Below are 56158 nucleotides of genomic sequence, written 5' to 3' on the forward strand. Positions count from 1 at the left end.
AGACGATGCCGGGTTGCCGGCGCCACAAGGGAAGTGGCCTCCACGAGTGCGTCGAGGCCACCGACTTGTCTCGCACAGAAACGAGTGGCTTCCACGAACTCCTGCTGCGCGGTGGCGAACTCGGCCCACTCGTCTCCGTCCAAGAGCTCAAACAGCTCACGGCGCCACTGGAGCCGCCCCTGACTGTCTCTCAGTGCGGCGGCCTCCGCGAGGACCCTGACGACCTCCCGCAGGATCCGCTCCCGCGGTGAAAGAACCACCGACTGTCTCTGTGGCATGCACCCCTCCCCCCGTACCGCAGCGAATGGCGCGACATTCCTGCGGCAACACTGGTTCAGGGTAGGGGGACTTGGGCCTCCACCCAATGAGATCGACGATATTCGGCAGGCAAGGCAGAGGCGGCTTGAGAGTGGCGGTCAGGCGTCAGGCAGGTCCGACGGCCCGCATCGTGGCCAGGGCGCCGAGGGATGATCCCCGCAGGGGGCGGAGCCGGCGTCGGGGTCCGTGCATGCGTGGCGTCAACGGGGGATCCACCTGACGGCGCGGGTACCCGCGGGTCTTGCGATCCTCGTCGTACTGAAGTTGTCCCGCACGCGGGACAGCGAGGGCACGAGAACCGGGCGGCGTACTTCGCCGGACGCGCGATTCGCCCGTCCGGCCGACCAACCCCTCGCCCGCTTCGGCCGACGGATCTCCGGCGAAGGACACTAGCGCACCGCCCTGACCACCCTGTCTCCCGACAGCCGGGACCACCAGACGCCCTCGCCGTGTGTCAGCCCCGGCAGCCGCAGCTCGATCTCCCGCACCTTCCGGGCGGGCAGTTCGCCGGTGAGCACCCAGGTGTCACGACCCCCGGTCGTCTCCTTGAACTCGGCTCGGGCGGAGGCGAGTTCGGCCGTCACCGGGGCGAGCGCGTCGGCCGGGATCTCCACCTCGAACGCGTGGTAGGGCTCGTACACGCGCGTCCCCGCCCGCTCCAGGGCCTGCAGCAGCACGACCGGGGTCAGTCCGCGGAAGTCCGCGGCGGTGCTGAGCGGCGCGGCGAACCCGGAGCGGATCAGGGTGACGCGGTAGTCGGTCACCGGCCGGCCGTGCGGCCCGTTCAGCAGGGTTGCGTGGACCGTGTCCTCGATCGCCTGGTGGAACGCCCGGGGGAGTGCGCCGAGTTCGGTCTCGTACGCGAAGACGCCACCGGAGCCGCGCGGCCCCGGCTCGACTCGTAGGCCCACCGTCGCCCAGAACCCCGTGTGGCCATGCCGCTGGATCTCCTCGCATGCCTCACCGGTCCCGTCGGGCCGTTCCAGCAGCCGCACCCGGCTCGGCTCGAACTCTGCCTCGATGCCGAAGTCCTGTACGAGCGTGGCCGCGAGGACCTCCTTCTGGACCTCCCCGTAGAGCAGGAGCGCGGTGCTGCCGGAGACGGCCGGCCTCGCGTGCAGCAGGGGATCCTGGTCGGACAGCGTGAACAGGGCGGTGCGCAGTGCGGCCGCCTGCTCAGGGTGCTTCGCCCGTACCAGTGTCTCCAGCGTGGGCGCGGCGAACTGCGGTGCGCGGTCGGTGACTTGGCCGAGCCGGTCGCCGACCCGGACGCCGGGGATCCCGCGGATCGAGGCGATGTCGCCTGCGGTGAGGGATGCCGCCCCCGGGCGGCCGATCACCTCCAGATCCCGTGCCCGGCCCGGTACCTCTCGGGTTCGGCCGTCTGCCTCACGGCGTACGAGGGACAGTCGTTGACGGTGCGTCACCTCACCCTCGTACAACCGCAGATAGGCCGTGCGCTCGCCGCCCGGTGCGGTCCTTACGGCGAAGACCGTGCCTCGCGGGGCGGCGTCGGCGGGGGAGAGCGGTCGGGGGACCAGCCGGGTCAGCCCCTCGGCCAGCGCGGCGACGCCCTGGCCGCCGATTGCCGACCCGAAGTAGACCGGGTGGACAGATCCGTCGCCGGTACGCGCCGTCAGCGCGGTCCGCAGATCGTCCTGGGTCGGCGACGGTCCGTCCACGAGGGTGGCCAGGACGTGAGTGTCGACCTCGGCGAGGGTGACGGCCGCGAGGTCGTCGAGGGGGCGCGGCAGCACGCGGGCTGCCTTGGTGCCGATGCCGGTCACTCGCGAGAGCGGGATCGCGTACGGCGTGAGGAGGCGCCGGATGTCGTCGAGGAGCTCTTCCTGTCGCGCTCCCGCCCGGTCGATCTTGTTGACGAGGATCAGCGTGGGCAGGCCGAGCCGCCGCAGGGTCTTCATCAGGACGCGGGTCTGCGCCTGGACGCCTTCGACGGCGGAGAGCAGCAGTACCGCCCCGTCCAGGACCTCCAGGGCCCGCTCTACCTCGGCGATGAAGTCGGAGTGCCCGGGGGTGTCGATCAGGTTGATCTGTACGTCTCCGACGTGGAACGCGGCGACGGCGGAGCGGACCGTGATCCCGCGCAGCCGTTCGATCACTCCGTCATCCGTACGGGTGTCCCCGGAGTCGACGCTGCCGAGCCGGTCGATGGCGCCACCGTCGAACAGGAGTCGCTCGGTGAGGCTGGTCTTACCCGCGTCGACGTGGGCCAGAATTCCGATGTTCAGGGTGTGCATGCGTAGTCGATTCCTCGAAGCCGGTCGTCCGGTGGGGGCGCTGAGGCATTCCGAGGAAACGGCGCATTCGTTCTCCCGTGATCGAGGGGCACCCCTGGTGAGAGGTGCTGGTCGCGACATCATGGCGCGACCAGGGCGGTGGTCCGCAACTGGTTTCCTTCCCCGGTCGAGGGTCCGAAAGGTGCCCAGTAGCATGAGGTACGCACTCCGGGCCGATCTTGCCAACCGGCGACGCAACCCGGTTCGATCATGCGAGGAGCGGTCGTGCGTGACATCGCCGTGTTCAGCGGTAGTGCCCATCCCGAGCTCGCGGCCGAGCTCTGCGCGCACCTCGGTGTGCCCCTCAGCCCGACCCGTGTGAGCCGGTTCGCCAATGACTGCCTGGAGGTCCAGCTCCAGGCCAACTGCCGCGAGCGTGATGTCTTCCTGGTGCAGCCTCTTGTCACTCCGGTGCAGGAACATCTCGTCGAGCTGCTGATGATGTGCGACGCGGCGCGCGGTGCCTCCGCGGGGCGGATCACCGTGGTCATGCCCCATTATTCGTACGCCCGTTCGGACAAGAAGGACATGCCGCGGATCTCCATGGGAGGCCGGCTCGTGGCGGATCTGCTGGTGGCGGCCGGCGCCAGCCGAGTCCTCGCGATGACGCTGCACTCCCCGCAGGTGCACGGCTTCTTCTCGGTGCCGGTCGACCATCTGCACGCCCTTCGCGAACTGGCCGTGCACTTCCGGTCCAACGACCTGTCGCGTACGACGGTGGTCTCGCCCGATCTCGGCAACGCGAAGGAGGCCGCGGCCTTCGCGCGGCTCATCGGGGCCCAGGTGGCCGCCGGTGCCAAGCAGCGGTTCGCCGACGACCGGGTGAGTATCAGCTCCGTCATCGGTGAGATCTCCGGACGCGATGTCATCGTGCTGGACGACGAGATCGCCAAGGGCAGCACGGTTCTCGAACTCCTGGAGCGGCTGCGCGAGTTGGGGCCGCGGTCGATCCGGGTCGCCTGCACCCACGGGCTGTTCGCGGCGGGCGCGCTCAAGCGGCTCAGCGAACAGCCCGACGTACTGGAGATCGTCTGCACCAACACCGTGCCGATCCCGGCGGAGGAGCACACGGAGAAGCTGAGCGTGCTGTCCATCGCCCCGGCGCTCGCGGAGGCGGTGCGGCGCATTCACAACGGTGAGTCCGTCAGCGCACTGTTCGACGCGCCGCGGAACGAATAGACAGGAGGGAGCGGAACTTCCCTCCCCACCGCTCGGTCACCAGGAGCGGCTGCCGCGCCCGGCCGGGAAGCCGCGGAGCAACGCTCGGTGTCACCCAGGTGATCAGGAGGGCTCGCAGTGGCCAAGGCGAAATTCGAGCGGACCAAGCCGCATGTGAACATCGGCACCATCGGGCACATCGACCACGGCAAGACGACGCTGACGGCGGCCGTCACCAAGGTGCTGCACGACCGCTTCCCCGATCTGAACCCGTTCACGCCGTTCGACCAGATCGACAAGGCGCCCGAGGAGCGGCAGCGCGGCATCACGATCTCGATCGCCCATGTCGAGTACCAGACGGAGAACCGGCACTACGCGCACGTGGACTGCCCCGGGCACGCGGACTACATCAAGAACATGATCACGGGGGCCGCGCAGATGGACGGCGCGATCCTCGTGGTCGCGGCGACCGACGGACCGATGCCGCAGACCAAGGAGCACGTCCTGCTGGCACGGCAGGTCGGTGTCCCGTACATCGTGGTCGCGCTCAACAAGACGGACATGGTGGACGACGAGGAGATCCTGGAACTCGTCGAGCTCGAAGTGCGCGAACTGCTCAGCGAGTACGAGTTTCCGGGCGACGACGTCCCGGTCGTCCGGGTCTCCGCGCTGAAGGCGCTGGAGGGCGACCCGAAGTGGAGCGCGACGATCCTCGAACTCCTCGCGGCCGTCGACGCGTTCGTGCCGGAACCGGTGCGTGATGTGGACCGGCCGTTCCTGCTGCCGATCGAGGACGTCTTCACCATCACGGGCCGCGGCACGGTCGTCACCGGCCGGATCGAGCGCGGGGTGCTGAAGGTGAACAGCGAGGTCGAGATCATCGGCATCCACGAGCAGAAGACGCGCACCACGGTCACCGGCGTCGAGATGTTCCGCAAACTCCTCGACGAGGGCCGGGCGGGCGAGAACGTCGGGCTGCTGCTGCGCGGAGTGAAGCGCGAGGACGTGGAGCGGGGGCAGGTCGTGATCAAGCCGGGTTCGGTGACCCCGCACACCCGGTTCGAGGCGCGTGCCTACATCCTCTCCAAGGACGAGGGCGGCCGGCACACGCCGTTCTTCGACAACTACCGGCCGCAGTTCTACTTCCGCACGACGGACGTGACCGGAGTCGTGACCCTGCCCAGGGGGACGGAGATGGTCATGCCCGGCGACAACACCACCATGGAGGTGCAGTTGATCCAGCCGATCGCGATGGAGGAAGGGCTGAAGTTCGCCATCCGCGAGGGCGGCAGGACGGTCGGCGCCGGGCAGGTCACGAAGATCCGGGAGTAGGCGGCGGGGTTCGCCGGGCTGTCAGGACAGGTCCGAAGTGGCCTCCGGACGGCTCAGCGCCTCCTCCAGCGAGGCGTAGGGCGGCAGGATCCGCGAGAGCCCGGTGACCCGGAACATGCGGAGCGTCAGCGGATGGTCGCAGACCAGGTGCAGCCGTCCGCCCCGGTCGAGGACCCGGCGTCTGGCGCGGTACAGCAGCCGCAGACCCGAGCAGTCGAAGAACTCGACGCACCGCAGGTCGATCACGACCTGCGGTGCCGGGTCCGAGGTCACCGCGTCCAGGAGCGGGGTGATCTCCGTCGTGGTGAGCAGGTCGATCTCCCCGTGCAACTCCAACACCACATGACCGCGGTCATGGTGGATACGCAGATGCCTGGTGGGCGGTGCGGGGTCGCTCGCCACGCGGACATCACCTCCAGCCGGCTGTTGACCTGCTCCCGAAGGCAGGAGGACAGGGTCACCGGGGGCCGGGGCGACGATACGTCAAGTGATCACTGAACACGACCCCGGGCACCGGCGGATGCAAATCCGTTCCTTGCTCTGCAAGTTACCCTCGTTGAAGTGAATTCCAGCATGTTCGATTGACATATGTCTTTGCTGTGCGCGGCGAGTTGGCCATCCGTGCGCGCCACTGCCGTCAGTCGACCACCAGGACGAGCTTCCCCGCGGTCCGGCCGGTGTCGCCCAGGGCGTGCGCCTTGGCGGCGTCGGCCAGCGGGAAGGTCTCGGCGACCGTAGGACGCAGCGCGCCCTTCTCGACCAGATCCGCGACCGCCCTCATCCCGGCCTGGTCGGCGTCGACGAGCATCCGCACCGCGCGGACCCCGAGCCGCTCGGCCTCCTCGTAGAACTCGTCGGTCCCGACCGGCAGGATGGAGACGACCACTCCGCCGGGGCGCAGCACGCGCAATGAGCGCAGTCCGGTCTCGCCGCCGATCGTGTCCAGTACGACGTCGACATCGCGGACGGCCTCGGCGAAGTCGACGTCCGTGTAGTCGATCGGCTCGTCCACGCCGAGGGAGCGCAGGAAGTCGTGCTTGCCCGCGCTGGCGGTGCCGATCACGTACGCGCCGAGGGACTTCGCGATCTGCACGGCCACATGGCCGACCCCGCCGGCCGCCGCGTGGATCAGCACCCGCTGCCCCGGCCGCACCTCGGCCTGTTCGGTCAGCGCCTGCCAAGCGGTCAGCGAGACCAGCGGGAGCGCGGCGGCCTGCGTGTGGTCGAGCACCGACGGCTTCCGGGTGAAGGCGCGGACCGGACCGGTCACGTACTCGGCGTGCGATCCGTGGCCGAAGGGGTAGGGCAGCATGCCGAAGACCTCGTCCCCGGGCTGGAAGAGGGCGACGCCGATCCCGGTCGCCTCGACCACGCCGGAGACGTCCCAGCCGAGGACGAAGGGCGGCTCGCCGAGGAATCCTCCGGTCGCGCGGTGCTTCCAGTCGGTCGGGTTGACCCCGGCGGCCCGTACCCGGACCAGGATCTCGTTCGGCCGCGGCGCGGGCCGCTCCAGGGTCACTTCCTCAAGAACCTCGGGACCGCCGAGGACGTTCTGGCGGATGGCTCGCATCGTGTTCACAGTGTTCATGGTGAACCAGCCTGCCGGGGCGCGCTTCATCGGGAAATGGCAGAATCGCCAATATTCGATAAGATCGTGCCATGCAGCAGGTGGAGCGGGTCGTGGTCCTGGCGCTCGACGGCGTCTATCCCTTCGAGCTGGGCATGCCCAGCCGGATCTTCGGCGCGGCGGAAGGCCGCTACGAGGTGGTGACCTGCACCGTCGACGGAGGTCCGGTGCGCACCGACGCCGACTTCTCCATCACCGTCGATCACGGCCCCGAGGCCCTGCGCACGGCGGACACGGTGGTCATCGCCGCCGTCACCCCGGACCGGGTCACCGGCGCCCTCTCGGACGAGGTCGCCGCCGCCCTGGCGTTCATCCGTCCGGGCACCCGCGTCGTCTCCATCTGCACGGGCGCGTTCGTCCTCGCCGCCGCCGGGCTGCTGGACGGTCGCCGGGCGACCACGCACTGGTGCGTGTCGGACGCGTTCCGGCGCATGTTCCCGCGGGTCGACCTGGACCCGGACGTCCTGTTCGTCGACGACGGCGAGATCCTCACCTCGGCCGGTGCCGCGTCCGGCATCGACATCTGCCTGCACATCGTCCGCCGCGACCACGGCAGTGAACTGGCCAACAGGGTCGCCCGGCGCTGCGTCGTCCCGCCGCTGCGCGAGGGCGGCCAGGCCCAGTACATCGAGCAGCCCGTGCCGGAGCCCTCGACGGCGAGCACCGCCGCCACCCGTGACTGGGCGCTGGCCCGCCTCGGCGACCCGCTGACCCTGACCGATCTCGCCGCCCACGCGGGAATGAGCCTGCGCACCTTCGCCCGCCGCTTCAACGACGAGGTGGGCCTGAGTCCCGGTCGCTGGATCGTCCAGCAGCGCGTCGCCCGCGCCCGCCATCTGCTGGAGGCCAGCGACCTGTCGGTGGACCGGATCGCGGGCGAGGTCGGCTTCGCCACGGGCGCCTCCCTGCGCCAGCATCTGCAGGCGACGATCGGCGTCTCGCCGCAGACGTACCGTCGCACGTTCCAGACCACCCGCTGACCGAAGGGCGATCGGTCACGCCGTCGTCGCCGAGGGCCGGCCGCAGTGCCCGGGCCGGCGTCCGGGGACCGGTGCGACCTGTGATCCGTCCGGGTTCCCGGCGAACCGCGCCGGGGCCCGCCCGCAGGCACCCGGACGCGTCCGTACGGCCCCGCGCGTCACCGGCTCGTGTGCAGCGCGACGAGCAGTTGCCACACCTGGTCCGCGACCGTGTCCGGGGTGCCCTCCAGCAGGCCGTGCAGCCAGTCCGCGAGGACGCCCGCGAAGGTGGCGGCCACCGCGGAGGCGACGAGCGGCGCGTCCGGCGCGCCCGCGAGGGTGCGCTCGGCCAGGCTGCGGGCCCGCAGGTCGCGATGGAGCACGCGGCCCAGCGGGCCACCGCCGCCCGGACTCAGCAACGCGCGGTACAGACCGGTGTGCGGGGCGAGTTCGGTGAAGAAGGCGCGCAGGGCGGGCGGCGCGGACACCGGGTCGGGGCGGCCGCGCCAGGCGTGCAGCGCCTCCACGGCATCCCGTACGACATCGGCGCACGCGTCGACCGCCAGCGCCTCCAGGTCGGCGTAGTGCACATAGAACGTGGCCCGGCCGACCCCGGCCCGCCGCACCAGGGCTGCGACGCCGATCTCCTCCAGCGGATGCTCGGAGCACTCGTCCAGCAGCGCCTGCCGCAGCCGCGCGCGGGTCCGGGCGGCGCGCGGGTCGTCCGGCGTCATCCGGCGAGCAGGACGGCGGCGAGGGCGAGCGCGCCCGGCACGGCCTGGGCGAAGAGGATCCGGCGGTTCGCGGTGACCGATCCGTACACGCCCGCGACCACGACACAGCAGAGGAAGAAGACCTGCACGTCATGGCCGGTGGGGTCCGCCGCGATCAGCCCCCACACCAGGCCCGCGGCCAGGAATCCGTTGTAGAGCCCCTGGTTCGCGGCGAGCGGCGCGGTCGCCCGTGCCATCTGCGCGTCGAACCCGTGAAGCCCCCGCCCCGGCTTCTTCTCCCACAGGAACATCTCCAGCACCAGGATGTACACGTGCAGTGCGGCCACCAGGCCCACCAGCACGTTCGCGACCGTTTCCATCGTCGGCAGGCTCCGATACGCCTCGTGACTTCTTGGACAGGCGTCCACTATAGCTGGACGACTGTCCAAGAAGTCACGCCAGGTCGGTCAGGCGTCCGGCGCCGCGTACACGCGCTCCCCTCCGACGTACGTGAGCGCGACCCCGGTCTCCTTGATCGCCTCCGGTGGTCCCGCGAACGGGTCGCGGTCCAGGACGACGAGATCCGCGAGGGCGCCCACCCGCACGCTGCCGGTGTCGTCGAGATGGTTCGCGTACGCCGTTCCCGCGGTGTACGCCGTCAACGCGGCCTCCAGGCCGATGCGTTCGGCCGGCAGGAACACCGGTCCCGGCTCGTCCGGGCTCACCCGGTTGACCGCGACATGGATGCCCTGGAGCGGGTCGGGGCTGCTGACCGGCCAGTCGCTGCCGGCCGCCAGGCGCGCGCCGGAGCGCAGCAGCGAACCGAACGGGTACTGCCAGGCGGCGCGTTCGGGCCCCAGGAACGGAATGGTCAGCTCGTCCATCTGCGGTTCGTGGGCGGCCCACAGCGGCTGGATGTTCGCCGTGGCGCCGAGCCGCGCGAAGCGAGGCACGTCGTCGGGGTGCACGACCTGGAGGTGCGCCAGATGCGGGCGCGTGTCGCTCGGCCCGTTCGCCTTCCGCGCCGCCTCCACGGCGTCAAGCGCGTGACGTACGGCCCCGTCGCCGAGCGCGTGGAAATGGCACTGGAAGCCCAGCGCGTCCAACTCGGTCACGTACGCGGGCAGCTGAGCCGGGTCGATGAAGCTCTTGCCCCGGTTCGCCGTGGCGCAGCCGCACTTGTCGAGGTAGGGGTCGATGAGCGAGGCGGTGCCGTTCTCCGCGACCCCGTCCAGCATCAGCTTGACGCTGGTCGCCCGGAATCTACCGTGTTCCAACGCGGCCCGACGCTCCACGAGTTCGGGGATCTGCTCGGCGCCCCGCGCCCGGTCCCACCACAGGGCGCCGACCACCCGCGCGGTCAGCGAACCGTCGCGGGCCGCCGTCAGGTACGCCTCGGACGGATCCTCCATGCCCAGGAAGGTGCCGACGATGGCGTCCTGCCAGGCGGTGATGCCGAGCGCGTGCAGATACCGCTGGGCGTGCAGCAGGGCGGCGAGCCGGTCGGCGGGCGTGGCCGCGGGGGTGAGCCGGCTCACGGACTGCATGGCCCCCTCCTGCAGCATGCCGGTCGGCTCACCCGACGCGTCCCGCTCGAACCGCCCGTCGGCCGGGTCGGGTGTATCGCGGCCGACGCCCGCGAGTTCGAGGGCGCGGCTGTTGACCCAGGCGCCGTGATGGTCCCGGTTGGGCAGGTACACCGGCCGGTCCGGTACGACCGCGTCCAGCAGCTCCCTGGTCGGCGTACCGCCCGCGAACGCCTCCATGGACCAGCCGCCGCCGGTGATCCACTCCCGCTCGGGGTGGGCGTCGGCGTACGCGCGGACGGCGGCCACGGTGTCCTCGGCCGTCTTCGCGCCGGTGAGGTCGCACTGGGCGAGTTCCAGGCCCGCCGGGACCGGGTGGACGTGCGCGTCCTGGAACCCGGGCAGCAGGAGCCGCCCGGCCAGGTCCACGACCTCGGTGCCAGGACCGATCAGGTCGTGGACCTCGGCGTTCCCCACGGCGGTGATCCGCTCGCCGGTGACGGCCACCGCGGTCACGGATCGGCCCTCGGGGGTGAACACCGGGCCGCCGGTGAAGAGAAGGTCAGCGTGCATGGTTCCGTTTCCTTCGTCGGAGTGGCCAGAGGCCCTCGGTCGCATCAGTTGGGCGTGGCCAGGAGCTGGGGCGCGTCCGCGTCCGTTCCCTGTCCCGTGGTGAAGTACGGGGATCTGCGGACCCACTTGGCCCACGCGGCGGCCAGGAAGCCCGAGGCGATCATCACGGTGGGGGCGAGCAGCAGGAACCAGCCGTTGTCCGCGCTGACCTCGAAGTGGTCGGTCGAGGTGTAGAACGACCAGGTCAGATAGCCGCCGAGGCCGAGCAGCGCCAGGGCGCTCAGCGTGGGGAGGACGACCGCGCGTATCCCCTCCCGCCAGTCCTCGCGGAGCAGACCGCGGAAGCGGGCCGCCGCCGCGAGAGCGATGAGCGCGTACGACAGCGCCACCACGATCCCGACCGCGTTGACCGTCGCCATGATCATGTCGGCGAGCCGGGGAATCACCAGCGAGAGCGTGGCCACGACCACGGCCGTCGCGCCGATCAGCAGCGTGCCGATCGCCGGGGTCCCGTACCGGGCGCTGACCCTGGACCACACGGGCCCGAGCGTACGGTCCCGGCTCATCGCGAACATCCCGCGCGCCGTCGGGATCACCCCGGCCTGCAGCGAGGCGACCGCCGAGAACATCAGCGCCACCAGGGGCAGCGCGGCCAGCGGCTGGTCGGCGAGCCGGTTCCCGAGGAAGGCCAGCCCCTCGGCGCCGTGGCCGGCCAACTCGTCCTCGGACAGCACGCGTTGGAAGGCCACCGAGCCGAGCACGAACAGCCCCAGCATGGTCACCAGCGTGATGGTCCCGGCCCGGGAGGCGTCCCGAGGATCGCGGACCTCCTCGTTCACGCTGAACGCCGCCTCGAAACCCCAGTAGCAGAACACCGACAGCAGCAACCCCTGGGCCAGCGCCGTCGCGGACGGGATCTGGAACGGGTCGAACCAGCTCAGGCTGAAGGGGTGAGGCCCGGCGACGATGCCGTATCCGCAGAAGCCCAGCAGGACGACGTACTCGAAGACCAGCAGGCCGCCCTGGAGCCGCGCGGCGCTCCTGACCCCGGTCACCGCGGTCAGGGTTACGGCGACGAGGACCACGACGCCCACCGCCGTCGTCTGCGCGGTCGAGCCCGGATCGAGCGCCAGACCCGCCACCGTGCGCAGGCCCGCCTCACCGGCGAGCTGGATCATCGCCGAGCCGGTCACCGCCGTGGTGTACGCGAGGAACGCCACCGTGGCCACGATGCTCGCCCAGCCGACCAGGAACCCCAGCCAGGGGCTGAGCGAACGGCCCACCCACACATAGCCGTTGCCCGCGTTCGGCTCGACCCGGTTCAGCCGGGAGAAGGCGCCCGCGATCCCGAGGATCGGCAGGAAGGCCAGCAGCATGATCGCGGGCAGATGCAGCCCGACCACCCCGGCCGTCACCCCGAGACCGATGCCGATGCTGGTCGTCGCCGCCGTACTGGAGGCGGCGATGGCGACACCGTCCATGACGCCGAGCGTCTTGGGCAAGGACGGGGGATCCACACCGTACGGCTTCTGCGTCATGGCCTGCTCCGATCGCACCCGGGGCCTGATTCAGGCCCGATGACCGGAAATGAAACTGCCCGCGGCCTTAACAGGTCAACGCTGTTGACATAAGGTGCCCGCACCGGAGGGAGACGCCATGACGTCCATGAACGACCGAGTCGTCCCACCCGCCGCCCGGCGGCGCAGACGCCCCACCAAGACCGGCGTCGTCCTCTCCGAGGAACTGATCGTCGAGACCGCCCTGCGCCTGCTCAAGGAGCACGGCGCCGACGCGCTCACCGTGCGCCGCCTCGGCCTCGCCCTGGGCGCCGACCCCAGCGCCCTCTACCGCTACTTCCGCGACACCGACGACCTGTTGCTCGCCATCGCCGACGAGCTCATCGGCCGGACGCTGCGCACCTGGCGTCCCACGGGGGACTGGCGCGCCGACCTCCGGGACCTCGGCCTGCGCGTGCACTCCGGGTCCCTCGCCCATCCGCAGGCCGCCGTGCTCAGCTCCTACCGGGTGACCGGGCGGGTCCACGAGATCGCGGCGGTGGAGACGGTCATCGGGGTGCTGCGCGGCGCCGGATTCCCCGACCCCGAGGCCGTACGGATCTACCACGCCTTCGTCGACCAGGCGCTCGCGTTCGCGGCCCTGGACGCCGCGAGTGTCGCCCTGCCCCGGGCCGCACGGGACGCCGAGGCCGGCGTATGGCGGGCGAAGTACGCCCGGCTCCCCGCCGGCAGCCACCCGAACATCGCGGCCACCGCCCACCACCTCGTGCTCGACATGGGACGCAGCGCCTATCCGACGGCGCTCGACATGCTGCTGAGCGCGGCGGCGGCCCGGCTCGCGGAGATCACGGGCGCCGGGGACACGAAGGGGACGCCACAGCGTCCACCCGGCCCGTCACACTGAGGCAGGCTCGGCCGTCATACCGGCGGAGCGACTCGCTCGCCCTCTTCGCACGTGTGCCGCCCTTACGTCGTCGACCAGGAGGCTGTCCGCAGATGAACCCGCCCGCACGCACCCGCAAGCAGCGCAAGCAGGACACCCTCGACCGCCTGGAGAGCGATGTCGACGCCTGGGTGTCGACCGCCGACAGCGCCGGCGGAACGCCCTGTCTGGTCCCGCTGTCCTACCTCTGGGACGGGACGACCGTGCTGCTGGCCACCCTGGCCGCCGGCCCCACGGGCCGCAACCTGCGGACGACCGGCACGGTACGGCTCGGCATCGGCCCGACCCGCGACGTGGTCATGATCGACGGCACCGTGCGGACACTCGAAGCCGGCGAACTGCCGGACGGAACCGGCGACGCGTTCGCGACCAGGACCGGTTTCGACCCGCGGCAACTCACCGCGCACTACCAGTACTTCAGCGTCACGCCGCAGCGCGTGCAGGCCTGGCGCGAGGCCAACGAGATCTCCGGCCGCGACCTCATGCGGGACGGCGAGTGGCTGGTGGCCGACTGAATTCCCCGGACCGGGTAACCCGGGACGACAGGGCTGTGGCGGCCGGACGCCGCCCCGTCGTCCCGGAACCCCATCACGGAGGAAACATGGCACTGGTCACGGCAGCCGTCGTGGTGCTCGACTGCGCCGAGCCCGAGAAGCTCGCCGCGTTCTACAAGGAACTGCTCGACGCCGAGGAGACGGACGCGAGCGCGAACCGCGTCGAGATCAAGGGCACCGACGGGATGCGGATGGCCTTCCGCCGTGACGGGAACGCCACCCCGCCCAGCTGGCCGCGTCCCGAGAACGCCTTCCAGGCCCACATCGACCTCCACGTGGACGACCTCGACCAGGTGGAGCTCGTGGTGGTCGGCCTGGGCGGCCGGCCGCTCGACACGAAGGACGCGTCCGGCCCGTACGAGGAACGCGGCTACGCCGACCCGGCCGGACACACCTTCACCCTGCGCTGTGTACGGTCGACGGCCCCCAAGCAGGGCTGACCGGCCCGCCGCGGGAGCCGGCCGGGTTCCTCCGCGGGAACCGGCCGGGCCCCTCGGCCGGAACCGGCTGGGGGGCCCGGCCGCCGAGCCGGGCTCAGTCGCGGCCGGACTTGTCGCGAGAGGGCCACACCCCGGTGGAGCGTTCGATGGCCTTCGCGCCCGAACGGTCCACCGCGCTGCGCACGACGGCGAAGATCGCGCCCTGGAGGGCTGCGGCCAGCAGCACCTCGCCCCAGCCGCGGTCCTTGTCCAGGGCGTCGGGGGCGTCCTCCTCGTGACGTATCGCCATCCAGGTCTTCTGGAAGGCGAGACCGGCCAGGGAGCCTCCGGCCCAGCTCAGCACGAAGCCGATCGGCTTGTAGGCCAGGGACAGTTGGCGCTTCTTCTGCTTCTTGGACACCTGAGGCTCCTTCTTCGCTCCCGAGGCCGCGGGCGTGCGCCGGCCCTCTCCCACCGGGTACGGGTGCCCGATGTGCGGCACCCGTACCCCTCGGTCCGATTCTGTCGGCCGGCCCGGTGTGAGGTGGGGAGCCAGGGGAAACCGGCGGGTGTGAGTGGTGAAGAAACGAAGGAAACGACGGATCGCGACCCTTCGGCGCGGCAGAAGCGGCAGAAGCGGCAGAAGGAGGACGGCTCGGACAGCAGAACCAGGGTCACCGTGATCGTGGCACTGGGCGCGAACCTGCTGATCGCCGTGGCCAAGGCCGTGGGCGGCCTGATCGCGGGTTCTCCCGCCCTGCTCTCGGAGGCCGCGCACTCCGTGGCGGACAGCATGAACGAGGTGTTCCTGCTGGCCGCGCTCCGCCGCAGCCGCCGCCCCGCCGACCGCAGGCATCCCTTCGGCTACGGCAAGGAACGGTTCTTCTGGTCACTGCTCGCGGCCGTCGGCATCTTCGTCATGGGCGGCTGCTTCTCCTTCTTCCAGGGCTTCGAGGCGCTGCGCAACGGGGCGGAGGAATCCTTCGGGGGCTACATGGTGGGCATCGCGGTGCTCGGCGTGGCCCTGCTGGCCGAGGGCGGCTCGCTGCTGCGGGCACTCCACCAGGCACGCGGACGGGGCGGCGACGGAATGCGGGACCCCGCCCTGCGCACGGTCGTCGCCGAGGACGGCACGGCGGTGCTCGGTGTGAGCCTCGCGATCGTCGGGATGGTGCTCCACATGGTCACGGGCCAGGTCGTGTGGGAGGCCTCCGCCTCCTTCGCCATCGGGCTGCTCCTCGTGTGCATCGCCTTCTGGCTCGGCCGGGACGCGCGCGAGCAGCTCATCGGACGGGCCATCGACGAGGAGCGGAGCGGCCGGATCCGTGAACTGCTGAAGGCGCAGCCCGAGATCGACAGCGTCGAGGCGCTGCTGACCATGGAACTGGGCCTCGACTCGACCCTGGTGGCCGCCCGGATCGACCTGGTCCCCGGGCTCGACAGCGAGGAGGTCGAGGAGGTCGCCGTCCGCATCAAACGCTCGGTCGCCCACACGTTCCCCGAAGCCGACCAGATCTTCCTCGACGTGACCGACGCCCGAGTGGCACGGGCGGCCGCGCGCCGCGGCGAGCGCGGGGCGAGCGACCGGGAAGGCACCGGCGACGAGACAACGGGGAGCCCCGCCGCGACGGGGGGACGCGGCGGGGCCTGACGTCCGGGTGCCCGGCGCCCGGACGTTCATGCGCACCGATGCGGGGGACGTCCGGGAGCGTCCTGTGGTGGCCGCGGTCGCCGAGGGGCACGGACAAGGGCCCGTACCGGTGCATGTGCCGGTACGGGCCCTTCCCCGTGCGCGGGTGCCTCCGGTGTCAGTCGGTCGGCTCCAGCACGAAGACCGGGATCTCCCTGTCGGTCTTCGTCTGGTACTCGGCGTACGGGGGATACGCGGCGACCGCGCGCTCCCACCACTGGGCCTTCTCCTCGCCGGTGATCTCCCGGGCCGTGAACTCCTTGCGCACGGGCCCGTCCTGGAGCTCGACGTGCGGATCGGAGGTGACGTTGTGGTACCAGACCGGGTGCTCGGGAGCGCCGCCCTTCGAGGCGACCACGGCGTAGCGTCCGTCGTTCTCGACGCGCATCAGCGGGGTCTTGCGGATCTTGCCGCTCCTGGCACCGCGTGTCGTGAGAATGATGACGGGCAGTCCGGTGTCCATCAGCGTCGTTCCCTTGGTCCCACCGGACCCCTCGTACAACTCCACCTGGTCCCGCACCCACTGCGCGGGGCTGGGCTCGTACTCGCCCTCAAGCGGCATGACTTCCGTCCCATCGTCGCGTCGACTGGTCGTGTCTCGGCACGATTCAACACCAGCGCGGACGCGAATCTTCCGCACCACCGCCCCGCGTGCCTTCCCGAGCGAGGACGATCTCCCCGGGCGGGCGCACCGTCGTCCCCGATGGCGCACCGAGCCGGAGCGCGTGTCAGGGCCGGCTTCGGCCGAACAGCTCGTTCTCGTCGGGGCCGGGCGCGGACAGAAGATGGTCGGCGCCGCCTTCGAGCATCTGGGCCATCCGGGCCGAGCGAGGGAGCATCGACTTCTCGTAGGTGTCCACGGCGCCGCCGATGGTGGAGGAGCCGACGAGTGCGAGCGCGAGTTCGGCGGCGTCGAGCATGGCGAGGTTGACGCCGACGCCGAGCGGTGGCATGAGGTGTGCGGCGTCTCCGAGGAGCGCGACACTGCGCGAGTGCTCCCAGGTGTGCGGCACCGGCAGGGCGAAGAGCGGACGGTCGACGTAGGCGCCGTCGTTGTCGGCGATCATCCGGAGCATCTGCGGTGACCAGGCCGCGTACTCGCTGAGCAGATGCCCGCGGATGCCCTTGGTGTCCTCGGGGCGAAGCCCAAGCGCCGCGATCCAGTCCACGGGAACGCGCTGCATGATGTACACGCGCATGTGACCGCCGCTGTTTCGCTGCGCGAAGAGGCCGCGCTCGCCGTCGGCGATGTGGGCACTGCCCTTCCCGACCAGGTGGGAAAGCTCGGGGTGCGTGTGCTCCATGTCGTCGAACCATGCCTCGAGGAAGCTGACCCCGGTGTAGCGCGGTGTCGCGGGCGACACGGCGGCGCGGACGCGTGAGAAGGCTCCGTCCGCACCGATCACAAGATCCGTCTCGACGGCCGAGCCGTCGGTGAACGTCAGCGTGCGCGGCCCGTCGGCCGGTCCGCTCACCGATTCGAGAGTGCGCCCCCACTGAACCGTTCCCGCGGTCAGTGAGCGCAGCAGGAGATCGCGGAGCTGTCCGCGGTCGATCTCGGGCCTGGCCGTTTCGCCCTCGTCCGGCAGATGGTGGTCAAGGACGCGCCCCGATCGGTCCATCTGGCGCATTTCCTGCCCTTCGAGCCTGGCGAGCGCGAAGAACTCCTCCAGCAGGCCCGCTTCGCGGAGTGCGAGCTGACCGTCCTCCTCGTGCAGGTCGAGCGAGCCTCCCTGGTTCCGGGAGTTCGTCTCGGCGTCGCGGTCGTACACCGACACCGCGATGCCGTGCCGCTGCAGGACGCGGGCACAGGTGAGGCCTCCCGGCCCGGCCCCGATGATGCTGATCCGCGCGTCGGCGGGCGTCGGAGATTCCACGGTGGATTCCTTTCGTCGGTCGGGGTTCCCGGTGACGCCAGGGCGCGGCGACGACCGGTGCCGCGACCCGCACGGGGCGACAACCCCTACGGAGACCACCAAAGCAGAAACGAGTCAATAAGTGCAACCGTTCCAGTTTCTGCTTCGTTTCAGTTATGAAGTACAGTGACACCATGCCCGAATCCCCGACCGTCGGCCGTCGCGAGCGCAAGAAGGCCGCGACGAGGCAGGCCATCGCCGACGCCGCCCTGGAGCTCATCCTGGAGCACGGTTTCGAACAGGTGAGCGTCCGCGATATCGCCGAAAGGGCCGACGTGTCGACGACGACCCTCTTCGCGCACTTCCCGAGCAAGGAGGCACTGGTCTTCGACCGTGAGTCGGACGTCGACGCCGAGTTGGCCGCCGCCGTCCGTGAACGGCCGGCGGGCCAGGACGTGGTCGAGGCGCTCCGCGCCCACGCTCTGGAGTCCTGGGTGCCGCTGGCGTCTGATCCTCGTCTGCGTCAGCTCACCGCGCTGGTGGACCGGACGCCCGCGCTCCGCGAGTACGCGGAGCGTATGTGGATGCGGCATGCGAGCGCCCTCGGCGCCGTGATCGCGGAGGAGCTGGGCCGGGAGGTGGACGATCTCGCATGCTCGGCGCTCGCGCGGTTCGTCCTGGAGCTGCCGACCCTGGCCAGGGGCCGACGCGATCCACGCGCGGCTGTGGAGACGGTGTTCGACCTCCTGATAAACGGCTGGCGGGCGCAGTGCGATTCCGGCGATGGGGTCACCGGCTCTCGCAAGGGCTGAGTCGTCGGGGTGGATGCGGATGCGGTTGTCCGCGAAACACCTCGTGCCCGCTTCTCAGTGCGGGGCCCCCAGCATGCGTACCGCCAGCAGCATGATCACGGCGCTCGACGCGAGACCCGTCACCAGTCGTCCCCGGTGCCCCGTCAGGGTCCGGCCGAGCAGTGCGCCGCCCCCGGCGATCAGGAGCTGCCAGCTCGCGGACGCGGCGAACGCGGCGAGGACGAAAACCCCCTGATCCAGGGGGCGTACCGCCTCGGCCGTACGGCTGCCGAGCACCAGTGCGGCGAAGTAGACGACCGTGGTGGGGTTGAGCAGGGTGATGCCCAGCAGCGCCAGATAGGCGCGGGCCGGGTGACGAGGGTCGTGCCCGGTCCGTTCGGCGAGCCGGCGCTCGCGGTACTGACGCACCGCGCCGAACGCACCGCGGACCGCCAGCGCGGCGAGGACCAGCACGGAGGCCCACCGCAGCGGGAGCAGTATCGGCTGGAGCCCGACGGCCAGCGCGGTACCGCCGAGGGCGGCGACGAGGGCGTACAGTCCGTCGGCCGTCGCGACGCCCAGCGCGGCGAAGGCGCCGATCCGCAGGGACGTGCGAGCGGTGAGGGAGACGAGATAGGTCGCGACCGCTCCGACGGGCATGGCGATGCCATAGCCCGCGAGAAGCCCCGCGACGAGCGCGGCCGTCACGACCGGGGAAGCTCGGGCCTCCGCGGTCGGCCGGGCTGCTGCTGGACCCGCACCGGACGAACGGCGGCGGAGGTCGGCGGCAGGAGGGCTTCGATCGTGAACATGGGCCGATGTTCGGGCCACCGGATCCGCCCGCGCAACCGATTTTCGGAACGGGTGTTCCGAAGGGGTGCGAGTCATCACGGCGCGGGCGGGGCTCCGACCGGCGGGAATCCGGGGAAGCCGGAAGCGGGCCCGCCGTGCTTCGGCCAGATCGTGCGATCGGCTCATCTGGCCGAACTTCGGGTGGCCGGGTAGATGCCTGGGGCATCTAATGAAGATCGGCAAGAGGGAACCGTCGCTTGTGAGGTCACTCAATGACAGAAATCCCCCTGACCCAGTCCCCGGCAACGGGGCTCTCCCCGGCAGCAGAGCTCTCCGCGGTCCGGTCCGCCGCGACCCGGATCCAACCATCAGTCGCGTTCCCGCAGGACCGAACGTGCCCCTACCACCCGCCCGCCGCCTACGCGCCGTTGCGTGAGGGGCGTCCGCTGTCCCGGATCTCCCTCTTCGACGGGCGCGGCGTCTGGGTGGTCACCGGCCACGCCGTCGCCCGTGAACTCCTCGCCGACCCGCGGCTGTCCTCGGACCGCACGCTGCCCGCGTTCCCGGCGGTCACCGAGCGGTTCGCGGCCTCGCGCAACCGCCGGGTCGCGCTGCTCGGCGTCGACGACCCCGAGCACCACGTCCAACGCCGCATGCTGGTACCGAGTTTCACCCTCAAGCGGATCGGCGCGCTGCGCCCCGGCATCCAGGAGACCGTCGACCGGCTGCTCGACCGGATGGCCGAACAGGGGCCGCCGGCCGAGCTGGTGAACGACTTCGCGCTCCCCGTGCCCTCCATGGTGATCTGCGCCCTCCTCGGTGTTCCGTACGGCGACCACGACTTCTTCGAGGCGCAGTCCCGCCGGCTGCTGCGCGGCCCGGCCGCCGCCGACATCGAGGAAGCCCGCGACCAACTGGACGCCTACTTCGACTCGTTGATCGACCGCAAGCAGAAGGATCCCGGGGACGGGCTCCTCGACGAGCTCATCCACGATCAGCTGCGCGAGGGAAGGGCGGACCGGGAGGAGCTGATCGCGCTGGCGACCATCCTGCTCGTCGCCGGGCACGAGACGACGGCGAACATGATCTCGCTCGGCACCTTCACCCTGCTCAGGCATCCGGAGCAACTCGCCGAACTGCGGGCGGAACCGGCCCTGATGCCCGCCGCCGTCGAGGAGTTGCTGCGGTTCCTGTCCATCGCGGACGGGCTGCTCCGCGTCGCGACCGAGGACATCGAGGTGGCCGGGGCGACGATCCGCGAAGACGAGGGCGTGGTCTTCTCCACGTCCGTCATCAACCGTGACGAGCACGCCTTCCCCGAGCCCGACGCCCTGGACTGGCGCCGCTCGGCCCGGCACCATGTCGCGTTCGGCTTCGGCGTCCACCAGTGCCTCGGTCAGAACCTCGCCCGGGCCGAGATGGAGATCGCGCTGCTGTCGCTCTTCGACCGGTTCCCCGGTCTGCGGCTCGCCGCTCCCGCCGACGCCATCGCGTTCAAGCCCGGAGACACGATCCAGGGGATGCTGGAACTCCCCGTGACCTGGTAAGGGGCTTTGTGGGTATGGACATCGGCATCGCGATCGACAAGGACGTCTGCATCGGCGCCGGCCAGTGCGCCCTCGCCGCCCCGGGCGTCTTCACCCAGGACGACGACGGATTCAGCGCGCTGCTGCCGGGCCGCGCGGACGGCGGCGGGGACCCGATGCTGCGGGAGGCGGTACGGGCGTGCCCGGTCGGCGCCATCACGGTGACGCGGGCCTGACGCGCCCCTTCGTCCCGCGGGACCGGATCTTCCGTAGGGTTCCCCCGTGAGCGAAACCACCGAGAAGCCCTTCCTCTACGTCGTCGTGTGTGCGGCGGGCATCGCCGAGGACATCGGGACATTGATCGCCGCTGCGCAGGAGCGGGGCTGGGAGGTCGGGGTCATCGCCACGCCCCAGGGCCTCGGCTTCTTCGACGCGGCGGCCGTCGAGGAGCGGACCGGCCGCCCGATCCGCTCCGCCTGGCGGGCCCCCGGCGACCCGCGCCCCTTCCCCGCGCCGGACGCGGTGGCCCTCGCGCCGGCCACCTTCAACACCGTCAACAAGTGGGCGGCGGGCATATCCGACACCCTCGCCCTCGGAACGCTGTGCGAGGCGTACGGACTCGGCGTCCCCATCGCCGTACTGCCCTGTGTGAACGAGGCGTTGGCGGCTCACCCCGCCTACCGCGCCGGCGTCGAGCGGCTGCGCGGGATGGGCGTCCGCTTCGGCGACCCGTACGGCGGCGAGGTCCAACAGGACGGCGGGCGAAAGGATTTCCGGTGGGAGCGGGTACTGGACCTGCTCAGGCCCGACGAGTGACGGCGGGTCGCGTCACGTCCGACGGGTGACGGCGACGGCCACGTCGGGTCGGGCTCACGGCCTGCGGAAGATGGTGATCGAGTGGCCGACCTCCTCGACCCGCCGGCTCGTGGCGAGCAGAGCCCTCAGCGGGGCGTCGGCCTTGTCGATCGAGGTGTCGGACACGACGAGCAGCCCGTGCACCCGGTCCGCGGGCACCGTGCGCGGATCGGCCGCGTCGATGCCGTAGGCGGCCGGCACACCGGCGCCCTTGTACACGAACCACACCTTCTCGTGCGGGTAGTGCCCCGCCAGCCTGTCGGCCAGCCGGCCGAGATCCTGGCCCCAGTCGACGTTCGAGTCGTGAAGGCGCAGATAGGTCTTCTCCGGGCCGCCGAACGCCTCGTTCGAGTACGGCAGGTAGTACGGGTACGTCAGCAGCGAACTGACGGCGACGAACAGGACCAGCGCCGCCGAGACGATCACCGCCCGGCACCGGCGCACGAGGACGACACAGCCCGCCGCGACCGCGAGGAACACCGGCATGAACACGGCGTAGCGCACGCCGAGATCGCGGGAGCCGGTCATCGCCGAGGCCAGCAGCAGCGCCGGAGGGATCAGCAGGTACGGGGCGGCGGGCCGCAGCCGCCGCACGGCGAGCAGCGCGGCCGAACCGGCCGTCCACAGTGCCGTCATGCCGAGCGGGGTCTTCACCAGCAGCGCGGCCGGCAGGTAGTACCAGAGGGAACCCTGGTAGAGACGGCCGAAGAGGAAGCCCTGCCAGGTCGCGTTCTCGTAGCCGAACTGGATCCGCATCCCGTCCCGGTACGGCTGTGGCACGGGCAGGTGGTCGATGAGCAGCGCGCGCAGTCCGTGCACGGCGGGCAGGTCCGCGGGGGCCGTCCAGCGCAGCCGGGGATCGACGGCGAGATATGCCGCCCACACCACCGCGATGGCCACCACGGCCATGCCCGCTGCGGTCGCCGCACCCAGTCCGAGCAGCCGGGCCTTCGCCCGCGGGTCGCTCCACGGCGCCGCGCCGGTCGCGGGCCGGCCCGCGTGCCACAGGGACAGGACCGCGAGGAGCAGCAGCACCGGAACGGCCGGCAGCATGCTCATCTTCGTGGCCACCGCCGCGCCGAGCGCCACGGCGGCGAGCGGCAGGTACCGGAGCGGCCGCCGCCTGGCCCGCCACACGAGCCACACCGACGTCAGCAGGAAACCCGAGGCCGGCACGTCGAGCGTGGCCAGCGAGCCGTACGCGATCACGTCGGGCGAGAACGCGTAGAGCGCGAGGGCCACCAGCGCGCCCACGCGGCCCGCGAGTTCACGGGCGAACGCGAGGACGACCAGACCGAACAGCAGCGTCAGGACGATGACCGGCAACCGTGCCCACAACATCAGCCGCCAGGGATCGTTGCCGGACTCGTACAGCACACGCCGCCCGAGTTCCGTCTGATCGCCCTGGAACGCGGGGTCGAGGTGCGGGTGCGCGAACAGCAGCCCGCTCCCGATGATCAGCTTGCCCAGCGGCGGATGCTCGGGGTTGTACCGCAGGTCGTGCTGCTGGATGTAGACCGTCGCCGCGCCCACGTACACGGGTTCGTCGATCGTCGGCGTCTGCTCCACGGCCGTACTGACCATGGCGACCGCCATCTGGACCAGCAACAGGACCACGGCCACGACGAACGCGGCCCGCTTGTGCCGCCGCAGCCGCTCGAAGAGGCTCGGCGGCGCCACGGCGCTGTTCACCAGCACGTGGTCGTCGACCCGGCTGGCCATGAATGTCGGCATGCCCTTTGTTACGTCCGCTCCGTACGAGCCTGCTCATCGGCCGGCCCACGGATTCGGGTGCGCGTCGAGGCGCCGGCCGGATGATCCGGCCGGCGCCCAGGCAGGGGAGTCACGAGTATGCCCGGCCTTCCGCACAACTCAAGGAATCTCGGGCGGCTGTGTACGTACAGCCGGGCGTGCGCGGCCTCCTCTGTCTCGGCCTCGCCCCACTCAGTAAGGGGAGGCCGGGTCACGCGGCCCGGCCGAGACCGCCCTGCGCAGGGCGGCCCGCCAGGCGAAGGCCACGGCCAGTTCGACCAGACCGATCAGCACCATCCACAGGCCGAGCAGCCTCGTCAGGGCACGGGCGGACTCGGTCGGCAGGGCCAGCACGACGATTCCCGCGATGATGCCGATCGCCGCCCCGCACAGGACGAAGCCGCGGTGCGGCAGGTCCTTGCTGGCGAGAGCCGTGTACGCGGTCAGCACGCCGGACACGAGCCAGACGACGCCGACGATCAGGGACAGCGCGGCGATGGTCTGCATCGGGTTGCGCAGACACAGGACGCCGGCGAGTACGTAGACCACCGAGATCAGCAGTGCGGCGAACCGGTTGCCCTGTTCCCGGTGGCCGAAGACCGACACGAACCGGAACAGGCCGATCACCAGCAGATAGAGACCGAGGAGAACCGCCAGGACGTGCAGGGTCTCCTCCGGCCAGACCAGGACCAGGACGCCCGGGACCAGCGTCGCGACGGCCGAGCCGAGGAGCCAGGTCCAGGAGGCGCCGACTCGGTCCAGCAGCACCGTGGGGTCACCCGGGGGCGCGGCGGCCGAGCCCTTGTGCCAGGGGTCCGGTCCGGTGGGCGGTGCCGAACCATGCGAATCGGTCATGGTTCCTCCTCACGCGGTCGAGCGGGCCACTGGCGGACCGCCGACGGGACGGTGGGTGGATTCCCGGCTTCCAGGGTCCCGTGCGCCGGCGTCCGGCGGGTCACCCCCGGCGGGTGATCCTCCCCGGTGCCGCATCCGTGTCCTCATGGCTGTTCCGGCAGCTGGCGCATCTCCACGACACGCAGCCCCAGCGACCGGCAGCGGGCCAGCAGCCCGTACAGATGTGCCTCGTCGACAACCGGGCCGAACAGGATGGTCTGGCCGGAGATCAGCACGTGATCCATCTCCGGGAACGCCTCGGAAAGCGTCTCCGACAGATGTCCCTCGACGCGGATCTCGTACTGCATGTGGGGCTCCCCCCGGCGAGCGGCCTGGGGCAGGCGGACGGCCTTTCCCCACGATCATCCGGCGCAGCACCCCTCCCGCCCTCACCCGCAGGAGGTGAACCTAGGGCCGAGGCGCCGCCTCACTCGTTCACGTCTGTTCGAGGGAGTCGGCCGGCGCGCCGGCGTCGGGGGGCTTCTTCCGGCCCGCCCGCCCGGTCGGCAGGTGTGTCGTGACCAGGAAGCTGGCGAGTGTGATGCCGCCGGCCGCGAGGATCGCCGCCTTCAGGCCGTTCAACTGGGCCGTCGCGTAGGAGTCCGTGACGGCGGCGACCTCGGCCGGCGGCAGCCCGGCCTGTTCGGCCGCCGAACGCACCTCATCCGTCGGCACGAAACTGATGCCCGCTTCGAGGGCGACGCCCGTCTGCTGGCGCGCCTCCTGTGACACGTCCGGATTCTTCGCCACCTGGGTGGTGAAGGCCTGGGCCAGGGCGCCGATGAGGATCGATCCGATGAGCGCGGTACCGAGCGCGGAGCCCAGGTTCTGGGCGGTGAACTGGAGACCTCCGACCTCGCTGCGCTCCTCCTCGCCGACGGTGGACTGCACCACGTTGCCCAGCTGCGAGGCGAGCAGGCCCATGCCGACGCCCAGCAGGGCCATGGCTCCGGCGAACTGCGCGTCGTCGATGACCGGCTTGATGGTGGACAGCAGCCACGCGATCGCTCCGAGGAGGGTCAGCAGGGCCAGCCTGACCACCCGGCGCGGCCCCATCACCCGCCCCAGCCGGGAGGCCAGTACGGAGGCCAGCAGCATGGTGACGGACACCGGCAGCAGCCGCAGTCCCGTCTGGAACGCGTCGAACCCCTGCACCACCTGGAGATACAGCGGGATGGCGAAGAACAGCCCCAGCAGGATGAGATTCTGGCTGAGCAGCGTCAGCAGACCGGAGCGCAGGGGCAGTTTGTGCAGCAGCGACAGATGGATCAGGGGGTCGGTGCCGTGCTCCTCCCTCCGGCGCTCCCACTTGGCGAAGACGGCCAGGACGAGCACCCCGGCGGCGACGACGAACAGGGTCGGAGCGAAGCCGAAGACGGTGAAGGGCGGGTTGCGGGGCTGCACCCAACCCCAGGAACTGCTCTGCAGGACACCGAGCACGCCAAGGCCCAGCCCGGCCGCGGACAGGGCGGAGCCCACGCCGTCCAGCCGGGGGCGGGGATCGGGCCGGGGCGATTCGGCGATCGCCCGGCGGAAGAGGAGCATCGCGATCACGACCACCACCTCACCCGCGAAGACCAGACGCCAGGTGAGGTACGTCGTCACCCAGCCGCCGAGCAGCGGTCCGACCGCGATGCCCGCGCCGGCGAGGCCGCCGATGACGCCGTAGGCGACGGCCCGGTCCCGTCCGGTGTAGGCCTCCGCCACGAGGGCCGCCATGGCCGGCAGCACCATGGCGGCACCGAGCCCTTCGACGACCGACCAGCCGAGCGCGAGAACCCAGACGGTGGGAGCGACGGCGGTCAGGGCCGACCCGAGGCCGTAGACCATCAGTCCGATGATGAACATGCGACGGCGTCCGAGGATGTCGCCGAGCCGACCGCCGGTGGCCATGAAGGCCGCCATGACCAGGGCGTAGAGCGTGATGACGGCCTGGATGGCGGTGACCTCGGTGTCGAAGTCCTCGACCAGCTGGCTGATGGACACGTTCATGACGGAGGTGTCCAGGACCATCAGGAACTGGGCCGTGCCGAGCACCATCAGGGCGCGCCAGTGCTTCACCGGTAACCACCTCATCGAGTCGGCCCGCGACGCTGGTGCGCCGAACAGTGGCGTCCGGCCCCTGCTCCGTCCCCATGAGACCCGAAGACGGCGGTTCCCGCCTCACCCGCGGCGGGCGACCGGAGCCTGCCTTGCGACTTTCGGTACAGCGGGTGACGATCAATGTGCGGGGGATACGCCGGGGAGGGAGCTGTGGACCCGGACCACATCGGATCGAACACGTCGCCGCAGCCGATAGATCGCGGAGGCAGAACCCCATGGCCGGGCTGCTGACCCCAGGTGGTGACCCCCTGCTCGCCGTCCGGTTCACCGTCCCGGACCTGACGGAGACCTTCGTGCGCAGGCCGCGTCTGGTCGCACGTCTGACCGAGGGCGTTCAGGGCCCGCTGACCCTGGTGAACGGGCCCGCGGGCGCGGGGAAGACACTCCTGGTCGCCCACTGGATCTCCACGATGGGCCGTCCGGGTGACGTGGCCTGGCTGACCGTGGAGCACGAGGACACCGGCCCCGGCATCTTCTGGACCTACGTACTGGAATCCCTGCGACGGCACGGAGCGGCGGTTCCGGACGACATCGGCAGCCCCTCAAGCCCCGGCGACGTGGACCACTCACTGCTGACCCGGCTCGCGGCCTGGCTGAGCGAGCGCGCGGATCCGGTGATCCTGGTGCTCGACGAGTTCGACCGGGTGGGAGCCTCGGCGGAACTCGCGGACGAGCTCCAGTTCGTCCTGCGGCACGCCGGCGGCGGTCTGCGCCTGGTGATCGTCAGCCGTACCGAGCCGCAACTGCCGTTGCACCGCTATCGCGCCGCCGGAGCGGTGGCCGAGGTCAGGGGCGCCGACCTGGCGTTCGTTCCGGGCGAGACGGCGGCCCTGCTGAGCCGCCACGACATCCGGCTGTCGGACGACAGCGCGCGGTCGCTCACCGAGTGGACCGGAGGCTGGGCGGCCGGGCTGCGGCTGTGCATCCTCGCGGCGCAGCACGTGGACGATCCGGACACGTTCATCAAGAACTTCGAGGCGGGCCAGAGCACGCTCGCGGACTTCCTGCTGGCCGAGGTGCTGGAGGCGCAGTCGGACGAGACACAGGACCTGCTGCTGCGTTCGAGCATCCTCGAACAGATCCACCCGGAGCTGGCCAACGCCCTGACCGGCCGGGAGGACGCCGAACCCATCCTGGCCGGGCTCCAGCACGCCAACGCCTTCGTCGAGGCCATCGGTCACTCGTGGTACCGGCTGCACCCCTTGTTCGCGGAGATCCTGCGCGTCCACCTGCGCGTACGCCATCCGGGCATGGAGCCCGAGCTGCGTCGGCGGGCCGCCCGCTGGCTGAGCGACGCGGGACTGCTGGCGGAGGCTCTGCCCCATGCGGCGGGGGCGGGCGAATGGGAGCTCGCCGCAGGCCGGTTCGTCGACGAGCTGGCCATCGGACAGCTGTTGACGGGACTCGACGCCGAGCGCCTCGACGGACTCTTCGCCGCCATGCCTCCCGACGCCGGCGGCCCGGCGGCGTGCCTGGTGCGCGCCGCCCGGGAGCTCGTCCGCCACGATGTCGACCGGGGCCTCGACTTCCTGCGCCGGGCCGGGGAGAGCCTGACCGGCGAGGGGCCCGAGACGGCGGCTCTGCGGCTCAGTCACGCGCTGCTGAGGGTGTTCGCCGCCCGGCTGACCGGCTCGGCCGAGCTGGCGGAGGCGGCGGCCGAGGACATGAAGGCGGCGGAGCTGTTCCTCCCGGCGGAGCGGCTGGAACAGCACCCGGAGCTGTCGGCCCTGATGCTCACGGACCTGGGCTCGGCACAGTTGTGGGCGGGACGGTTCGACGCGGCCCGGACCTCGCTGTCCGCCGCCGCGCAGGTGGATGACGGACCGTCCACCGCGTACCCCCGGCACGAATCGCTCAGCCGGCTCGCCCTGATCGACTTCCTGTGCGGCAGGCCGGGCCGCGCCGAGTCGCACGCGCGGGCGGCGGTCGCCGAGGCGGAGCGCTCCGGACTGCCTCCTGCCGCCCGGACGGGGGTCGCCCAGCTCGTCCTGGCCGCGGTCGCCGTCGACCGTGACGATCTGGCCGCGGCGCAGACTCACCTGGACCAGGCGACCGCCTCCACCACGGCCTCGCACGATCCCGTCGCGATGGCGGGCCTCGGTCTCCTGCGCTCCCGCACGCTGCTGGCCAAGGGGCATCCGAAGGAGGCGCTGCGCGTTCTGCAGGAGCTCAAGCGGCCGCCGCACGGCGTCGAGCCCTCGCGGTGGGTCGGCGACCGGACCGCGCTGGCCATGTCCACCGCGTACCTGGCCCTCGGTGATCCGCTCGCCGCGCTGGACGTGCTCGCTGAGGAGCGGGCCGACGGGCCGGAGGCCACGGTGGCCGCCGCCCGCGCCCGGCTCGCGACCGGTGACGAGGAGACGGCACGCGCCCTGCTCGACGCGCTCTCCACCGAGCTGGACGACGGGCCCGGCATCGTCGTCCGGGTGCTGCTGGTGCGGGCCCAGACCGCGGACGCGCTGGGCGACGACTCCACCGCCCAGCGGCTGGTGGCGCGGGCACTGCGGCTGGCCAGGCCGGAGCATCTGAGGCGGCCCTTCGTGGAGGCCGGCCCCTGGCTGCGGTCGTTCGTGCGACGCAGGCCCGTGCTGGCCCAGGGCCATGAGTGGCTCCCGGTGACGGCCGCGGTCCGGGGCACCGGGCCCGCCCCGCGGCCCGATCACGCGCCGGTGGTGATCGAAGCGCTCAGCGACCGCGAACAGGAGGTGCTGGAACGACTGGCGCAGATGATGTCGAGGGACGAGATCGCCGCCGACCTGCACCTGTCGGTCAACACGGTCAAGACCCACCTCAAGAGCGTCTACCGCAAGCTCGCCGCGACCCGCCGGGGCGAGGCCGTACGACGGGCCCGCGACCTGCACCTCCTGTGAGCCGCGGACCCGTGCCGTCCGGTGCCGCTGACCGGTGTCGTGCGGCGTCGTGCGGTGCCGTGCGGCGGTGCCGTGCTGGCTATTCCGTGTCCGTGTCCGGCCCCGCGACACAGAGCGCCCAGATGACGAAGCCGTACAGGGCTATCAGCGTCAGGGACCAGACGGGGTAGTAGGGGATGTCGAGGAAGTTGGCGATGATCAGCAGCGCCGCGATGCCCACCCCGACCACGCGCGCCCAGGTGGCCGCCGTGAACAGACCGAGGCTCACCACCACGGCGACCGCGCCGAGCGCCAGGTGGATCCAGCCCCAGCTCGTCAGGTCGAACTTGAAGACGTAGTTCTGGCTGGTGACGAAGACGTCGTCCTGGGCGATCGCCATGACGCCCCGCAGGATGTCCAGGACGCCGGAGACGAACAGCATCACCGAGGCGAAGATCATCAAGCCGCCGGCCGCCGTCAGGGCGGTCTTGGAGCGGGTGTGATGCTGGGTGGTTGCCATGGCTGAACCTCCGTAGCGTGGGCTGCTGTCGCAGCCACTCACCACCGAGCCTGCGACAGCCGGCCCGCTCCGGCCTCACCCCCTGAGGGTGACGATGAACGGTCCCGGGTCCCAGGTCCAGGGCTCCGGGTCCCGGGTCCCGGGTGCGAGGGGAGCGACCCGGGGGGCCGCAGGATCCACGGGCGCCCCGGCCGCTCTCTCGGGCCGAGAGAGCGGCCGGGGCTCAGTGGCCCAGCAGCACCCTCAGCTCGGGCTGGAGCAGATCCCCGTGGGCCCGTACGAGGTCGTCGCACAGGTCCCAGATGCGCTCGACGGGGAGGGCGGCGGACGTCGCGGGGTCGGCCATCGCGGCGTGCCGGATGTGGCGCGGCTCGTGATCGGTGGCCGCGCGGACCACCAGGTCGTTGACCGCCACGTACGCGCTGTTCAGCGCCGCGCACTGTGGCGGCAACGCGCCGACGCGGGTCGGCTGCACCCCCAACGCGTCGGTCAGGCAGGGGACTTCGACGACACAGTCCGCCGGGAGGTTGTCGATCAGGCCAAGGTTGGGCACATTGCCGTAGATCGTGCGCGGGGTGCCCGTGAGCGTGCTGTGGATGATCTGCGGGGCGTACTCCAAAGTCCCCTCGACGGGGAGGGGCGTTCCGGCGGCGAGGGCCTCGCGGGTGCGGCGGTAGCTCGCCGCGTTCTCCTCGATGATCTCCAGATAGGCACCCACCGGCAGTCTGAGCCGCTCGATCTCGCTGTCGTGGTGGAGATACCACGGCACGTACTCCGAGGAGTGCTCGCTCGTCTCGGTGGGGTAGTGGCCGAGGCGGCGGTACATGTCCACGCGGACCCGGCGCAGCAGTCCGGGGTCCTTGGCGATGGCCTCGTCCAGCAGGGGGTAGAGATCCTGGCCCGCGCGCTCGAAACGCAGCACCCATGCCTGGTGGTTGACCCCGGCGGCCAGATGGGTGACCTCCTCGAAGGGGACGCCGACCAGCTGTGCGAGGTCGTGCATCGTCCAGTACACCGAGTGGCACAGGCCGGTGACGCGCAGGGCCGGGGCGATACGGCTCAGATAGAGGACGTTCATCGCCATGGGGTTGGTGTAGTTCAACAGCAGTGCGTCCGGGCAGAGTTCGGCGATGTCGGAGGCGAGTGCGCGGAGCACCGGGAAGGTGCGAAGCGCGCGGAAGATGCCGCCGATGCCGAGCGTGTCGCCGATGGTCTGGCGAAGTCCGTAGCGGGCGGGGACGTCGAAGTCGGTTCGGGTCGCGCGGTCCATGCCGACCTGGATGATGTTGATGACGAAGTCGGCGTCCTCCAGGGCCGAGCGGCGGTCGAGATGCGAGGTGATCGTGGGCTTGGCGCCGCGTACGCCCGCGATGTACCGGGCGGCACCCTCCGCCGTGGCGAGCCGCTCCGGGTCGATGTCGTGCAACGCGATCCGGGCGTGCGCGAGTTCGGGGAACGTGAACAGGTCCGCCAGCAGGCCCTGGGTGAACACCACACTCCCGGCTCCGATGAAGGCGATCTTCGCGGGGGTGACGTCGTTCATGTACGGCTCCTGGTGTCGCTCGTGCGGGGTGTGTCCGAAGTGCCTGGTTCTGCGGCTGTGTTCAGGGAGTTCGCGCCGGGAGGGGCACCCTGGATGTCCGTGCGGGCCGCGGCGCGGGCCTCGTCCCAGGTGGGCTGTGCCGCCGTACCGCCGTGCGCCCGCGTCGACAGCGAACCGCAGGCGGCGGCCACCGCGAGCGCGGAGCGCAGGTCCAGTCCCCGCAGGGTCGCGGCCACGAAGCCGGCGTCGAAGCTGTCGCCCGCGCCGACGGTGTCCACGGGGTCGACGGGCACGACCGGCGCGCGGGAGAACCGTGTCCCCGAGCAGGCGAGGGCGCCGTTCGCGCCGTCCTTGACGACGACCGTCGGCCCCCGGCCGGCCAGGAGGGCGGCGGCCGCGACGAGTTCGGGCTCCCCGGAGAGCGCGGCCGCCTCCGCCGCGTTGGGCAGCAGGAAGTCGGTGAACTTCAGTACCGGGCCGAGGAGTTCGCGGTCCCATCGCCCCGCCGGGTCGTCGTTGGTGTCGAGCGAGGTCGTCCTTCCCGCGTCCCGTGCCCGGCCGAACACCTGCGCCAGTGAACGTGCCAGACGGGGCATCAGGAAGAAGGAGGCCGCGTGCACATGCCGGGAGTCCGTGATCAGGTCCGGCGGCACGTCCTCGGGACCGGTCGCCACGAGACAGCCCGGCGCCGTGAGGATGGCCCGGTCCCCGTCCCCGGCGGTGACGACCGTCGTGAGCGGCGTGGGCAGGACCGGGTCCGTGACCAGGAAGCCGACGTCGACGCCGCGTCCGGCGAGCGCCTCGCGCACGAAGACGCCCGCGGGATCGTCACCGACCCGGCCCGCGAACGCGACCCGCAGTCCGAGCCGCGCGGCCCCGCACGCCATGATCGCCGCCGAGCCGCCCAGCACCAACCCGGCGTGCTCGACGAGCTGTTCGCGCTGCCCGAACTCCAGGGGGCCGCGCAGCGGGCCGACCACGACATCCGGATTGGCGTCGCCGACGACCAGGAGATCGAAGGATGTCATGGTGCCTAGCCCTTCAGACCGCTCGAAGTGAGCGACTGCACGAAGGTCTTCTGCGCGAGCAGGAACGCGACCAGGACGGGCAGCACGGTGATCACATTGCCCGCCATCACCGCCGACCACTGCGTGTGGTGCTGTCCCTGGAACGTCGTCAGACCGAGCTGCAGCGTGTACTGGGTGTCGTGGTTGATCGCGATGAGGGGCCAGGACAGATCGTTCCAGGTGCTCAGGAACGTCAGCACCGCGACCGTGGCCAGCGCCGGCCGGGCCAGCGGCAGCACGATCGAGAAGAGCACCCGCAGCCGCGAACACCCGTCGATCCAGGCGGCCTCCTCCATCTCCCTGGGCAGCGCGAGGAAGAACTGCCGGAACAGGAAGACCGCGAACGGGGTGACGAGCGACGGCACGATCAGCGCGCCGAGCGTGTCGATGAGACCCAGCTCCTTCATCACCAGGAAGGTCGGGATCATCGTGAGCTGGAAGGGGATCACCATCGTCGCCAGCATCAGCCCGAGCAGCGCCCTTGATCCGGCGAACCGCATCCGCGCGAACGCGTAGCCGCCGAGCGCCCCCAGCAGCAGATTCGACCCGACGGCCGCGCCCGCGACGATCAGTGAATTGGCGAACCAGCGGGGGAACATCGCGTTCCCGAACACATACCGGTAGCCGCCCAGGTCGATGCCCTTGGGCCACAGCGCGGGCGGGAACCGGTTGATCTCCGCGTTGGACATCACCGAGCTGAGCGCCAGCCACACCAGCGGCAGGGCGAAGCACAGGGTCAGCGGCGCCAGCAGCAGATGCCAGCCGCTCGGCCCGCGGGAGGTCGCGGGTGAACTCATCGGACCGCTCCTTCGATACGTTCCTGCCGGCGCCGTACGAGGTGCAGCGCCCCGCCCGCCACCAGCAGGGCGAGGGCGAGGACGTACGCCGCCGCGGCCCCGTAGCCCGCGGTGAACATCTGGAACGCCTGCTGCCAGACGAAGTAGACGACCACGCCGGTCGATCCGAGCGGTCCGCCCTTCGTCGTCACATAGATGAGGTCGAACACCTGGAGCGCCGTGATCAGTTGCCACAGCAGCAGGAACACGGTGACCGGGGTGAGGGTCGGCAGGACGATGTGGCGCAGCACCCGCCAGCGGCCCGCCCCGTCGATCCGCGCGGCTTCCACGAGTTCGGGCGGGACGTCCTGGAGCGCGGCCAGGTACACGACGACACAGAAGCCGACGCCGCTCCACAGCGAGATCAGCACCAGCAGATAGATCGCCTGGTCCGGGTCGGTCAGAAAGCCCTGCGGGGAGAGTCCGAGCTGGTGCAGCAGGGAGTTCGCGACGCCGAACTCCGGGTCGAGGATGAACGAGAACAGCACGCCCTGCGCGGTCGCCGACACCACGAACGGAACGAAGACGAGCGTGCGGTAGAGGCCGATGAACCGGATGCGGCGGTTCAGCGCGAGGGCGAGGGCCAGCCCGCCGACCAGGCTGAGCGGCACGTACAGGGCGGTGTACAGCAGCGTATTGCCCACGGCCGTATGGAAGTTGGGGTCCTGGAACAGCGCCCGGTAGTTGTCGAGGCCGACCCAGCGGCCCGGGGTGACCAGATCGTCGGCGCGGAAGGAGAGCAGCAGCGACCACACGACGGGCACGACGCTCAGACCGAGGATCACGACGACCGCCGGGCTGATGAACGCCCAGGCGGTGGTCGTCTCGCGACGGGTACGGCGGCGGGCGGCGCGTCGCGCGGCGGCCGGGTTCAGGGCGGCGCCGGGTGCGAGCGTGAGGGCGCGGGGAAGGGTGGACATGACGGCCTCCTTCAGCTGGAAGTCAGCTGGGAACGTCTGAAGTCGAGGTCACCGGGGGATGAGCAGGGCCGCGTCGGCCGTGTCGGCGCACCGGCGGATGGCGTGGGCGGGGGAGTCCTTGCCGAGCAGGACGGAGACGATCGCCTCGCCGAGCGCCTGGGAGATCTGCGGGTAGGCCGCGTGCACGGGCCGGACCCGGGCGGAGGCCAGTGTCTCGGTGAACACGTCGAGTCCCGTGGTCGTCGCGGAGTGCTCGCGCCACTCCGGCCGCCGGGCGGTGGCCGAGCTGAGCGGGAGGCTGCCTTCCGAGATGCCCCAGCGCGCGTCCTGGGCCGGCCGGATCATCCAGCTCACGAACTCGACGGCCGCGCGGGAACGGGCGGAACCGTTGTCGAACACGGTCCAGGTGTCCGGCCCGGAGATGGTGATCGGCCTGCCGTTGTACGTCGGCAGCGGGACGACGTCGTAGTCGATCTTCGCGGTGATGATGTCCGGCAGCTCCCATGGGCCGGTCGCCACCATCGCCATCCGGCCGCCCAGGAACACCTGGTACATCTGCTCGCTGCCGGGCTTCGGGTCCACGTACACGCTCTTGTCGTGGGCCAGCCGGGCGAGGGTCCCAAGAGCCTCGGTGCCCTGCCCGGCGAAGCCGATGCCCTTGCCGTCGGCGGCGACCACCTCGCCGCCGAGATCCCAGATCATGGGCCACAGCCGCCAGACGGTGTCCTCGTCGCCCGTGCCGGGCCAGCCCGTGCCGAACACCCCGCGCCCGGCGTCGGTCAGCCTGCGCGCGGTGTCGACGAACTCGTCCCAGCTCCAGCCCGGCTTCGGGTAGGGGATCCCGGCCCGCCGGAACAGCTTCTTGTTGTAGACGACGGCCAGCGAGTCGAGCACCGCCGGGGCGGCGCGCACCCTGCCGTTGACGGTGACCGCGTCCCGTACCGGCGCCCAGAAGGAGTTCCACGGCGGGGTGACCCGGTGCAGCGCGGACGTCAGGTCGACGACCCGGGGGCTGCGCGCGACGCTCGCCAGGTCCGAGCCGAAGACGTAGGCGATGTCGGGGTACGAGCCGGCGGCGAGCGCGGCCGTCACCTTCTGGAGCATCGCGTCGGCCAGCACCCCGCCGCCCGAACTGTCCACGCGGATGCGCGGATGCGTGCGGTTGAACTCGGCCACCATCGATTCCACGACCTTCCTGGCCGTGTCGTTCTGTCCGTGCCACAGCTCGACGGTCACCCTGCCGTCGGCGCCGACGCCGTCCGAGGGGCCGCCGCAGCCGGCGAGGGCCCCGGCGGCCGCCGCGCCCAGGAGCAGCCGGCGCCGCGCGATCGCGCGTGTCATCCCGGCCCCCGTCAGCGGGTCTTGCGGACGTAGTCCGCGCTGCCGGGTGTCGAGACCATGACGTCCCGGCGCACGATGCTCAGCCGGTCGCCGAAGGCCGAACGGGCCTTGCGCAGACCGCTGTCGGTGTACTCGATGACGACCACCCGGTCGTGGAACGCCTTCGCGTACTCTCCGCACTCGTCGTACTCTCCGCACTCCTCCGCCACCGCGAAATCGAGACCGGTCCGCGACCTGAGACCCGCCAGTTCGACGGTGTTCTTCTGTCCGATGGCCAGATGCCGGGCATGCGCGTGCCGCGACAGCAGGGTGATGAACGCGGTGGCGTCGTCCGCGGTCAGCAGCTTCCGGGAGCGGGTGTAGCTGTCGTAGTTGTCCGGCTCGATCGCGTCGAATCCCTTTTTGGCGCACTCGTCGATCCACCGGTCGACGCGCGCGGCCACCCGCTCGCGCTTGGCCGGGGTGCGGATGTCGAGCAGCGCCTCGTTCCAGTCCTGGTCGACGACGACCTTGCCGTGCGCGTCCCGCAGCAGCAGGTCGGCGGGCCACTGTCCGCGTTCCTCCGGCTGTGCCTGGAAGGCGTTGACGTAGCAGATGTTGTACAGGCCGGGCGCCGGGGACGAGGAGCGGTCGCGGCTCACGACGCGCACACCGGCGGCCGGAGGATAGGCGCCGCCGATCTGGTAGTCGAAACCCGCGTGCAGCGGAGGGAGTTTCACGGCAGTCGGTGTCGCGTCGGACCGGGGCGTCGGCGTCGGCTTCGGCGAGGTGGTCGCCGTTCCGGCGGGCGCCGAGGGGTCGGCCGTGGTCCCCGAGGCCGTCGGCGAGGCGGCCGGGGTCTTGGAGCGTGTGCTCGGGCGTTTCGGCGAGGCGCTCGTGTCCTTGCCCGAGTCGCAGCCCGCGAGCGTGAGAAGACCGGCCAGGGCCATGGTCGTGCCCAGCACTCCGGCGCGGAGAACACGTTTGACGGGGGGCATGTCCGCTCCATCAATCGCGAGTACGTCCCCGCCTCGGACGCGGCGAGCGATCCTGGCGACTTTGGCCGGACTTGAACCTGGTCCGTTACCGGCTGGGCGTACCTCTGCGTGCCGGGTCGCACCACGGCACGCCAGGATCAAACCGTGCATGCCCGACTTCGTCAAGGGCCCGCCTCCGGCACGGGCACCCCGGCCACCCGATGCCCTGCGCGCCTGCCCGCGGTGGCGGAACGCCGGCGCCCGCCACCATGACGTCCTGGCCGCCGCACGCCGGGAACGGGCCCGCATCCGCGGCGAGGGGTCCGTGACCTGGCCATCAGTGATCTTCGCAGGTGCCGTAGCCGAGGGCGTCCGGTTCGCGGGAGGGCCGGCCCGGCACCCCGTAGAAGTCGGTCTCCTCACGGCTCACAGACACGCCGCCCCTGTCCTGCCGGCCGATGTAGCGGGAGACGGGCCCGGACGCAGCCCGGCGAGCCTCCGTGGTCGGAGCGTCAGGGACGGGGGTGCTGCGACGGCTGTGGAGGGTGCGGGGGCGGGGGCGGCAACGTCGTGACGTCCGGCGCCGGTTCGGGCCAGACGAGCAGCACCGGGCAGGGCGCGTGGTCGACGACGAAACGGCCGGCCGGTCCCAGACTGTGCGGGCCGAGCCGGCTGCGGTCGCCGTCGCGGGCCAGCACGAGCAGACCGGCGTCCTCGGCCGCCGCGACCACCTCCCGCTCGGCCCGGCCGGTGCGCTCCAGCCGCGTCGACGGGCCCCCGAGCCGCTCGGCCGCCGCGTCGAGGAGCTCGGCGGCCGAGGTGGTACCGAGGGTCTCCAGCAGGTCCCCCGGATCGGGCTCGGAGCGCCCTCGGCCCAGAAGCCCCGCGAAGGCGCCGTGCGCGAGACCGGGCACCCCGGGATCCGCGACATGCAGCAGCACCACGTCCGTCGCGCCGGGAGCGTGCGTACGTACGGCGTCCACGCACGCGGGCCACGTTCCCTCGACCAGCCAGACGACCACCCGCATGTCCATCAGCCTCCGATGACGTGGAGCGAGAACCACAGCGCCAGTACGGCGGGGATCAGCGCCGCGGGCACGGCGATCAGTCCCAGCCGGGTGAACTCCTTGAGATCGACGCCGTGTTCGTGCTGATGCACGATACGTCGCCACAGCAGCGTCGCCAGGGAACCGGCGTACGTCAGATTGGGCCCGATGTTGACGCCCAGCAGTACGGCGAGCACCGCGCCCGCGCCCGAGTCGGCGGCCGGCGGCAGCAGGACGAGGACCGCGGGCAGGTTGTTGACCAGATTGGCCAGTACGGCGGCGATCGCGGCGATGCCGAGCAGTGCCGGCAGCGAGCCGCCCACCGGAAGGAAGCCCTCGAGCGCGTCGGCCAGACCGTTGTCGACCACCGCGCGGACGACGATGCCGAGCGCGAGGACGAAGGCCAGGAAGGACGGGGCGGCGGCGCGCACCACGGCGAGCGGGGTGGTGCGGCGGCGGAGGAGGGCGCGGGTGGCCAGGACGAGCGCTCCCGCCGCGGCCGACCAGGCCGGGTCGATACCGACCGCCGAGGCGAGGACGAAACCGGCCAGGGTGCAGCCCACGGTGACCATCGCGAACAGCGGCAGGTCCGGCGGCTCCTCGGCCCGCCGGGGGAGCGCGCCCGCCCCGAGGTCGCGGGCGAAGAAGCGCCGGAAGACGACGTACTCGGCGCCGATCGCGACCAGCCAGGGCAGCACCATCAGCGCGGCGAACCGGGTGAAGCTCAGACCGCTGGCCGTGAACGCGAGCAGGTTCGTGAGGTTGGAGACCGGCAGGAGCAGCGAGGCGGTGTTCGACAGGTGGGTGCACGCGTACACGTGCGGCTTCGGGCGGGCCCCCATCCGCGCCGCCGTCGCGAACACGACGGGGGTGAGCAGCACGATGGTGGCGTCCAGGCTGAGCACCGCCGTGATCGCCGAGGCGAGCGCGAAGACCGCGGTCAGCAGACGGCCGGGCTGCCCTTCGGCCCAGCGGGCCATCCACGCGCCGCACGCCTGGAAGAGCCCCTCGTCGTCGCAGAACTTGGCCAGGACCAGGACCGCCGCGAGGAAGCCGATCACCGGGCCCAGATGCGCGGCCTCCGCGCGGACGTGGTCCCAGGAGATCGCCCCCGTGGCCAGGACGAGACCGGCGGCGGGCACGGCCACCACCGCCTCGGGCCAGTTGAACGGCCGCACCACCGCGCAGACGAGGACGGCGGCGAGCAGGACGACGGACAGCGCCTCGGCGAACGGACTTCCGAGGGCCGCGGTGCCGTACGCGCCGGCGACGCCGTGGGCGAGTGGGCTGTTCAGGGGGCTGTTCAGGATCGGGTCCTCCGGGCGGCGTTGACGGCACCCCCATCACATCAGACGTGCCCCCGCTCGCCGGCGCGCGCCCTGCTTCGCCCCGGCGTGCCCTGCTTCGCTCCCTACCTCTGAGCGGCTGTCACTCCTCGCCGACGAGCGACAGCTCCGCCCAGATGGTCTTGCCCTCCGGGGTGTGCCGGCTGCCCCAGCGCTGGGTGAGCTGGGCGACGAGGAGCAGCCCGCGTCCGCCCTCGTCGAAGGTTTTCGCCCGGCGCAGATGCGGCGCGGTGTGGCTGCTGTCCGAGACCTCGCAGATCAGGGTCTCGGCGTCGTGGATGAGCCGCAGCCGGATGGGCGGCTCGCCGTAGCGGATGGCGTTGGTGACCAGTTCGCTCACCACGAGCTCGGCCGTGAACGTGGCCACGGTCAGGTCCCAGACCTCCAGCTGATCGGCGACCTGCTTGCGGATCGGCGCCACGAGAGCGGGGTCGGCGGGGATGTCCCAGGTCGCCACGTCGGAAGAGGCGAGGCCATGGGTACGGGCGAGGAGCAGCGCCACGTCGTCCGGGGCGCCGCCCGCGGGAAGCAGCGCCTGGAGGATCGCGTGCGCCACCCCCTCCAGGGACGGCGACGACTCCTCCAGCGCCCGGCAGAACAGCCGCAGTCCGGTGTCGGCGTCCCGCTCGCGGCTTTCGAGCAGGCCGTCGGTGTACAGAGCGAGGACCGTGCCCTCGGGAAGGTCGAGTTCGACGGACTCGAACGGCAGCCCGCCGAGGCCCAGCGCCGGACCGGGCGGCACGTCGATCTGCCGGGGCGGGCCGCCCGGCGGCAGGACGAGAGGCGGCGGATGGCCCGCGCTCGCGAGGGTGCAGCGCCGGGAGACCGGGTCGTACACCGCGTAGACGCACGTGGCGCCGACCTCGCCGGTGGTGCCCTCGGATCCGGCCTCGGTGGACAGCCGTACGACGAGGTCGTCGAGGTGGGTGAGCAGTTCGTCGGGGGCCAGGTCGATGTCGGCGAGGGTGCGGACGGCGGTGCGCAGCCGGCCCATGGTCGCCGAGGCCTGGATGCCGTTGCCGATGACATCGCCCACGACCATGGCGACCCGCATCCCGGACAACGGGATCACGTCGAACCAGTCGCCGCCCACCCCGGCACGCGCCGCGGGCAGATAGCGCGACGCCGCCTCCAGAGCCGCTGTCCGGGGGAGGGACTGGGGGAGCAGGCTGCGTTGGAGGGCCAGCGCGGTCTGGCGCTCGCGCGAGAAGCGGCGGGCGTTGTCGATGCAGACGGCGGCCCTGGCCGTGACCTCCTCGGCGAGCAGTACGTCGTCGGCGGTGAAGGGTTCGGGCCGCCTGAACCGGCTCAGGACGGCGACCCCGAGGGTCCGGCCGCGGGCCCGGACAGGCACCGACATGGTGGCGTGGATGCCGTGCTCCTGGACCCGCTTGCCGCGCAGTCCGTCCCAGCTCAGCCACTCCTGCAGCGTGCCGGCGGCGTTCGGCACGACGAGCGGCCGGCCGGCGATCAGCGAGTCGGCCTGCGGGGAGGACGCGGGATAGACGTCGACGTCGCCGGGTTCGACGACCGGGATGCCCTCGCGCAGCGACCGGTGCGCGGCACGGCGGAGCATGATCGGCGCGGTCGGTGGTTCGACGCGGTATTCGCCGCCGTTCTCCGGGGGGTCCAGGAGATCGACGCTGACGAAGTCGGCGAGGGCGGGGACGCAGACGTCGGCCAGTTCCTGGGCCGTGCGGGTGACGTCGAGAGTGGTGCCGATGCGCACACTCGCCTCGTTGACCAGCTGAAGCCGCTTTCGGGCCCGGTACTGCTCGGTGAAGTCGTGCGCGGCCACACAGACGCCGAGCACCCGCCCATGGGTGTCGGTCAGCGGGGCGATCCGGGCGAGCCAGTGGTGCGCCCGCTCCTCGCCGCCGCTGCGCGCGTACGTCTCCACGTCACGCCCGCGGCCGGAGGCGAGGACCGCGGCCATCTCGCGCTCCAGTTGTTCGCCGGCCCGCCGGTCGCCGATCTCGGACACCCGCAGGCCCCGGATCCGGTCCTCGGGGAGCCCGATCACCTCGGACATCGCGTCGTTGATGCCGTACAGCCGCAGCCGTTCGTCGTAGACGGCCATGGCGCAGGGCGCCTGGGCGAGGGCCGCGCGGACCAGCGGGTCGTCGACCGTGCGGGGCGCTCTGCCGTCCAGCGGGGTGAGCAGAAGCCAGTCGCCGCCTTCTTCGAGGCGGTGGGCGAGCAGCCACACGGGCAGGACCCGGCCGTCGCGGTGGCGCAGGGCGAGCACCCCGTTCCAGCGATCTCCGGTGGACCCCAGGGGTGGCGCGTCTCCCGCCGGGGCCAGGAGATCCACCGCCGGGCGGCCCTCGACCTCCTCGGCTGCGTAACCCAGGAGCCGGTGGGCGCCCTCGCTCCAGCGGATCAGGCTGCCGTTCCCGTCGATGACCGCCCGTGCGGTGGCGGCCTCGTCGAGAGGGTGGACCGGGCTCATCGTCGCCACTTTCCCTTGTGCACACTCACCGTGAACAAGCGCGTCGTCCGGGTTCCAGCCTAGTGGTTCGGCGTCTCGCACACCCGCGAACAGGGGTGGCCCGGACAGCCATTCGTACGGTGCGTTTTCGGCCGACGTGGCTCGCGGTACGGAAGCGGCGGCCCGACCCTTGCCGCCGCCATGTGTCCCTCCGTCAGGGTCCGTTGGTCCGCCTTGAGCGGGGCCCGCCCCGGGGACCGGGTGGCACACGGCGCACGGCTGCGTCTCGTCCCGGTGAGCTGGCCGTCGGCTCACCCGGTCGTCCGGTGGCCGTCATGCCCGCCTCCCCTCCGCCGCCTCGCCGAACCCCTCCACACCGGTTTCCTCGTCGCGCCGGACGTGGGCGAGCTTCTCGGGGTTGGTGACGATGTAGACGTCGGACACCTGCTCGCCGTCCGGGGTGAGGTCCATGACCATGACCGCGTAGGGCGACGCGCCGTCGAAGACCACCGCGGAGTCGTCGCCGTTCACGCGCCGGTAGCGGACGTCGAGACCGGCGCCACGGCGGGTGGCGTAGCCGGCGAGCAGACGTGCGGCCTTGTCCCGGCCCCGCACCGGCCGCAGACCGGCCCCACGACCGGCCTTGCCGCCGCCGTCCGTCCACACGGTGACGTCCGGGGCGAGGATCTCCATGAGCGCGGTGATGTCACCGCCGAGCGCCGCCTCGACGAAATGTTCGGTCGCCTGCCGACGGACCCGGGGATGGGCCCGGTAGAGCGGACGGCGGGCGTGCACATGCTCCCGGGCGCGGTGTGCGAGCTGGCGGACCGCCGCGGGACTGCGGTCGATGACCTGCGCGATCTCGGTGTGCGGATAGCCGAACACCTCGTTGAGGACGAACACCGCGCGTTCCAGCGGGGTCAGCGACTCCAGGACGACCAGCATCGCGAGGGAGACGGACTCGGAGCGCAGGGCGCGGTCGTCGGCACGCTCGGCCGCGCCCGGTTCGTCGAGCAGGGGTTCCGGCAGCCAGGGGCCGACGTACGTCTCGCGTCGGCGGGTGATGGCGGCCCGCCGGGCGAGCGCGTGGTTCACCGCGATGCGCACGAGGTAGGCGCGCGGGTTGCCGATGCCCTCGACGGGGGAGCGGCGGGCGCGGCCCGTCCATGACAGCCAGGTCTCCTGGAGCACGTCCTCGGTGTCGGCGACGGTTCCGAGGATGTTGTAGACGATCGCGAACAGCAGCTCGCGGTGCTCGACGAAGACCCGCGTCGGGCCGTCGACGACGGCCTCGGGGTTTTCGGACATGGCTCGCCTCCCTCTTGATGCGCTCACTACCGCGAGGGAAGGAGGGGCCCGAATGTGACACCAGACGGCCGAAATGTGACGTACGTCTCATGCAGGGTTCCGTGCGTCACACCGGCCGCGCCGGCCGCCCTCTTGATCGCGAGTCCGCCTTCGCGGCACTCCGATGCCCCGGCACAAGGAGACACGCATCGTGTTCAAGAAATGGCACGGCCACCCCTGGGCGATCCTCGTCACGCTCTCGCTCGGGTTCTTCATGACGCTCCTGGACCTGACGATCGTCAACATCGCGATCCCCGACATGGGCCAGGACCTCGACGCCTCCCTCGACGAGATCCTGTGGGTCGTCAACGCCTACACCCTCGCCCTCGCCGTCCTGCTGATCACCGCGGGACGCCTCGGGGACCTGCGCGGCAAACGGAACCTGTTCGTCGCCGGCGTCGCCCTCTTCACCCTCGCGAGCCTGGCCTGCGGCCTCGCGCAGAACCCGGCGCAGCTGATCGCCTTCCGCGCGGTCCAGGGCCTCGGCGCCGCGCTGCTCATGCCGCAGACCCTGTCGATCATCGCCGAGGTGTTCCCGGCCGACCGGCGGGGAGCGGCGATGGGTGTCTGGGGTGCCGTCGCCGGGATCTCCGGCGCCCTCGGGCCGATCGTCGGCGGCGCGCTGATCACCCATCTCGACTGGCGCTGGATCTTCTACGTCAATCTGCCGCTCGGCGTCCTGGTGCTGGTGCTCGCCATGGCGATCATCCCGGGCTCGCGACGCCCGGTACGGCACCGTTTCGACACCTTCGGCGTGCTGCTCGCCTCCGGCGCCCTGTTCTGTCTGGCCTTCGGCCTCACCGAGGGGCAGCGCTACGACTGGAACGGCTGGATCTGGTCGCTGTTCGGCGCGGCCGCGGCTCTCTTGGCCGGGTTCCTCGTCCATGAGCGCGGCCTGCAGGGCGGCGATCCGCTCGTCCCGTTCTCGCTCTTCAAGGACCGCGACTTCACCCTCATCAACTTCGTGGGTGTCACGGTGTCCTTCGGTGTCATCGGGATGTTCCTGCCGCTGACGATCTACCTCCAGTCCGTCCTCGGCTTCAGCGCGCTCAAGTCCGGTCTCGTCATGCTGCCCCTCGCCCTCGGCTCGTTCGTGATGGCCGGACCCGCGGGCGTCCTCGCGGACAGGATCGGCGGCAAGTACATCCTGATGACCGGGTTGCTCGCCTGGTCCGCCGCCCTGGTCTGGATCGTGGCCGCGGCGGAGGTCGGTTCGAGCTGGACGGCGGTCGCCTTCCCGCTCTTCCTGGCCGGACTGGGCGCGGGATGCACCTTCGCGCCGATGGCCACCGAGGTCATGCGCAACGTCCCGGCCCGGCTCTCCGGCGCGGCCTCGGGCGTGAACAACGCGCTGCGGCAGGTCGGTTCGGTCCTCGCGGGCGCCGTCGTCGGGGCCGTGCTCCAGGCGCAGCTCGCGCACACGCTCACCGACCAGGCGCGGCAGCGCGCCGGACAGCTTCCCGCCGGCTACCGCGACGGCTTCGTCGCCTCCTTCTCCCGGGCCGGGTCCGACGTGTCCGCCCGGCAGACGACCGGCACCCCGGCCGGTGTGCCGCACGACATCGCCGACCGCATGCGGGAGCTCGGCGGCCAGGTGTTCGGCCACGGTTTCGTCGACGCGATGGGCCCCGCCGTCCTGGTGTCCGCCGGAGTCCTGGTGACCGGCGCGCTCGCCTGTCTCGCCGTACGCCGCCACCACGGCCCGTCCGCCAACCCGCATGCCCTGCCCGTGTACGAGCCCGAACTGGAGGAAGCGACCTCATGAGCATCGACCTCACGATCATGTACGCCGCCCACGACGCCTTCCGGCGCGACCTGGACCGCCTCGGCAAGGCGGCCGCGGACGGCACCGCCTTCACGCCCCCGGTCCGCGCCGGCTGGGCCGCCTTCACGCACCAGCTGCACATCCATCACACCGCCGAGGACAGCGACCTGTGGCCGCGCGTGTCGCGCAGGGTCGCGGACCGCCCCCGGGATCTCGCACTGCTCGCGGAGATGGAGGCCGAACACGCCAGACTCGACCCACAACTCGACGCCGTGGAAAAGGCGTTGCGGGACGGATCCGCCGAACTCCCCGTATTGGTGCACACCCTGGCCACCACGCTCGACGGCCACCTCGCGCACGAGGAGGCAGAGGCCCTGCCGCTCATCCAGGAGGTGCTCACCGCCGCGGACTGGGGCGCCTTCACCGGAGCCATCCGCAGGACGCAGGGCCTGCGCGGGGCCGCCGTGTTCGTGCCGTGGATCGTGGACGGCGTCCCGCCGGCCGACCGAGCCGTCTTCCTCGGCGCGCTGCCCCCGCCGGTCCGCGTCCTCAACCGGCTGTTCTGGGAGCCGGGCTACCGCAGGCGCGGTGGGTGGGGGAGCTGACCCGGCGGCGCGGGTGGATCCGGGGCGGGCTCCGCGCCGAGGCCACGTGGGGGTGCCCGGTACCGCCCGGGGCGCCGGGACCGTGTGGGGTGCCCCGGACCGTGCGTGGTGCCTGCGACCGTGCGGTGCTCGCGGGCTCGGCTCCTGTACGGGGCTCGGGTGCACCCCACGGGGAACCCGGGCCTTCTCGGGGCCGCCGACCGAGGGCGGGAGGAACGGGGTCGGCGGCCGGTTTCGCACGGGAGAGCCGCCGTCCCGCGCGGGGCCTTCGAGAAGGGCCGGTCCCATCCGACTACGGAGCCCTGTGCGCCGGGAGCGCGCGAGAGAGCCCGCCGTGTGCGCGCGGCTCACACGGGGCGCATAGAATATCGAATGCCGGTACGGCCTGGGCGAGTTGCCGAACTCCTTTTGACATTCTTTCAATAAGGTCGATCTCGCTCGTTCATCTTGTTGGTAACGAGTGTGTTGTGCGAGGGTGAGCCTCCCGCGCTTGGTCAAGGGCCGGGTCTGAATCGCTGTTCGCCATTCCCGGCTGTCGACGAGCTCAAGGGGCTCCTGGCCGACGGTCGCCGCACGGCCTTCGTCCCCGGCCGTTTTCCCGGCGTTCCGTCAAAAAGGTCTACGCCAATCGGGACTCCTTTTCGACGGGCAAGCACTTCTCTGTGCCACCTTGCACCTCGGAAGGAACCCGCTCCCGTGCGCACCCCCCACCCACCGCTTCCCGCCCATCCGCCCGGCGGATATTTCGGCGAATCCGACGAGGGTCTCGCCGCTGTGCTGAGAGGCGGGGCGGAGGCTGACGCCACCCGTCCCGTCGCTCTGCTGACAGCCCGGCACTGGCGGTCGGCGTACGACTACGCGGTGATCTGCCTCGCCACTTCGTCGCAGGTCGCCTCCATGGTCACCGAGACATCCTTCCAGCACGTGCTCGACCGTCTCGCCGAGGGCGAGCAGGCTCTCGCGCTGCGGCCCCGACTCCTCGTGACGGTACGGGACACGGTCCGGAACTGGGCGGCGGACGACCGGATATCAGAAGCGCTGCCGGCTCTGAGGAAACCCGCGGGGGGCCGCGGTATGCGCCTGGCGAAGTCCATGACGGCCGAAAACCGCAAGCTCGCCGAACGCGCTTTCCTCGCTCTTCCGGGCGCCGCCCGATGTCTGTTGTGGCACACCGAGGTGGAGGACGAGTCGCTGTCCGTGCCGGCCGGTCTTTTGGGCATGGACGCCCCCACCGCGTTCGCCGCCTGGGACCAGGCCCGCGAGCAATTTCGCCAGGCGTGCCTGCGCGCCCATCTGGAACTCGCCCCGACCAGGGAATGCGGTTTCCACAACCGGCTCCTCGACGTGCCGATCCGGCGCGGCGGAGCCTTGCTGCCGGATGTCCAGCAGCATCTGGCGGAGTGCTCCTACTGCCGCTACGCGGCGGAGCAACTCGGCCATTTCGAGGGAGGGTTGGGGGTCCTGATCGCCGAGTCCGTGCTCGGCTGGGGCGCCCGTCGCTACTTCGAGTCCCGCCGGAGCCGCCGGCGCCAAGTGCTACGGCACCGGAGCGTGTCCCCGTTCGGCGGCCGACGACTGCGAGGCGGTGGGCGCCCCGGTAAGGGCGCCGGACGTCCCGTGGACGACGGACGCCTGGGACGTCGTGAGCGAGCCGGAAAAGGCGGCCGCCTCGCGGACGAGGTGCGTTCGGAGGGTGGTGGGACTCCGGCGGATGGTGGGGGTCCGGCGGTGGGCGAGCGTTTCGGGGACGAGGCGCGTTCGGAGGGTGGTGGGACCCCGGCGGGCGGTGGGCGCCGCGGGGCGAGCGGCCGCCGTCGTCGGGTGTCCCCGTTCGCCCCGACGGGGCGCCGCGCCGTCAGGCCGCCGGAAGTACCGCAGCAGGCGCTGGTCACCGGGGCAGGTCTGTCGGCCGCCCTGCTGGCGACCGTCCTCGCGGTCAGTCTGTGGCCGAACGAGGAGGGCGGCAGCGACCCCACCGCCGCCATCGGCGCGAGCAGCAGCCGGACACTGTCACCCACCCAGGGTTCTCAGGTCCCGCCCGTGAGGCCCACCCCGTCCACCGCGGCCGGAGTCTTCGTCAAGGGGGACCGGGCCCGGCTGCGCAACGTGGACGCGGACCTGTGCCTCGACGTCCGGGACTCCAAGGCCGTGGAGGGCGCCGAGGTCACGCTGGAAGGGTGCTCGTCCGCCTGGTCCCAGCAGTGGGTGTACGAGCGGGACGGACTGCTGCGCAGCGTCGCCGGTCCCGGACTCTGCCTCGACGCGCGTGCCGACGACGGTGTCCTCCTGCTCGACCGCTGCGCCGACGACGACGCGAAGCAGCGCGAGGACATGCGCTACGACCTCACCGCGGAGGGCGAGTTGCTGTCCCGCGGGCGCGACGGGCTGGCCGTCGCACCCGCGTCCGCCCACCCCGGCGCCGACATCGTGGTCAAGGTCCGCGACTACTCCGAAATACAGCGCTGGCGGACCGAGGCCCCCTAGAGAGACCTCGATCCGCCGTGGCCCGTCGCCCGTCGCGGACGCGGGACCGACGGGAGCGCGGCTACGAGACGACGTCCTGCGGCGGCTTGCCCGCCACGAAGTCCGCGGCGTTCCGGACGGCGGCCAGCGCGATCCGTACCAGGGTCTCGCGGGTGACACCGGCGACGTGCGGTGAGAGCACCACGTTCGGCGCCTTGAGCAACCGCAGGGCCGGGGTGGGTGGTTCGGGGTCGAAGACGTCGAGGCCCGCTCCGGCGAGGGCGCCCGTGTGCAGCGCGTCCGCGAGGGCGTCCTGGTCGATCAGGGCGCCCCGCGAGGTGTTGACGACGAACGCCGTCGGCTTGAGCAGCGCGAGCCGCTCGGCGTCCAGCAGATGCCGGGTCGCCTCGGTGAGCGGCGCGTGCAGGCTGACGTAGTCCGATACGCGCAGCAGTTCGTCGAGTTCGACGTGGCGGGCGCCGAGCCGGGCCTCCGTCTCGGCGGACGCGCGCGTGGGACCGGCGTACACGACGCTCATGTCGAACGCGACCGCGCGCCGGGCGACCTCCTCGCCGATGTGGCCGAGTCCGACGATGCCGAGCGTCTTGCCGGACAGCTCGGTGATCGACTGCTGGAGCCGGGGCAGCGCCCAGTCGGCCTCGGTCAACGCGGTGTGGGCGGGCACCAGTTGCTTGGCCAGGGCGAGCATGAGGGCGAAGGTCTGCTCGGCCACGTTCTGCTTCTCGGCGCCGCTGGAACCGATGTTGCACACGGGCACGCCCCGCTCGCGCGCGGCGTCCAGATCGACGTAGTCGAAGCCGTGGCTCGCGCACTGGATCAGCTCCAGGTCCGGTGCGGCGGCGATGTGCTCGGCGGTCACCGGGCCGAGGCCCGTGACGACGACATGGGCCTCGCGCAGCGCGGCGGGGTCCTCGTCCGTCGCCTCCACGACGGTGACGCGGACCTGCCCGGGAAAGAGCGTGGCGAGCGCGGCTCCGGCCGTACGGCCGCCCACATGCGCGGAGACGACGGCGAGCACGTTCTTCGTGACGGTCATGCGGTTTCCTCGATGAGGTCGTCGGGGCCGAGGGAGTCCGGGCGGGCGTGCCCGGACAGCGCGAGGGTGAGATCGAACTCGGCGAGCAGACAGCGGACGACGTGTTCGACGCCCGCCTGCCCGTCGAGGCCGAGCCCATAGGCGTACGGACGTCCGACGAGCACCGCCCGCGCTCCGAGCGCCAGTGCCTTGAAGATGTCGTCGCCGGTGCGGATACCGCTGTCGAAGAGCACGGTGAGCCGGTCGCCCACGGCCTCCACCACGCGGGGCAGCGCGTCGGCGGCCGCGACGGACCCCGCCACCTGCCGGCCGCCGTGGTTGGAGACCACCACGCCGTCCATCCCGGCCTCGGCGGCGCGCCGGGCGTCGTTCGGGTGCAGCACGCCCTTGAGGACGATCGGTCCGTCCCAGTTCTCCCGCAGGAAGGCCAGATCCGGCCAGGTCTTGCCGGGGTCCGCGAACATGTTCACGAAGTGCATCACGGCCGCGTTCGGGTCCTCGTGCACCGGCTTGGCCAGACCGGCCCGGAACGCCGGATCCGAGAAGTAGTTGGCGGTGCCCACCCCGTGCAGGAACGGCAGGTAGGCCTGGTCGAGATCGCGCGGACGCCAGGCCAGCAGCGGCGTGTCCAGCGTGACGATCAGCGCGGCGAACCCGGCCGCCTTCGCCCGGTCCAGGAAGCTGCGGGTGACCTCGCGGTCCTTCGCCCAGTAGAGCTGGAACCAGCGTTCGGCGTCCCCCATGGCCTCGGCGACCTGCTCCATGGGGGTGCTGGAGGCGGAGGAAAGGATGTAGGGGACGCCCTGGGCTGCGGCGGCCCGCGCCGCGGCGCACTCCGCGTCCGGATGCATGATCGACAGCACGCCGATCGGGGCGAGCGCGAGGGGCGCGGGCAGCGGGCGCCCCAGCACCTCGACGGACAGGTCGCGTTCGTGGACGTCGCGGAGCATGCGCGGCACGATCCGGCGCCGGTCGAGGGCGTCCCGGTTGGCCCGCGCCGTGCTGCCGTTCCCCGCGCTTCCCGCCACGTAGCCGACCGGTCCCGGGCCGAGCCGTTGCTCGGTGAGCTCCTCAAGCCGCGTCAGATCCGTGGGCAGCCGCGGTACGGCTCCCGTCATTCCGTTCAGATAGATCTCGTACTGGAAGTCGGCCCAGTGCTTCGCCATCCGTACGTCCCGCCTCTCGTCCCTGAGACCGCGCTGTACGAGGTCGATCCTGGCGACTGTGACAAGTCCCGTCCACCGTGGTGCGCACATCGTGCGGCTGGAATCATCACCCTGTGACAAACAAGCCGTCCGAGGTCCGGGAACGCGTCCGGCAGGAAATGGTCGCCGACCCGCGCGTCGTGGAGTCGATCGTCGCCGCCGTCCACGAGCAGGTCCCGGTGTACGCGGCGCTCGACGACAGCCGGCTGCCCGAGGTACGGGCCATCGCGGCCTGGGGCGTCGAGCGGCTGCTGCATCTGTGGGCCACCGACAGCACGTTGGGGCCGGCCGATCTGCGGCGCTTCCGGGGCATCGCGTCGGCCCGTGCGGCGGACGGGCGCCCGGTGCAGGCGGTGCTGCGCGCCTACCGGGTCGCGGGCACCGTCCTCACGGACGAGGTCGCCGCCCGCGCGCCCCGGCTCGCCGCCACCGACGCCTTCGCGCTGGCCCGCATGCTGCTCGTCACCCTCGACACCCTCTCCGAGGAGATGGCCACCGCGTACGCCGCCACCAGCGAGGACCTGGCAGCCGACCGGACCAGGGCGCTGCGGCTGCTGCTCGACGACCTGATCGCCGGGCGGCACGCCTCGGTGGGCGCGCTGACCGACCGTTCCGCCCGGCTGGGCATCCAGCTTCCGGACCCCTGCTGTCTGCTGGCGGCCGAGCCGCTCGCCGCGGACCGGCCCGACCTCGCGCACGAGACGGCGACCGGGCTGCTCGACGAGCTGACCGGGCCGGGGGGCGAGGTGACGTCCCTGGCGACGGTACGAGGGTCCCGGGCCGTTCTGCTGCTGCCGCTCGCGGCGGCAGCGCGCGTGGGAGCGGTCCTGGGTGAACGGTCCTGGCGCGGGTGTGTCATCACCGGCGAGAGCCTGGACCGGGTCGCTCTCGCGCACCGGCTCGCAGCCGACGCCCTCGACACCGCGCCGGCCCACGCCCATCGGACCGGGCACGTTCTCACGGACGCCGACGCGCAGGTCCTCGCCCTGCTCGCCGGGCGCCCGGCCGCCGCGCCGGACCACATCGCCCGGCTGGTGCTCGGGCCGCTCACCGACGCGGCTCAGCGGCATCTGCTGGAGGCGCTCACGGCGTACATCGACTCGGGCTCGGCGAACGCCGCCGCGCGGGCCCTGCACCTTCATCCGCAGTCCCTGCGGTACCGCCTGCGCCGCGTCCACGAACTGACCGGCCGGGACCCGCGCGACCCCTGGCACCGGCTCACCCTGGACATCGCCCGCACGATCCGCGACTGATCACCGGCCGCGCTGTTTTCGCGCCCTGCCCGTCCCTGGGGGCTGCCGTCCCCCGGACCCCCGCTTCGGCCGCTTTCCGGCGCTGGACGGGGAAAGTTCAGCCCCTCCGGCGAATGGGGGGCGGGGTCCGGGGCGGAGCCCCAGGACGGACGGGACGGGACGGGGCGAGACGGGGCGGAGGGGGCGGAGGGGGCGAACTCCCTTCGGTACCAGGGCGCCGCTCAAGGGTCCGTGGTGGCCTGCCAGCCGCGCCAGTGGTGGACGGTGATCACGGTCACCGGGCCCTCCGGTGGCCGGTTCCGGTACTGGGGGTACTTGTCCCGGAGCGCGTCGATCGCGGCGGCGTACATGTACGGGATCTCGCCGGGCTCCCGATCGCCGGGCGGCGGAACGACCTGCGCGTCGCCGTCCGCCCGCACCCACCACAGCCGCTGCCAGTCCTCGTCGTAGGCGTCCACCAGCAGGCAGACGGCCGGGTGGGCCGCGATGTTGCGCAGCCGCCGCAGCCGCGGTGACCGCTTGGGCTTGTGGTCGACGGCGCTGACGAGCGCGTCGCCGCAGCGCGCGAACACGAGCGGCACCAGATGCGGCCGGCCCTCGGTGTCCACGGTCGCGAGGGTCGCCACCCGCGCCGCCAGGAAACGGCGGCGCGCCTGGTCCTCGTCCATGTCGGGCACGAGCGGCTCCGGTTCTCCGCGGGCCGTGGCGCCGTCCGCGGTGGACGGGCGGGGACGCGGCGGCGCCGACCTCCGCGTCGCCTCGTCCCGTCGGCACCTGCTGCCAGTGTGGCGCGGTCTCCCGCAGGCGCGCGGTCATGGCACCGCCGGCCGGGTCACTCCTCGTCGCCGGGAGCGTCCTGCGGTTCGGCGTCGGGGCCCTGTGAGCGGACCCGCTGCACATGCTCCAGGGAGTCGCGCAGCTCGCCGAGCCAGTCGTCGGTGTGCCGCTGGACGAGACGGACGCACCAGGCCAGGGCGTCGCTGCGGCTGCGGGCGACCCCGGCCGCGATGAGCGTGTCGAGGACCTCGCGTTCGGGCTGGCGCAGCCGGGTCATGACCGGCGCGGCGACATGCGTGAACAGGGCGCGCTCGGTGCCGCACTCCACGCCCCAGGAGACCTTCTTGCTGAAGCGGTGCTCCGCCTCGCGGGCCACCTCGACGCGGTCGTCCCGGGTGCGCTCCCGGAATTCCTGGATACGGGCCTGGAGCGCCGCCTCCTTCTCGGCGTCCGAGGCGCCATCGGCGAGCCTCGGCTCGGGGATGCGGCCGACGACGGTGATCTCCTCACGGTCGACGGTCACCTCCGCCAGGCTCTCGAAGAGATCGTCGGGCAGGCGGCCGGCGAACCAGCCGCGCAGCTTCTCGCGTTGCTCCGTTGTAATCATGTAATCACGATTACTCCGTCATGGACGAAGCGCAAGAGATCGCGGAGAAGTCCGCCGAGAGCGGAAGTCGAGGGGGCATGCCGGTTGAAGCGGAATGTTTCAGGCCTATTGCTGAGCCATGTCAATCCGGCCAGGTGGCCGTCGACTGCGATCAACAACCGCTCAGTTCCGGGCCTCGGACGTTCGAACTCTGTAACTTCACGCCACTGATTCAATACTCAAAGTTACCGAAACGCGTGGGGTCGATGTGTGTTTCCTGTGCGGACTCGGCAGACTCGCGCTCGCCGAACCGGCACCCGACCGAGCCGGTATCGCATTCGATCGAGCGGAAGGATGCACACAATGCCGAACACCGCGCGTTGGGCAGCGACTCTCACCCTGACGGCCACCGCCGTCTGCGGCCCCCTGGTGGGGTCCGCCCACGCAGCCCCCGGCCTCGGCCCGTCCGGGCTCTACGCCCCCTCCGCCCTGGTGCTCACCACGGGCCACGGCCAGAGCGCGGCCGTCACCACACCTGAACGCGCCGTCACCCTCAACTGCGCCCCGACGGCCTCCGGGACCCACCCGGCCGCGGTCGAGGCCTGTGCCGAACTCCGGGGCCTCAACGGTGATTTCGACGGACTGACGCCTAGAAACGACGTCTTCTGTACCAGGCAGTACGACCCCGTGGTCGTCACGGTGGCCGGCGTCTGGCAGGGCAAGCGTGTCTCGTACGAGCACACCTTCGCCAACGAGTGCGTGAAGAACTCCTACGGGATGACGGTCTTCGCGTTCTGAGAGACCGGGATCGCGTGGCCGTCGTGGACATGGACCGGGATCCGTAGCTGGGGAGTGCGGGCTCCGTCACGAGGCGCCATGTGATTTCGCACCGAGGGTCGGCTGGACGGAGTGGGGCCGTCGGCCGGCCCTCGGCATGTCCGCGTACAGGGCCGGAACGACAGCGACACCGGCGTCACACCCCGGGGGGTGCCGCGCTCGGTGACCGGTCCGTGCGGGACGGTCCGGTTTCTCCGCCGCACGGCCCACGCGCGTCACCGTCGCGTGTCACCCGGGATGCGGACGCGGCCGAGGCGGCGTAGCGGTGGAGCATGGGTGTACTCCTCGAATGGGACCAGCGGCTGTTCACACGGGTGGCCGCGGCGCGGGTGCCCGGAGCCGATCCGGCGCTGCGGCGGCTCAGTCACGCGGCCAACCACGGACGGTTGTGGCTCGGCACGGCAGCGGGGATGAGCCTGGCCGGCGGGCCCACGGGGCGACGGGCGGCGCTGCGCGGCCTCGGCGCGCTCGCGCTGGCCTCGTTCACCGTCAACACGCTGGTGAAGTGGAGCGCCCGGCGCCCCCGCCCGCTGCTGGAAGGCGTCCCCGCGATCCGGCACCTGGCCAGGCAGCCGCACACCACATCCTTCCCGTCCGGACACTCGGCCTCCGCCGCGGCCTTCGCCACCGGCGTCGCCCTGGAGTCCACGCGTTACGGCGCCCTGGTCGCGCCCGTGGCCGCCGCCGTCGCCTTCTCGCGCGTCTACGTGGGGGTCCACTACCCGGGAGACGTGCTCGTCGGCGTGGCCATCGGCGCGGGAGCTGCCGCCCTCACCTGCCGCTGGTGGCCGCCGCGCCCCGCCGTACCGGAGCGGGAGCGGCCCGCGGCGCGGGCGCCCGCGCTGCCACTCGGCAAGGGGCTGGTCATCTTCGTCAACGACCGAGCCGGTGCAGGTGCAGGTGTCGGCGCGTCAGCGGCGGGTCCGTCGTCCGCCGGGCGGCTGCGCGCCCTGCTGCCCGAGGCCGAACTGATCGAGCGCGGCCCCGGTGACGACTTCGCGGAGCTGCTCGCCGCGGCGGCCGACCGGGCCGCGGAGACGGGTGGCGCGCTCGGTGTCTGCGGCGGTGACGGGAGTGTCAACGCCGCTGCCCGCGCGGCGGCCGAACGGGGTCTGGCGCTGGCGGTGTTCCCCTGCGGCACTCACAACCACTTCGCGCTGGACGTGGGCACCTGGGACTTCGAGGACACCTCCGTCGCGGTCACCGGGGGCGCGGCGGTGTCGGTGGACATCGGCGTCGCCCGCTCGGTGACGGGACAGGACATGCCGTTCCTCAACACGTTCAGCATCGGTCCGTATCCTGAACTCGCCCGGATCCGTGACCAGTTGGAGCAACGCTGGGGAGGCGGCCCGGCGGCGGCCGTCGCTCTGGTGCGGGTGCTGAGCACCGCGCGCCCCGTCGAGCTGAACGTCAACGGACGGCCCCGCCGCCTGTGGCTGCTCCTCGCGGGCAACGGCCGGTACGCCCCCGAAGGCCTCGCCCCCGCCTTCCGGCCACGTCTGGACGACGGGCTGCTCGATGTACGCCTGGTCGACGCCGACCGCCGGCTGTCCCGTACCCGTGTCGTCGCCGCCACCGTCCTCGGGACGTTGCGTCACTCACGGGTCTACGGCGTGGAGCGGGTTCCCTGGGTGGAACTGGACGGGATCCTGGGCACGGGCACCCTCGCGTACGACGGCGAAGTCCACCCCGGCGCGGCCGGGTTGAGGCTGGAGAAGGAGCACCGGGCGCTGGTCGTGTACCGGCCCGCCCGGCCGCGGGGCGAGCAGGTCCTGGAGGCGCGCCGGGTCGCCGCGACGGCCCGCTACCGGAGACGGGTGAGGGGCCGCCGTCTCCCTGTGGACGGCGGCCCCTCGGCCTGACCGGTGAGCGGTCAGGACCCGATCACATCGATCACATGTGGACGACCGGTGCGGCGTCCGGGTCCTGGACCGGCTTGCCGCGGCGGTAGAGCACGAGTGCGATGAGCGCCCCGGCGGCGAAGAATCCGGCCGACCACCAGAAGGCGGTGGTGTAGCTCTCGATCGTGGACTGGGCCTGGACCAGCTTGTCCGTCGCGTCCTTGCCCGCGAGGTAGCTGGTCGAGGCGCTCGCGGCGAGCGTGCTCAGCAGGGCCGTACCGATCGAACCGCCCACCTGCTGCATGGTGTTGACCGTCGCGGAGGCGACGCCCGCGTCCTCGGGAGCGATCCCGCTGGTGGCCAGTGACATGGCGGGCGGCATCACCATGCCGAGGCCGGCGCCGATCAGCAGCAGCGGCGGCAGGACGTCGGTCGAGAAGGACGAGCCGAGGCCGATGCCGGTCAGCCACGCCATGCCGAGCGCTGCGACCGCGAAGCCCGCGGGGATGACCGCCTTCGGTCCGATCCGGGGCACCAGGACCGTGGTGGACACCTGGGCCATGACCATCAGGACCGCCATCATCGGCAGGAACGCCACACCCGTTCTGGTGGGGCTGAAGCCGAGGTTGAGCTGAAGGTAGTAGGTGAGGAAGAGGAAGACCCCGAACATGCCCGCGCCGGTGATGAGTACCGCGAGGAACGAGGCGGCCCGGTCGCGGTCGAGCAGGACGCGCATCGGCAGCAGTGGGTGCTTCGCCCGCGTCTGCCACCAGGTGAACGCGGCCAGCAGGACGCCGCCCACGGCGAGGAAGCCCCAGGTGGCGGGCGAACTCCAGTGGTGTGTCTCGGCGTTGGAGAAGCCGAAGACCACGGCGAAGAGACCGGTGGAGACCAGCAGGGTGCCCGGCAGGTCGAGCTTGGAGTTCGCCGCGTCACGGTGACCGCTCAGCAGGACCCAGCCGCCGGCGAAGGCGACGACCGCGAAGACGAGGTTGACGAACAGTGTCCAGCGCCAGTCCAACGCGTCGGTCAGGACACCGCCGAGCAGCAGGCCCACCGCGCCACCGGCACCGGCGATGGCGCCGTACACGCTGAACGCCTTGGCGCGTTCCCTGGCGTCGGTGAACGTCGTGTTCAGCAGGGAGAGGGCGGCCGGCGCGAGGAGGGCACCGAACACACCCTGCAGCGCCCGGGCGGTGACCAGCATTCCGAAGCTCGTCGAGGCGCCGCCCAGGACGGAGGCGCCGGCGAATCCGGCGACACCGACGAGGAAGGCGGGCTTGCGTCCGAAGAGGTCCGCGATGCGCCCGCCGAGCAGCAGCAGGGAGGCGAAGGCGAGGGAGTAGGCGGTGACGATCCACTGCCGGTTGCC

At 71.7% G+C, this 56158-nt stretch carries 50 protein-coding genes (2 of these 50 running past the window's edge); 18 read left to right on the plus strand and 32 right to left on the minus strand.

Annotated features, from left to right (window positions below):
• Both ACFYW8_RS00490 and otr(A) read right to left on the minus strand, forming a co-directional pair.
• Positions 1-278, minus strand: the start of a protein-coding gene (locus ACFYW8_RS00490) for a hypothetical protein (RefSeq protein ID WP_389065030.1). Its footprint begins 1333 nt before the window's first position; the window shows 278 of its 1611 coding nt (coding positions 1-278); its start codon is at positions 276-278; the stop codon falls past the left edge of the window.
• A gap of 429 nt (positions 279-707) precedes the next feature.
• Positions 708-2576: a tetracycline resistance ribosomal protection protein Otr(A) gene (otr(A), locus tag ACFYW8_RS00495; protein ID WP_389065034.1), complete on the minus strand. Its 1869-nt coding sequence runs from the start codon at positions 2574-2576 to the stop codon at positions 708-710.
• Positions 2577-2840: 264 nt separating this feature from the next.
• Between otr(A) and ACFYW8_RS00500 the strand changes: the two genes are divergently transcribed.
• Complete coding sequence (locus ACFYW8_RS00500) at positions 2841-3794, plus strand: ribose-phosphate diphosphokinase (protein ID WP_389065038.1); 954 nt, start codon at positions 2841-2843, stop codon at positions 3792-3794.
• A 117-nt stretch (positions 3795-3911) separates the two neighbouring features.
• Positions 3912-5105, plus strand: a complete 1194-nt coding sequence (tuf, locus tag ACFYW8_RS00505) for an elongation factor Tu (RefSeq protein WP_389065043.1) — start codon at positions 3912-3914, stop codon at positions 5103-5105.
• Positions 5106-5126: 21 nt separating this feature from the next.
• Here tuf and ACFYW8_RS00510 read toward each other — a convergent pair whose 3' ends face one another.
• Both ACFYW8_RS00510 and ACFYW8_RS00515 read right to left on the minus strand, forming a co-directional pair.
• A complete protein-coding gene (locus tag ACFYW8_RS00510; protein WP_365872006.1) occupies positions 5127-5507 on the minus strand; it encodes an anti-sigma factor antagonist in 381 nt (126 codons plus the stop codon).
• 235 nt (positions 5508-5742) lie between these two features.
• Positions 5743-6693 (minus strand): NADP-dependent oxidoreductase, encoded by a 951-nt coding sequence (locus ACFYW8_RS00515; RefSeq protein ID WP_389065050.1) that lies wholly within the window; start codon positions 6691-6693, stop codon positions 5743-5745.
• A 71-nt stretch (positions 6694-6764) separates the two neighbouring features.
• Between ACFYW8_RS00515 and ACFYW8_RS00520 the strand changes: the two genes are divergently transcribed.
• The gene (locus ACFYW8_RS00520; protein WP_365872010.1) at positions 6765-7712 is read left to right on the plus strand and encodes a helix-turn-helix domain-containing protein; all 948 of its coding nucleotides are present in this window, start codon (positions 6765-6767) and stop codon (positions 7710-7712) included.
• A gap of 158 nt (positions 7713-7870) precedes the next feature.
• On the opposite strand, the gene ACFYW8_RS00525 is transcribed toward ACFYW8_RS00520, so the two are convergent.
• The 4 genes from ACFYW8_RS00525 to ACFYW8_RS00540 all read right to left on the minus strand — a co-directional run bounded on the left by ACFYW8_RS00525 (position 7871) and on the right by ACFYW8_RS00540 (position 12041).
• Positions 7871-8425, minus strand: coding sequence for a TetR/AcrR family transcriptional regulator (locus ACFYW8_RS00525; protein WP_389065056.1), 555 nt, complete (start codon positions 8423-8425; stop codon positions 7871-7873).
• Positions 8422-8784, minus strand: a complete 363-nt coding sequence (locus ACFYW8_RS00530) for a DUF1304 domain-containing protein (protein ID WP_389065059.1) — start codon at positions 8782-8784, stop codon at positions 8422-8424. The genes ACFYW8_RS00525 and ACFYW8_RS00530 overlap by 4 nt, the downstream gene beginning before the upstream one ends.
• Positions 8785-8871: 87 nt before the next feature.
• The gene (locus ACFYW8_RS00535; protein WP_389065062.1) at positions 8872-10503 is read right to left on the minus strand and encodes an amidohydrolase; all 1632 of its coding nucleotides are present in this window, start codon (positions 10501-10503) and stop codon (positions 8872-8874) included.
• Positions 10504-10547: 44 nt separating this feature from the next.
• A complete protein-coding gene (locus tag ACFYW8_RS00540) occupies positions 10548-12041 on the minus strand; it encodes an APC family permease (protein ID WP_389065065.1) in 1494 nt (497 codons plus the stop codon).
• A gap of 127 nt (positions 12042-12168) precedes the next feature.
• Here ACFYW8_RS00540 and ACFYW8_RS00545 point away from each other — a divergent pair, with 127 nt between their 5' ends.
• The 3 genes from ACFYW8_RS00545 to ACFYW8_RS00555 all read left to right on the plus strand — a co-directional run bounded on the left by ACFYW8_RS00545 (position 12169) and on the right by ACFYW8_RS00555 (position 13957).
• On the plus strand, positions 12169-12924 hold the full coding sequence (locus ACFYW8_RS00545; protein WP_389066542.1) for a TetR/AcrR family transcriptional regulator: 756 nt from the start codon (positions 12169-12171) through the stop codon (positions 12922-12924).
• Positions 12925-13016: 92 nt separating this feature from the next.
• Positions 13017-13478: a pyridoxamine 5'-phosphate oxidase family protein gene (locus ACFYW8_RS00550; protein WP_389065069.1), complete on the plus strand. Its 462-nt coding sequence runs from the start codon at positions 13017-13019 to the stop codon at positions 13476-13478.
• A gap of 86 nt (positions 13479-13564) precedes the next feature.
• Positions 13565-13957 carry a VOC family protein gene (locus ACFYW8_RS00555; protein WP_365872022.1) on the plus strand — a complete coding sequence of 131 codons (393 nt, stop codon included), beginning with the start codon at positions 13565-13567 and terminating at the stop codon, positions 13955-13957.
• A gap of 94 nt (positions 13958-14051) precedes the next feature.
• On the opposite strand, the gene ACFYW8_RS00560 is transcribed toward ACFYW8_RS00555, so the two are convergent.
• A complete protein-coding gene (locus ACFYW8_RS00560; protein ID WP_365872024.1) occupies positions 14052-14357 on the minus strand; it encodes a DUF4235 domain-containing protein in 306 nt (101 codons plus the stop codon).
• 258 nt (positions 14358-14615) lie between these two features.
• Here ACFYW8_RS00560 and ACFYW8_RS00565 point away from each other — a divergent pair, with 258 nt between their 5' ends.
• Positions 14616-15587, plus strand: a complete 972-nt coding sequence (locus ACFYW8_RS00565; RefSeq protein WP_389066546.1) for a cation diffusion facilitator family transporter — start codon at positions 14616-14618, stop codon at positions 15585-15587.
• 157 nt (positions 15588-15744) lie between these two features.
• Here the strand turns inward: ACFYW8_RS00565 and ACFYW8_RS00570 are convergent, their stop codons facing one another.
• Together ACFYW8_RS00570 and ACFYW8_RS00575 are read right to left on the minus strand one after the other, a co-directional pair.
• Complete coding sequence (locus tag ACFYW8_RS00570) at positions 15745-16188, minus strand: nitroreductase family deazaflavin-dependent oxidoreductase (protein WP_365872028.1); 444 nt, start codon at positions 16186-16188, stop codon at positions 15745-15747.
• Between the two features lie 166 nt (positions 16189-16354).
• Positions 16355-17503, minus strand: a complete 1149-nt coding sequence (locus ACFYW8_RS00575) for an FAD-dependent oxidoreductase (RefSeq protein ID WP_389065077.1) — start codon at positions 17501-17503, stop codon at positions 16355-16357.
• A gap of 173 nt (positions 17504-17676) precedes the next feature.
• Between ACFYW8_RS00575 and ACFYW8_RS00580 the strand changes: the two genes are divergently transcribed.
• Complete coding sequence (locus ACFYW8_RS00580) at positions 17677-18294, plus strand: TetR/AcrR family transcriptional regulator (RefSeq protein ID WP_389065081.1); 618 nt, start codon at positions 17677-17679, stop codon at positions 18292-18294.
• 54 nt (positions 18295-18348) lie between these two features.
• Here the strand turns inward: ACFYW8_RS00580 and ACFYW8_RS00585 are convergent, their stop codons facing one another.
• Complete coding sequence (locus tag ACFYW8_RS00585; protein WP_389065086.1) at positions 18349-18981, minus strand: LysE/ArgO family amino acid transporter; 633 nt, start codon at positions 18979-18981, stop codon at positions 18349-18351.
• Positions 18982-19337: 356 nt separating this feature from the next.
• On the opposite strand from ACFYW8_RS00585, the gene ACFYW8_RS00590 reads away from it, so the two are divergent.
• The 3 genes from ACFYW8_RS00590 to ACFYW8_RS00600 are packed head-to-tail and all read left to right on the plus strand — an operon-like array spanning position 19338 to position 21407.
• The gene (locus ACFYW8_RS00590; protein WP_389065091.1) at positions 19338-20612 is read left to right on the plus strand and encodes a cytochrome P450; all 1275 of its coding nucleotides are present in this window, start codon (positions 19338-19340) and stop codon (positions 20610-20612) included.
• 20 nt (positions 20613-20632) lie between these two features.
• A complete protein-coding gene (locus ACFYW8_RS00595) occupies positions 20633-20827 on the plus strand; it encodes a ferredoxin (protein WP_365872216.1) in 195 nt (64 codons plus the stop codon).
• Between the two features lie 46 nt (positions 20828-20873).
• Positions 20874-21407: a flavoprotein gene (locus ACFYW8_RS00600; RefSeq protein ID WP_365872037.1), complete on the plus strand. Its 534-nt coding sequence runs from the start codon at positions 20874-20876 to the stop codon at positions 21405-21407.
• A 54-nt stretch (positions 21408-21461) separates the two neighbouring features.
• Here the strand turns inward: ACFYW8_RS00600 and ACFYW8_RS00605 are convergent, their stop codons facing one another.
• From ACFYW8_RS00605 to ACFYW8_RS00620, 4 genes are all read right to left on the minus strand, one after another.
• Positions 21462-23180 (minus strand): ArnT family glycosyltransferase, encoded by a 1719-nt coding sequence (locus tag ACFYW8_RS00605; RefSeq protein ID WP_389065099.1) that lies wholly within the window; start codon positions 23178-23180, stop codon positions 21462-21464.
• Between the two features lie 210 nt (positions 23181-23390).
• Entirely contained in the window at positions 23391-24053 is a 663-nt protein-coding gene (locus ACFYW8_RS00610) for a DUF308 domain-containing protein (RefSeq protein ID WP_365872039.1), read from the minus strand.
• Positions 24054-24196: 143 nt separating this feature from the next.
• Positions 24197-24400, minus strand: coding sequence for a hypothetical protein (locus ACFYW8_RS00615; RefSeq protein WP_261707285.1), 204 nt, complete (start codon positions 24398-24400; stop codon positions 24197-24199).
• A 127-nt stretch (positions 24401-24527) separates the two neighbouring features.
• Positions 24528-26153, minus strand: a complete 1626-nt coding sequence (locus tag ACFYW8_RS00620; protein WP_389065105.1) for an MFS transporter — start codon at positions 26151-26153, stop codon at positions 24528-24530.
• 257 nt (positions 26154-26410) lie between these two features.
• Here ACFYW8_RS00620 and ACFYW8_RS00625 point away from each other — a divergent pair, with 257 nt between their 5' ends.
• On the plus strand, positions 26411-29065 hold the full coding sequence (locus ACFYW8_RS00625; protein ID WP_389065109.1) for a LuxR C-terminal-related transcriptional regulator: 2655 nt from the start codon (positions 26411-26413) through the stop codon (positions 29063-29065).
• Between the two features lie 79 nt (positions 29066-29144).
• Here ACFYW8_RS00625 and ACFYW8_RS00630 read toward each other — a convergent pair whose 3' ends face one another.
• The 11 genes from ACFYW8_RS00630 to ACFYW8_RS00680 form a co-directional block, all read right to left on the minus strand.
• Positions 29145-29564: a hypothetical protein gene (locus ACFYW8_RS00630; RefSeq protein WP_365872045.1), complete on the minus strand. Its 420-nt coding sequence runs from the start codon at positions 29562-29564 to the stop codon at positions 29145-29147.
• 223 nt (positions 29565-29787) lie between these two features.
• Entirely contained in the window at positions 29788-31107 is a 1320-nt protein-coding gene (locus tag ACFYW8_RS00635) for an alpha-glucosidase/alpha-galactosidase (RefSeq protein WP_389065116.1), read from the minus strand.
• Positions 31104-32135 carry a carbohydrate kinase family protein gene (locus ACFYW8_RS00640; RefSeq protein ID WP_389065121.1) on the minus strand — a complete coding sequence of 344 codons (1032 nt, stop codon included), beginning with the start codon at positions 32133-32135 and terminating at the stop codon, positions 31104-31106. Before ACFYW8_RS00640 ends, ACFYW8_RS00635 begins: the two co-directional genes overlap by 4 nt.
• Positions 32136-32140: 5 nt before the next feature.
• Positions 32141-32971: a carbohydrate ABC transporter permease gene (locus ACFYW8_RS00645; RefSeq protein WP_389065126.1), complete on the minus strand. Its 831-nt coding sequence runs from the start codon at positions 32969-32971 to the stop codon at positions 32141-32143.
• Positions 32968-33930: a carbohydrate ABC transporter permease gene (locus tag ACFYW8_RS00650; RefSeq protein ID WP_389065131.1), complete on the minus strand. Its 963-nt coding sequence runs from the start codon at positions 33928-33930 to the stop codon at positions 32968-32970. Before ACFYW8_RS00650 ends, ACFYW8_RS00645 begins: the two co-directional genes overlap by 4 nt.
• Before the next feature lie 48 nt (positions 33931-33978).
• The gene (locus tag ACFYW8_RS00655; protein ID WP_365872056.1) at positions 33979-35271 is read right to left on the minus strand and encodes an ABC transporter substrate-binding protein; all 1293 of its coding nucleotides are present in this window, start codon (positions 35269-35271) and stop codon (positions 33979-33981) included.
• 11 nt (positions 35272-35282) lie between these two features.
• Positions 35283-36248, minus strand: coding sequence for an endo alpha-1,4 polygalactosaminidase (locus tag ACFYW8_RS00660; protein ID WP_389065138.1), 966 nt, complete (start codon positions 36246-36248; stop codon positions 35283-35285).
• A gap of 491 nt (positions 36249-36739) precedes the next feature.
• On the minus strand, positions 36740-37255 hold the full coding sequence (locus ACFYW8_RS00665) for a universal stress protein (RefSeq protein ID WP_365872060.1): 516 nt from the start codon (positions 37253-37255) through the stop codon (positions 36740-36742).
• Positions 37256-37260: 5 nt separating this feature from the next.
• Positions 37261-38568, minus strand: a complete 1308-nt coding sequence (locus ACFYW8_RS00670) for an arsenic transporter (protein WP_389066551.1) — start codon at positions 38566-38568, stop codon at positions 37261-37263.
• A 133-nt stretch (positions 38569-38701) separates the two neighbouring features.
• On the minus strand, positions 38702-41071 hold the full coding sequence (locus tag ACFYW8_RS00675) for a SpoIIE family protein phosphatase (RefSeq protein WP_389065145.1): 2370 nt from the start codon (positions 41069-41071) through the stop codon (positions 38702-38704).
• 312 nt (positions 41072-41383) lie between these two features.
• Positions 41384-42358, minus strand: a complete 975-nt coding sequence (locus ACFYW8_RS00680) for a sigma-70 family RNA polymerase sigma factor (protein WP_389065150.1) — start codon at positions 42356-42358, stop codon at positions 41384-41386.
• A gap of 190 nt (positions 42359-42548) precedes the next feature.
• Here ACFYW8_RS00680 and ACFYW8_RS00685 point away from each other — a divergent pair, with 190 nt between their 5' ends.
• The 3 genes from ACFYW8_RS00685 to ACFYW8_RS00695 all read left to right on the plus strand — a co-directional run bounded on the left by ACFYW8_RS00685 (position 42549) and on the right by ACFYW8_RS00695 (position 47251).
• Positions 42549-44162: an MFS transporter gene (locus ACFYW8_RS00685; RefSeq protein ID WP_389065154.1), complete on the plus strand. Its 1614-nt coding sequence runs from the start codon at positions 42549-42551 to the stop codon at positions 44160-44162.
• Complete coding sequence (locus ACFYW8_RS00690; RefSeq protein WP_389065158.1) at positions 44159-44767, plus strand: hemerythrin domain-containing protein; 609 nt, start codon at positions 44159-44161, stop codon at positions 44765-44767. Before ACFYW8_RS00685 ends, ACFYW8_RS00690 begins: the two co-directional genes overlap by 4 nt.
• Positions 44768-45463: 696 nt before the next feature.
• Positions 45464-47251, plus strand: coding sequence for an RICIN domain-containing protein (locus ACFYW8_RS00695; RefSeq protein ID WP_389065163.1), 1788 nt, complete (start codon positions 45464-45466; stop codon positions 47249-47251).
• Between the two features lie 61 nt (positions 47252-47312).
• Here the strand turns inward: ACFYW8_RS00695 and ACFYW8_RS00700 are convergent, their stop codons facing one another.
• Positions 47313-48287 carry a 2-hydroxyacid dehydrogenase gene (locus tag ACFYW8_RS00700; RefSeq protein ID WP_389065167.1) on the minus strand — a complete coding sequence of 325 codons (975 nt, stop codon included), beginning with the start codon at positions 48285-48287 and terminating at the stop codon, positions 47313-47315.
• Positions 48284-49453: a lactate 2-monooxygenase gene (locus ACFYW8_RS00705; RefSeq protein WP_389065173.1), complete on the minus strand. Its 1170-nt coding sequence runs from the start codon at positions 49451-49453 to the stop codon at positions 48284-48286. The genes ACFYW8_RS00700 and ACFYW8_RS00705 overlap by 4 nt, the downstream gene beginning before the upstream one ends.
• Positions 49454-49566: 113 nt before the next feature.
• On the opposite strand from ACFYW8_RS00705, the gene ACFYW8_RS00710 reads away from it, so the two are divergent.
• Complete coding sequence (locus tag ACFYW8_RS00710) at positions 49567-50745, plus strand: PucR family transcriptional regulator (protein WP_389065177.1); 1179 nt, start codon at positions 49567-49569, stop codon at positions 50743-50745.
• A gap of 221 nt (positions 50746-50966) precedes the next feature.
• Here the strand turns inward: ACFYW8_RS00710 and ACFYW8_RS00715 are convergent, their stop codons facing one another.
• Complete coding sequence (locus ACFYW8_RS00715; RefSeq protein WP_389066554.1) at positions 50967-51413, minus strand: TIGR03668 family PPOX class F420-dependent oxidoreductase; 447 nt, start codon at positions 51411-51413, stop codon at positions 50967-50969.
• 164 nt (positions 51414-51577) lie between these two features.
• A complete protein-coding gene (locus tag ACFYW8_RS00720) occupies positions 51578-52129 on the minus strand; it encodes a hypothetical protein (RefSeq protein WP_389065181.1) in 552 nt (183 codons plus the stop codon).
• Between the two features lie 342 nt (positions 52130-52471).
• Between ACFYW8_RS00720 and ACFYW8_RS00725 the strand changes: the two genes are divergently transcribed.
• Complete coding sequence (locus tag ACFYW8_RS00725; RefSeq protein ID WP_389065185.1) at positions 52472-52906, plus strand: protease inhibitor; 435 nt, start codon at positions 52472-52474, stop codon at positions 52904-52906.
• Positions 52907-53217: 311 nt separating this feature from the next.
• Positions 53218-54807 carry a bifunctional phosphatase PAP2/diacylglycerol kinase family protein gene (locus ACFYW8_RS00730; protein WP_389065190.1) on the plus strand — a complete coding sequence of 530 codons (1590 nt, stop codon included), beginning with the start codon at positions 53218-53220 and terminating at the stop codon, positions 54805-54807.
• Positions 54808-54838: 31 nt separating this feature from the next.
• On the opposite strand, the gene ACFYW8_RS00735 is transcribed toward ACFYW8_RS00730, so the two are convergent.
• Positions 54839-56158, minus strand: the 3' portion of a protein-coding gene (locus ACFYW8_RS00735; protein ID WP_389065194.1) for an MFS transporter. The gene runs 183 nt beyond the window's last position; only the last 1320 of its 1503 coding nucleotides appear in the window; the start codon falls outside the window, past its right edge; the stop codon is at positions 54839-54841.

The sequence above is a fragment of the Streptomyces sp. NPDC002742 genome, assembly GCF_042888885.1.
Taxonomy (GTDB): Bacteria; Actinomycetota; Actinomycetes; order Streptomycetales; family Streptomycetaceae; genus Streptomyces.

Coding starts and splice junctions, on each gene's coding strand:
- ACFYW8_RS00515 (WP_389065050.1), bottom strand. CDS start 6,693: ATGAACACTGTGAACACGATGCGAGCCATCCGCCAGAACGTCCTCGGC.
- ACFYW8_RS00520 (WP_365872010.1), top strand. CDS start 6,765: ATGCAGCAGGTGGAGCGGGTCGTGGTCCTGGCGCTCGACGGCGTCTAT.
- ACFYW8_RS00525 (WP_389065056.1), bottom strand. CDS start 8,425: ATGACGCCGGACGACCCGCGCGCCGCCCGGACCCGCGCGCGGCTGCGG.
- ACFYW8_RS00530 (WP_389065059.1), bottom strand. CDS start 8,784: ATGGAAACGGTCGCGAACGTGCTGGTGGGCCTGGTGGCCGCACTGCAC.
- ACFYW8_RS00535 (WP_389065062.1), bottom strand. CDS start 10,503: ATGCACGCTGACCTTCTCTTCACCGGCGGCCCGGTGTTCACCCCCGAG.
- ACFYW8_RS00540 (WP_389065065.1), bottom strand. CDS start 12,041: ATGACGCAGAAGCCGTACGGTGTGGATCCCCCGTCCTTGCCCAAGACG.
- ACFYW8_RS00545 (WP_389066542.1), top strand. CDS start 12,169: ATGAACGACCGAGTCGTCCCACCCGCCGCCCGGCGGCGCAGACGCCCC.
- ACFYW8_RS00550 (WP_389065069.1), top strand. CDS start 13,017: ATGAACCCGCCCGCACGCACCCGCAAGCAGCGCAAGCAGGACACCCTC.
- ACFYW8_RS00555 (WP_365872022.1), top strand. CDS start 13,565: ATGGCACTGGTCACGGCAGCCGTCGTGGTGCTCGACTGCGCCGAGCCC.
- ACFYW8_RS00570 (WP_365872028.1), bottom strand. CDS start 16,188: ATGCCGCTTGAGGGCGAGTACGAGCCCAGCCCCGCGCAGTGGGTGCGG.
- ACFYW8_RS00580 (WP_389065081.1), top strand. CDS start 17,677: ATGCCCGAATCCCCGACCGTCGGCCGTCGCGAGCGCAAGAAGGCCGCG.
- ACFYW8_RS00590 (WP_389065091.1), top strand. CDS start 19,338: ATGACAGAAATCCCCCTGACCCAGTCCCCGGCAACGGGGCTCTCCCCG.
- ACFYW8_RS00605 (WP_389065099.1), bottom strand. CDS start 23,180: ATGCCGACATTCATGGCCAGCCGGGTCGACGACCACGTGCTGGTGAAC.
- ACFYW8_RS00610 (WP_365872039.1), bottom strand. CDS start 24,053: ATGACCGATTCGCATGGTTCGGCACCGCCCACCGGACCGGACCCCTGG.
- ACFYW8_RS00615 (WP_261707285.1), bottom strand. CDS start 24,400: ATGCAGTACGAGATCCGCGTCGAGGGACATCTGTCGGAGACGCTTTCC.
- ACFYW8_RS00625 (WP_389065109.1), top strand. CDS start 26,411: ATGGCCGGGCTGCTGACCCCAGGTGGTGACCCCCTGCTCGCCGTCCGG.
- ACFYW8_RS00630 (WP_365872045.1), bottom strand. CDS start 29,564: ATGGCAACCACCCAGCATCACACCCGCTCCAAGACCGCCCTGACGGCG.
- ACFYW8_RS00635 (WP_389065116.1), bottom strand. CDS start 31,107: ATGAACGACGTCACCCCCGCGAAGATCGCCTTCATCGGAGCCGGGAGT.
- ACFYW8_RS00640 (WP_389065121.1), bottom strand. CDS start 32,135: ATGACATCCTTCGATCTCCTGGTCGTCGGCGACGCCAATCCGGATGTC.
- ACFYW8_RS00645 (WP_389065126.1), bottom strand. CDS start 32,971: ATGAGTTCACCCGCGACCTCCCGCGGGCCGAGCGGCTGGCATCTGCTG.
- ACFYW8_RS00650 (WP_389065131.1), bottom strand. CDS start 33,930: ATGTCCACCCTTCCCCGCGCCCTCACGCTCGCACCCGGCGCCGCCCTG.
- ACFYW8_RS00655 (WP_365872056.1), bottom strand. CDS start 35,271: ATGACACGCGCGATCGCGCGGCGCCGGCTGCTCCTGGGCGCGGCGGCC.
- ACFYW8_RS00660 (WP_389065138.1), bottom strand. CDS start 36,248: ATGCCCCCCGTCAAACGTGTTCTCCGCGCCGGAGTGCTGGGCACGACC.
- ACFYW8_RS00665 (WP_365872060.1), bottom strand. CDS start 37,255: ATGCGGGTGGTCGTCTGGCTGGTCGAGGGAACGTGGCCCGCGTGCGTG.
- ACFYW8_RS00675 (WP_389065145.1), bottom strand. CDS start 41,071: ATGAGCCCGGTCCACCCTCTCGACGAGGCCGCCACCGCACGGGCGGTC.
- ACFYW8_RS00680 (WP_389065150.1), bottom strand. CDS start 42,358: ATGTCCGAAAACCCCGAGGCCGTCGTCGACGGCCCGACGCGGGTCTTC.
- ACFYW8_RS00690 (WP_389065158.1), top strand. CDS start 44,159: ATGAGCATCGACCTCACGATCATGTACGCCGCCCACGACGCCTTCCGG.
- ACFYW8_RS00700 (WP_389065167.1), bottom strand. CDS start 48,287: ATGACCGTCACGAAGAACGTGCTCGCCGTCGTCTCCGCGCATGTGGGC.
- ACFYW8_RS00705 (WP_389065173.1), bottom strand. CDS start 49,453: ATGGCGAAGCACTGGGCCGACTTCCAGTACGAGATCTATCTGAACGGA.
- ACFYW8_RS00715 (WP_389066554.1), bottom strand. CDS start 51,413: ATGGACGAGGACCAGGCGCGCCGCCGTTTCCTGGCGGCGCGGGTGGCG.
- ACFYW8_RS00720 (WP_389065181.1), bottom strand. CDS start 52,129: ATGATTACAACGGAGCAACGCGAGAAGCTGCGCGGCTGGTTCGCCGGC.
- ACFYW8_RS00725 (WP_389065185.1), top strand. CDS start 52,472: ATGCCGAACACCGCGCGTTGGGCAGCGACTCTCACCCTGACGGCCACC.
- ACFYW8_RS00730 (WP_389065190.1), top strand. CDS start 53,218: ATGGGTGTACTCCTCGAATGGGACCAGCGGCTGTTCACACGGGTGGCC.